We start from the raw sequence: 57237 nt of genomic DNA, 5'->3' as shown, positions 1-57237 counted from the left end.
CTGTTGCGACAAGGTCGGCTGCGACACGTGCAGCGCCTCGGCCGCCCGGGTGAAGCCGCCGTGATCGGCCACAGCCAGCAGGTATCGCAAATGTCGCAGCAGCATGGGACGCTCCATCTATAGGCAGTGCTTATGCTTTGCATTGTATATCGGTCTTGGACGCTATGGATCAATCGGCAGAAGATGAATCCCACACAGCAAGCCAACCCCGAAAGGAGAAGCACCATGCAATCCCAAGCCTACAACGACAGCCGCATCGCCCTGACCACCCGCGCCCTGGATGCCAAGGCACAGAAAAACCTGTCGTGGCAGGATCTGGCCGACGGCACCGGCCTGAGCCTGGCCTACGTCACCGCCGCCCTCCTCGGCCAGCACCCGCTGCCAAAAGCCGCGGCCGAAGTGGTCGGCGACAAGCTTGAGCTGAGCGCCGAAGACGTCGCCGCCCTGCAAATCATCCCGCTGCGCGGCAGCCTCGACGGTGTGCCGACCGACCCGACCATCTACCGCTTCCACGAGATGATCCAGATCTACGGCACCACCCTGAAGGCGCTGGTTCACGAGCAGTTCGGCGACGGCATCATCAGCGCGATCAACTTCAAGCTCGACATCAAGAAAGTCGAAGACCCTGAAGGCGGTTCCCGCGCCGTGGTCACCCTCGACGGCAAGTTCCTGCCGCTGCGTCCGTTCTGATCCCTCCGGGCCCGTACACCGCGTGCGGGCCCATCCAAACCTGAATTGCCCTGTCGTCACCACACCTGTCTGGAGGCTGCCCCATGCAAAAAATTCTGTTGACCCTGACCCTGCTCGCCGGCCTTGCCGCCCAGGCCCAGGCTGATGAAGAGGCCGTCGCCTACCGCTACGGCATGTCTCTGGACATCGCTGAAGTCGTGAACATCACCCCGGTCGCCGACATCTGCGGCGTAGTGCCGGTCGAGATGACTTACCTCGACAGCCACGGCGCAAAACACATTCTTCAATACAGCGAATTCGGCACCGGCTGTTCGAACTGAAAGGACTACACCATGAAAAACCTGATCGAAGGCTTCCTGAAGTTCCAGAACGAAGCGTTTCCACAACGCACCGAGCTGTTCAAACACCTGGCGACGACTCAAACCCCGGGCACCTTGTTCATCACCTGCTCCGACAGCCGCGTCGTCCCGGAACTGCTGACCCAGCAAGAGCCCGGCGAGCTGTTCGTGATCCGTAACGCCGGCAATATCGTGCCGTCCTACAGCCCGCATCCGGGCGGGGTCTCGGCAACGGTGGAATACGCGGTAGCCGTGCTCGGCGTGACCGACATCGTGATCTGCGGCCACTCCGATTGCGGCGCGATGACCGCCATCGCCCAGTGCAAATGCATGGATCACCTGCCCGCCGTCAGCGGCTGGCTGCAACACGCCGAGTCGGCGAAAGTGGTCAACGAATCGCGGCCACACGCCAATGACGCCGCCAAACTGAGTTCGATGGTGCGGGAAAACGTGATCGCGCAACTGGCGAACATCCAGACTCACCCGAGCGTGCGCCTGGCCCAGGAGAAAGGCCTGCTGAATCTGCATGGCTGGGTGTACGACATCGAGACCGGCTCGATCGACGCGCTGAGTGCCGACCGTCGCACTTTCGTCTCGCTGGCCGAGCAACCGTCGACGTGCGCGGTGTACGGTCAGACAGTCGATGCGGCTTGAAAACACAACGCCGCGCCCGTCATTGCGACGGGCGCGGCGTTGTTCTGTTCAGCGTTTTACGCCCAGATCGATTTGCGTCATACGGCTGCGGACGGTGAACACGCCGTCCCCCGAGAGGATCGCGCTGCGGGCAAACAACCGGCCGCTTTCCCAGTTCGAAAGCCCCAGCTCCGGCTTGTTCAGCGCGTACTGGCCATCGACCCAACGGGTAATCCCGTTGCCCACGAACGGCGCGTTGACCGCGCTGTAGAAACATTCCTGAACCGCTGGATCTTCGCTGATCAACGACACCGTGAATTGCGGGCTGTAGCGATTGAACAGCGCGATGGCCTGATCCAGATCGTCGACGATCATCAGGCTGGTTTCCGGGGTTTCTTCCCATTCCCACTCGCGGCCCAGTTGCGCTTCCGGCAGCGGCTCGGCCAATGCTTCGGTCTGGTAACCCCCGGCGCGATAGACCTCGACCGTCGCGTTCTGCCATTCGCCCGGCAGGTAGCTTTCGCTGCCTTCGACGATGTGCAATTTGCAGCCCTGACCGCGCGCGGTGCCGGCCTGCTGCAAGGCGTCGAGGAACAGCGGCACCAGCTCGGCGGCACGGTCGCGCTGGATCAGGCAGACGTTCAAGGTGTTGCAGACTTTGCGGTCCAGCGAGTTGCGTACCACCGCGGCGAAGCGTTTGGCGTCGGCATCGCGATCAGCAATCAGCCACGCGCCACCGGTGCCGTGCAGGCTGACGGCGGTGCCGGCCTGCTGGGCGATGCTGCCCAACTGGCTGACCGCACGCCCCGAACCACGGGCCACCGCCAGCGACAGACGCCGGTCGGCGAACATCGCCCAACCGGCGGCGTGGTTGACGCTCTCCACCAGCGACACCGCTCCCGCCGGCAGTCCGGCATCGGCCAGCGCCGGGTTCAGGGCGTGAGTGACGATGGCTTGCGCGGTGCCCAGCGCATCGCTGCCAATGCGCAGTACGGCGGTGTTGCCGGTGCGCAGTACACCAGCAGCGTCGGCAAAGACGTTAGGCCGGCCTTCGAACACGAACGCGACGATGCCCAGCGGCGACACCACCTGCTCGACCTTCCAGCCGTCGTGATCGACGCTGCTGATCACCTTGCCGCGGGTGGCCGGCGCATCACGCCAGGCACGCAGACCGGCGATCATGTCGCGGCGCATCCGCTCGTCGGCGAGCAACCGGGTGGTGGAGCGACCGCGCGCCTTGGCCCGTTCGATGTCGGCGAGGTTGGCGGTTTCGATCAGTGCCCAGGCGTCCGGGTTTTCCAGACGTTGGGCAAACAGATCGAAGAAGCGGCTGATGGCCTCATCCGGCACAGCGGACAACGCCGTAAACGCCGCCGCTGCACGCTCGATCGCCACCGATGCGGCCTGCTGATCCACCACCGGAATCAGCAACAGCTCGCCGCTCACCTGCTCCACCAACAGGTGGTCGCCGGGTCGGAAACGCTCGGCCAGTTCGGGGCTGACCACGGTGACGCGGTTACCGGCGAAAGGGATAGGCGTGCCAGCGACGAGACGTTCGAGCGCGAGAGACATGGAGCGGATTCACCATATTGAGGGCGGCCGGAAAATGTATAGGTTGGCCTCCCTCAAAGCAACACGGGCTCAGAACACCGACCAGCCAATCCGCGAACTGAGCATTTCCAGCGCCGCCATCCCCGCCAGCGAGTTGCCCGCCGTGTTCAGCTCCGGCGACCACACGCACACCGTGAACTGCCCCGGCACCACCGCAACGATGCCGCCACCGACGCCGCTCTTGCCCGGCAGACCGACGCGGTAGGCGAAGTTGCCGGCCTCGTCGTAGAGGCCGCTGGTGGCCATGATCGAGTTGACTTGCTGGGTCTGGCGGCGAGTAAGAATCTGCTCGCCGCTGTGCTTGCAGAATCCGTCGTTGGCCAGGAAACAGAATGCCCGGGCCAGATCGATGCAATTCATGCGCAACGCGCAGTGGCTGAAGTAGCTGCGCAGCACCGCTTCAACGTCGTTGTGGAAGTTACCGAAGGATTGCATCAGGTAAGCCATCGCCGCGTTGCGCGCGCGGTGCTGGTATTCGGAATCGGCGACCTTGCCGTCGACCATCACCTGCGGGTTGCCCGACAGCCGCCGCACGAAGTCGCGCATCGACAATGCCGGTGCGGCAAAGCGCGACTGGTTGATGTCGCAGATCACCAGCGCCCCGGCATTGATGAACGGATTGCGCGGACGGCCGCGTTCGAATTCCAGCTGCACCAGCGAGTTGAACGGCTGGCCGGACGGCTCGTGGCCCAGGCGTTCCCAGATCGCCTCGCCGGAATGTTCGATGGCCTGCACCAGGCTGAACACCTTGGAAATACTCTGCACCGAGAACGGCGTCTCGGCGTCGCCGGCGCAATACATCTCGCCGTCGTTGCCATACACGGCGATGCCCAGTTGATTGGCCGGCACGGTGCCGAGGGCGGGAATGTAGTCAGCCACCTTGCCCTGCCCGATCAGGGGCCGGACCGCGTCAAGGATCTCGTTCAATAGCGCTTGCATGCCGGGTTCCGAAGTCTCGCCCCATGGGATTGCGGGGACACCGTGGCTAGACGCTGCGCCCGGCAATCGAATCACACCGGGTCTGTGTATCGCAGTGTGTACGGTCCGACGCCCGACACATCCCGCGCACAAATCCGGCCCTTCGCGACACATCACCGATACAGCCCGGCGTTCAAATGAACCTGTCGATCGGCAGCCCCGATCAAGCCTTTGAACTCACCTATCGCATCGGAGATTCACTATGAACAAGCTCTCGAAAACCTCCCTGACTCTGGGCCTGCTGCTTGCCGGTGGCCTGGCCCTGTCCAACGCGGCTTTGGCTTCAGACGCGTTCAGCGTCAAGCAACTGGATCACGGCTATAGCCAGACCCAGGCCAAGGCCGACTCGGCGGAAAAAACCTCGGAAGGCAAATGCGGCGAAGGCAAGTGCGGCGCCGGCGAATAAGCCTTTTCACGGGGTACGCCAGTGCCCCGTTTTCCCCTTGAATGAATGGAGCCTTCCCATGACCACAGCTCTCTCGTCGGCCGTCAAAGGCCTGCACTGGAACCTCGACCGCGCCGGCCAGTGGCTCGCGCCGCTGACCTTGCGCCTGTTCATCGCCTGGGAATTTTTCGAATCGGGGCTGGAGAAATTCAACGGCCAGAACTGGTTCGAAGACATTCAGGAGCGGTTCCCGTTCCCCTTCGACCACTTGCCCGCCACGCTGAACTGGGAGCTTTCGATGTGGGCCGAGCTGATCTGCGCACTGGCGATCCTGATCGGATTCGGCACGCGGATTTCGGCGATTTCGCTGATTGTCGTGACCGTCGTCGCCACCGCTGCCGTGCACTGGCCGGCAGACTGGTCTTCGCTGAGCGAACTGGCCCAGGGCTACGCGATCACCAACAAGGGCTTCGGCAACTTCAAGCTGCCGGCGATCTACCTCGCCGCACTGGTGCCGCTGGTATTCGCCGGTGCCGGCAAGTTGAGTGTGGATGCGTGGCTGGAGCGGTTTTTCTGGAAACGCGCCAGCCGCTGAGGATCAATGCGCCCGGTCCAGCCCCGCCAGCAACGCACTGTCCCGGCTGTAGATGTCCGGCGCGTAAAGCACGCGGCCCTGGCCGTCAACCTGGGCCGTCCAGTAAGTCATGAGGATCGGCACGGGATTGCTCAGGCGGAATTCATGGGTGACGCCGGTGGCGAGCAAGGTGTCGGTGCGCGCCTTCTCCGCCGGGCTGAGCAGCAAATCGCGCAGCTTCATCGGATGCTCGACCCGTACGCAGCCGGAGCTGAACGCCCGTGGTCCCTTGTCGAACAGCGCTTTGCTCGGCGTGTCGTGCAGGTACACCGAGAACGGGTTGGGGAAACGAATGACCATTTGCCCCAGCGGGTTGCGCGGCCCGGCGTCCTGGCGCAGGAGGATGTTGCCGGGGTTGTCCCAGTCGATGTCGGCGGCGGCCAGCGGCTGGCCGTTGGCGTCGAGCACCTGCAGGTTCTGGCGGCTGAGGAACGTCTGGTCCTTGCGGATTTCCGGCAGTTTGTCTTCCTTCCAGATGGTCGGCGGCACGGTCCAGGTCGGGTTCAGGGTCAGGCGCGTGACCCGGGATTTGAGCAGCGGGGTCTGGCGTTCAGCGCGCCCGACCTGGGTGCGGGTCTGCCACACCGGCAGGCCACCCTGGTAAAGCGTCAGCTCGGCCGCGGCGACGTTGACCAGCAGACCGTCCGGCTCCATGTCCTGGGCCATCCAGCGGAAACGTTCAAGGTTGACCCGCAACTGTTCGCGGCGAGTCAGCGGACTGATGTTGAGTTCGGCAATCGTCCCCGGCCCCACCACCCCGTCGGCCTGCAACGAATGGTTGGCCTGAAAGCTCTTCACCGCCTCCACCAATACGCCGTGATAAGCGTTGTCCGGCGTGCCGGCCACGCTGTTCAGATAGCCTTCGCTGTACAGCCGGCGGGCCAGTTCCGGCACGCGTTTGTCTTCCATGTCCGGACGCAGCAAAGGACCGTTGCCCACCGACGTCCACTGCGGCAAGGCTTTCAGGCGCTGCGCGGCATACAGATGACGCAGATTCTGATATTGCGCCAGCTGCGGGCGGGCCAGATCGAAGGCGGCCGGAACGTTGTGCACGCCGGGTACGGCGATGGCGAGCAATTCGGCCTGCCGGTCGCGTGGCGTTTCGTCGGAATGCCACAGCGGTTCGAAGTGCGATTGCAGCAGGCGCCCGTAATGCAGATCCTGCAGGGCTTGCAGGTAGTAACGGCTGATCTCGATATCGGCGCACAGTTCGCCGTCCTGCGGGGCGGTGAGCGCCACCGGATAGCGTTTCGGGTTCAGGCCATCGTCGGCCAACAGCTGCAATTGCGCATGCAAGGCCGGCAATTGCCCGCCATCGGCCCACACCGGCAGCCAGTCCTGCTGCTGGTAGAACGCGCGTAACTGATCCAGCGCCGGGCCGCTGAGGCTGGTGCCGATCGTCGGGCACGCCTGGGGCAGGCTGATCAGCGCAGCCTGCAACGGGCTCTGCGGTTCGATGGGCATTTCCGTCGGCACGGGCGGCAGCGTCGGGAGTCCCGGCAACGGCTCTTCGGCGCAAGCGACAAACGGCGCAGCGAGCAAACAAATGCTCAAGTAGCATGCGTACTTTTTGAACAACTGCTTTACTCCAATCCATGGCCGTCCTGATTGACGGTCAACCTTACCTCAGGTGCGGTGAACAGTCAGGCCCGATTCGCGGGCCTGCCGGGGACGACTGGACGTCAGGAGCCTAAGTGCCGAACAAGTAGCAAGTGGAGACTCACGTTAAATGTTGACGTTTTTGCGCCGACTTCTGCTGACTGCCACCGCCCTTGGCGTGCTGACCAGTCCAGCCTTTGCCGCCGGTACCTCTTCGCCGGTTCTGTACACCAGCCTCGCCCACGCCGCGCCGGAACTCAATCCCCAGGCGCTGAAAGGTGCCTTGAACGCCATGCAATGTGCGATCAACAACGGCGCGAAGCAGTCCCGTCACCTGGCGATCATCGACTATTCGCAGCCGTCCACCGAGCGCCGGTTGTGGATCTTCGACCTGACCCGGAAAAAACTGGTGCTGCGCGATCTGGTCGCCCACGGCTCGAACTCCGGGGAAAACTTCGCCACCCGGTTCTCCAACCGTGAAGGCAGTTTCCAGTCCAGCCTCGGCCTGTTCCGGACCCAGGAAAGTTACCAGGGCACCCACGGCTACTCGCTGCGCATGGACGGTCTGGAACCGGGCATCAACGACATGGCCCGTGACCGCGCCATCGTGATCCACGCCGCCGACTACGTGAACCCGTTCTGGAGTAAACGTACCGGCCGTCTGGGCCGCAGCCAGGGTTGCCCGGCCGTGCGACCGCAGGTTGCCAAACGGGTGATCGACAGCCTGAAGAATGGCCAATTCATGTTCTCCTGGTACCCGGATCAACAGTGGCTGAAATCCTCGCCGTACCTCAACTGCCAGCCACAACAGATCGCGAGCATTCTCAGCACTCACGCCAGCTGAATACTCTGTGGGAGTGCGCTGGCTCCCACAGGTTCGGTTTATTACAGATTTGTCATCGAGTTGTCGGTTTGCCGAGCGGATCGCCCGGTAGCTTGAAGTTGTCCCGGCCAGAACGCCGATCAACTTCAACGACTCGAGTGACCCATCATGAAAACCCTGATACTCGCTTTCACCGCCCTCCTCGCCACCGGTTCCGTGTTCGCCGCTGAAATGCCTGAACACACAGTCATTCACGACACCAACGGCTTCTACGTGCACCTGGATGTCGACAAAGTCCTCTCCAGCACCGATATTTCCCAGGCCTGCGGCGTGATCCCCGCGCAGCTCGACTACCTCGACCACCAGGGCCGTGAACATGTGCTGGACTACCAAGTGCAAGGCAGCGGCTGCACCAACGACCATTGAGGCGCAGTAGCCATGAATATCCTTGTTGTCGAAGACGAACCCAAGGCCGGCAATTATTTGCTCAACGGCTTGCAGGAACTGGGCTACAGCGTGAGCCTGGCCCGGGACGGCGCCGACGGTCTGCACCTGGCGCTGGAGTTCGACTTCGACGTGATCGTGCTGGACGTGATGATGCCGAAAATGGATGGCTGGGAAGTCCTGCGCCGGCTGCGTAAGGAAACCGACACCCCGGTGCTGTTTCTCACCGCCCGCGATGACATCGCCGACCGGGTCAAGGGGCTTGAACTGGGCGCTGACGACTACCTGATCAAGCCGTTTTCCTTCGCCGAACTGGTGGCGCGCCTGCGCACCCTGACCCGGCGCGGGCCGATCCATGAAGAAGAGCAATTGCAGGTGGCCGATCTGCAGATCGATGTGCTCAAGCGTCGGGTCACCCGGGCCGGCAACCGGATCACCCTGACCAACAAGGAATTCGCCCTGCTGCAACTGTTTGCCGCCCACACCGGGCAAGTGCTGTCGCGTTCGCTGATCGCCTCGCGGGTGTGGGACATGAATTTCGACAGTGACACCAATGTGGTCGATGTCGCCGTGCGCCGCCTGCGGGCGAAGATCGACGATCCGTTCCCGCTCAAGCTGATCCACAGCGTGCGCGGCATCGGCTACCGCTTCGATACCCAACCATGAAAATCGCCGGCACGTATTCCCTGACCTTGCGTCTGGCGCTGGTCTTCGCCGTGCTCGCCTTTGCCGCGCTGGGAGGCCTGGGCGCGGCGCTGTACAACCAACTGGAAGCAGCTCTGATTCGCCGCGATGACATCCAGTTGGTCAGTCGCGTCGATCAGTTGCGCACCTTCCTCAACGACAGCAACACCCTGGAACTGATCAAGAACAAGCCGGCGCTGTTTCAGAACATGCTCGGCAACCGCGAAGCCTTGCTGACCATCGGCGCACCCGGCCAGCCGCCGTTGCTGGTGGTCAACCCCGGCAACCTCGCCACCCCGAACTTGCCCGCCGTACCGATCGATCATCCGATGGCCCTGAGCGATGTACAGCACTTGCCGAGCGTCGACGGTGTGCCGTTTTCGGCGGTGGCGGCGACCATCGACTCGGGCGATCTGGGCAACCTGCAGGTGCTCACCGGACGCCTGATGACCGAGCGCACGGCGATGCTCGCCAATTACCGGCTCAGCGTGTACGGCCTCGCGTCATTAGCCGCGATTGTGCTGGCGCTGGTCGGCTGTCTGCTGGTGTATCGCGGCCTGCTGCCGTTGCGGCGGATGGCCCGGCATGCCCACGGGATCGGCATCGCCAACCTTGGCGAACGCCTCGACCGCCAAGGCACGCCTCGTGAATTGCAGCCGATGATCGAAGCCTTCAACGCGATGCTGGACCGGCTCGATCGAGGGGTTGCGCAACTGAGCCAGGTCTCCACCGACATGGCCCACGAACTGCGCACGCCGATCAACAACCTGCTCGGGGAAACACAGGTCGCGTTGCAACAGAACCGCAGCGTCGACGCCTATCAGCAGTTGCTCGCCTCCAACGTGGAAGAACTCGAACGGCTGGCGCGGATGCTCGACAACATGCTGTTTCTCGCCCGCACCGACCCGGCCAGCGCGCTGAGCCAGCGGCAGGAGCTGGACGCCAGCGATGAGATGCAACGCATTGCCGATTACTTCGAAGGATTGGCGGCGGATGTCGGCGTCACCATCGAGGCCAGTGGCAGCGGCGTGATCTGGGCCGAGCCGATGCTGCTGCGGCGGGCCCTGGCCAACCTGTGCGCCAACGCGATCAAGTACGGCGCGGCGGATTCGACGTTGCAGGTCGAAGCCATCGCTGAAACGGACGGCAGCTATCTGCGGGTGCGCAACCAGGGCACGACCATTCCTGCCGAACACCTGTCGCGACTGTTCGAACGCTTCTACCGCGTCGATCCGTCACGCGAGCGCTCGGCCCAGTCCAACGGCTTGGGCCTGTCGATTGTCGCGACCATCATGCAGTTGCATCAGGGCCGTTACAGCGTCAGCAGCGCTGATGGCATCACCTGCTTTGAACTGTTCTTTCCGGCACGGGAGACGCGAGACGCAGGTGCGTGAAGGCGCCGAGCGCAGACGCCGCGAACATCAACGCCGTAGCCACACCGAAGGTCATGTGCAAGCCGCCTGCGATGACCGCGGCCGGCGCCTCAGTCGGATCGTCCGTCGCCAGTGCAAACACCGCGCCCATCGCCGCCGCCCCGGTGATCAAGCCCAGATTGCGCGACAGCCCGAGCATGGCCGAGACCACACCGCGCTGATCCTGAGCAACGCCGGACATCAACCCGCTGTTGTTGGCGGCCTGGAACAGCGCGTAACTCAAGGCCACCACCGTGATCGGCAGCACGTATGCAAGCACTCCGAAACTCACCGGAAACAGCGCCAAGAGACCACACCCGCAAGCCAGGCCGAACAACGCACCCGGCACCATCCGCCGCGCGCCGAAACGATCCACCAGCCGCCCGGCCGGCACGCCGCTGAATGCCGCCAGCAACGGCCCGATCGACAACGCCAGACCGACCTGAGTGCTGGAAAGACCCAAACCTCGACTCAGGTAAAACGGCCCGACCACCAGCGTGGTCATCATCACCGTCGTGACCAGCAAGGTCAGCGCCAGACTGCTGCTGATTCGCGTGTCGGTGAACAAAGAGAGGTGAATCAGCGGCGCCTTGCTCCGTTTCTCGACCAGGATGAACAACCCCACGCCCAACAGGCTGAGCAACAGCAACGTCGGGGTGAATCCATCAACCGTCATCGCCAGTGCATAGGCCGCCAGCGTCAGCATCAATACGGCGGTGCCGGGATAATCAAATGCAACACCCGAGCGCACGCTACGATCCTTCGGCAGATAGCGATACACCAGCCACGCATTGAGCAATCCCAACGGCACGTTGATCACAAAAACCGACTGCCAGCCGACATGCGCCATCAACAGCCCACCGAGCGACGGCCCGAGGGTGGTGCCGGTGGCCGACATCGTGGCCAGCAACCCCATCGCACTGCCGGCCCGGGATTTGGGCACCGCATCGGCCACCAGCGCCACCGTCAGCGCAAACATGATTGCCGCGCCAAGCCCTTGCACCGCCCGCGCACCGATCAGCCAGGCGAGGCTCGGCGCCAGTGCGCAGACCAGCGAAGCGGCGGTAAAAATGCCGATGCCGATCAACAACAAGCGCCGCCGACCGAAGCCGTCACCCAACCGCCCGACGCTGACAATCAAGGTAGTGACCGCCAGCAGGTAGGCCAGCACGATCCATTGCACCTGTTGAAACGTCGCATCGAACGCCGCCGCCAGCGTGGGCAATCCGGCGTTGGCGATGCTGGTATCGAGCGATGGCATGAGCATCGACAGCGCCAGACTGATCAGCGCCCAGCGGGCTGAAGGGCTCAGGGGTTCTCGGTGCATGGGGGGCTCACAGGGCAAAGGTCATGCGACATAGCCTGAGCCTCGACAATACAAGGCGCAAGACGCATGCTTTGCACTTGATACCTGCATGGAACGCCATGTCATGAATGCACCGGATCTGAACCTGTTGATCACCCTCGACGTGCTCCTGAGCGAAGGCAGCGTCGCCCGCGCCGCCGAACGCCTGCGTCTGAGCCCTTCCGCCATGAGCCGCGCATTGGCCCGGCTGCGGGAAACCACCGGCGATCCGCTGCTGGTGCGTGCCGGTCGTGGGCTGGTGCCGACCCCGCGTGCGCTGGAGCTGCGCGACCGGGTCAGTTATCTGGTGCAGGAAGCCGAAGCGGTTTTGCGCCCGGCAGAAGTGCTCGATCCCGGCCAGTTGCGGCGCACCTTCACCCTGCGCAACACCGACGGGTTCGTCGAAACCTTCGCCGCCGCCCTGCTCGCCCGCATCGCCGAAGAGGCCCCGGGCGTGCGCCTGCGCTTTGTGCAAAAGGCTGACAAGGACAGCACACTGCTGCGCGTAGGCCGGGTGGATCTGGAAACCGGCGTGGTCGACGACAGCACCGACCCGACGCTGCACAGTCGCATCCTGTTCCGCGATCAGTGGATCGGAGTGGTGCGTGAAGGACATCCGCTGAGCAGCGGCAAGGTCAGCGCCAAACGCTTTGCTGCAGGCCAGCACATTCTGGTGTCACGGCGCGGGCGCAGCAGCGGACCGGTGGACGAGGCATTGCTCGCCTTCGGGCTGACGCGGGATATCGTCACCTCGTTCGGCGGATTTTCGGCGGCGCTGACGCTGGTCCGTGAATCGGACCTGATCGCCACCGTTCCGGAACGTCACACCAGCAAACTGCGCACGGGCCTGCACAGCTTCGCCCTGCCCTTGCGTATGCCGGATATCAGCGTGTCGATGCTTTGGCACCCGCGCATGGACGCCGACCCGGCGCATCGCTGGTTGCGCAATTGCGTGCGCGAAGTCTGCGCCTAACGCGCATCCCCGCCCGCGGGTTTGTAGAACAGGAATTTCCTGGTCTCGGCGGTTTTTCTGTATTCCTTGGCCCAGCTCGGATGTACGTTGCGGTCGTGGAAGTACAGCGCGCCGTGAGTGCGATCGGTGAGCTGACGGTTCAGCGCCTTGCCGGCGATTTCCTTGGCCAGCGCGTATTCGGCATCTTCCTTGACCTGATCCGGACGCCCGTCGCACCACCAGGAAAACTGGCAACTCTTGCTTTCCGAGCCCTGCTTGACCACCTCGCACACCGTGCCTGGAAAGCCGTCATGCCCGAGGCGATTCATCACTACACTGGCCACGCCTTCCATGTCGGCATTGTCCTTGCCCTTGGCTTCCCAATAGATACTGCGCGCCAGGCAGGTAATCGGATCGTCCAGCGGTGCGGCGCCTGCGGGGTCGACCGCCTGTGCTTCGGTCGGGGTGATGGCTTCGGATTTGGGTGCCGGAGGTGCGTCGGGTTTGTCGGCGGCCTTCTCTTCCAGAACCTCGGCTTTCGCCTCGGCCTTTTCCTTGATCGGCGCCTGATCGGTGGCCAGCGCAGCACCGCTCAGCAGGGTCAACGCAAGACAGCAAAGCAACCCGTTCAATCCCATGATCATTCTTCCGGCAGGGCCCGATGCGGGCGAAGTGTTACGTGGTTGAGACGCCCGGTTTCCGGGGTCTTCGCAGAGTGTAGACGGCAAATTGCACGGAATCGTTCGGCAGAAAAATCCGCGTTGTGAAGAAAAAGACATTGCACGAACCGGGGCCCTTTCGCGCATGATGTGCGCACTCAGCCCAAGGGAGATTTCCATGCGCTTCATGCCATCCGTTCTGCGACTCGCCGCGTTGTCCGTGGGCCTGGCGCTGGCCACTTCGGCCATGGCCACCGATGAGTCGCAATTGATCGAATCGATCAACAGCTACCGCAGCCAGCCGCAGCGTTGTGGCAGCCAGGCGTCCAGCGAATTGCCGCCGCTGTCGGCCGATCCGCGCCTGATTCTGCCGGCCAGCGGCGTGGTGGATTTGCAGCAGGCGATGTCCAGCGCTCGCTACCCGATGGTCAACGTGCAGGCGATCACCCTGAACGGGCCACGGGATGCGGCGTCGGCGATGAAGGCGATTCAGGAAAGCTTCTGTCAGGTGGTGCTGGATCCGCAGTTCGTCGATATCGGCGTCAGCCGCGCTGATCGTGACTGGCGCATCACCCTCGCCCGGCCACTGCTGTCGGCCCGCCTCGGCGACGGTCAGGCGGAAGGCCAGAAACTCCTCGAACAACTCAATGCCGCCCGCGCCCAACCGCGCCAGTGCGGCGGTCAGGCATTCGCAGCGACTGCGCCGCTGGCGTGGAACGCGGTGCTCGGCGGCGTTGCCCAGGAACACAGCCGCGAGATGGCCAACAACAATTATTTCGACCACAAGGACCGCAACGGCGGTACTCCCGGCGACCGCGCAGAACTGGCCGGATACAGCGGTCAGCAGGTCGGCGAGAACATCGCCGCCGGGCAGGACACGGTGCAGAAAGTCGTTGCCGGCTGGCTCGCCAGCCCCGGCCATTGCGCCAACCTGATGAACCCGCAGTACCGCGAGCTCGGCGCTGCTTACGCAGTCGATCCGAAGAGCAGTGCCGGTATTTACTGGACGGCGATGTTTGGCGGGGAATAGACCTCAAGGCAGTTCCTCCCCCCCAAAGGAGGAAGTACATCGCAGGCAATAAAAAACCGGAGCCAGGCTCCGGTTTTTTTATGGTCAGTGGGTTCTCATCCCCGCCGCATACATCGCCAGTTTCAACAGGCTCGCCACCACCGCCAACGACACCACGCTGCCGGACCAGATCAGCAACAGCCAGCCCAGGCGCTTGTACCAGCGACTTTTCACTTCACGCATTTCAATGGTAGCCATCGCCGATCCTCACTTTGCCGCGGAACACGTAGTAGCTCCAGAAGGTGTACATCAGGATCACCGGCAGGATGAACAGCGCACCGATCAAGGCGAACAGCTGGCTGGTGGCCGGTGAAGCTGCCGCCCACAGGCTGACCGATGGCGGGATGATGTTCGGCCAGATGCTCAGCGCCAGCCCGATGTAGCCGAGGAACATCAGCACCAGCGTGAACACGAACGGCCAGTGGGTGTGCCGCTGACGCAACGAACGCAACAGCCCGAACAGCGCCAGCACCGCCAACACCACCAGCCCGGCGAACACGATCAGATGCGCATGGTTGAACCAACGACTGGCCAGTTCCGGGTGCAGTTGCAACGTCCACGCGCCGATCACCACCACCATCGCCAACAACAGCCACGCCAGTGGACGGCTGTAGTGACGCATCCGCGATTCGAGCATTCCTTCGGTCTTGACCAGCAGCCAGGTACTGCCGAGCAAGGCGTAAGCAATCACCAGACCGACGCCGCAAACCAGCGGGAACGGCGCCAGCCAGTCGAGACCGCCACCGGCAAACTGCCGATCCACCACCGGAATCCCCGCCACATACGCGCCGATCACCACGCCCTGGGAGAACGTCGCCAGCAGCGAACCGCCAATGAACGCCCAGTCCCACAGATGACGTTTTTCAGCCGGCGCCTTGAAGCGAAACTCGAACGCCACCCCACGGAAAATCAGACCCGCCAGCATGAAGATCAACGGCAGATACAGCGCCTCGAGAATCACCCCGTAAGCCAGCGGAAACGCGCCGTACAACGCCGCGCCGCCGAGCACCAGCCAGGTTTCGTTGCCGTCCCAGACGGGTGCGACGGTGTTCATCATCACGTCGCGTTCCTGCTCGTCGCTGATCATCGGGAACAGGATCCCGAGGCCCAGATCGAAGCCGTCCATGATCACGTACATCATCACCCCGAAGGCAATGATCACGCCCCAGATCAACGAGAGATCGATACCTTGAATACCCATGACTCAACGCTCCTTTTTCAGTGGATCCGGGTCGCGGATTCGAGGTTGTCGGTAACCGCCGAAAGTGGCCGGCGCGGGGTCTGCACCTGAGTGCCTTCGGGCGGATGTTCGTGGTGCGGCTGCGGGCCCTTGCTCACCAGTTTCATCATGTAGCCGATGCCCACGGTGAACACCGAGCAGTAGATGACGACGAACAGCGCCAGCGACGTGCTCATCTGCGCCACCGAGTGATGGGACGCCGCGTCATGAGTGCGCATCAGGCCGTACACCACCCACGGCTGGCGCCCGACTTCAGTGGTGATCCAACCGGCCAGCAGCGCAATCAGTCCGCTCGGCCCCATCAGCAACACCAGCCGCTGGAAGCCGCGATGCCGGTAGACCTTGCCGTTGCGCCGCAGCGCCAGCCCCACCACACCGACGAGGATCATCAACATGCCCAGCCCGGCCATCACGCGGAAGCTCCAGAAAATCACGGTCGAATTCGGCCGGTCTTCTTTCGGGAAGCTCTTGAGCGCCGGGATCTGCTTGTCGAGGCTGTGGGTGAGGATCAGGCTGCCGAGGTAGGGAATCTCGATCGCGTATTTGGTCTTCTCCGCCTGCATGTCCGGGATGCCGAACAGCACCAGCGGGGTCGGCCCGTTGTCGGCGTTTTCCCAGTGGCCCTCGATGGCGGCGATTTTCGCCGGTTGATGTTCCACGGTGTTCAAGCCATGGGCGTCACCCACCACCGCTTGAATCGGCGCGACGATAAGCGCCATCCACAGCGCCATGGAAAACATCTTGCGCACCGGTTTGCTGTCGTTGCCACGTAGCAAATGCCAGGCCGCCGAAGCGCCGACAAAGAACGCTGTGGCAACGAACGCGGCAATCGCCATGTGCGCCAGCCGGAACGGGAACGACGGGTTGAACACGATCGCCAGCCAGTCGACCGGCATTACCCGACCGTCGACGATTTCGAAACCCTGCGGGGTCTGCATCCAGCTGTTGGAGGCAAGAATCCAGAAAGTCGAGATCAGCGTGCCGATGGCGACCATCACCGTGGCGAAGAAGTGCAAGCCACGGCCGACGCGGTTCCAGCCGAACAGCATCACCCCGAGAAACCCGGCCTCGAGGAAGAACGCGGTCAGCACTTCATAGGTCAGCAACGGCCCGGTGACGCTGCCGGAAAAATCAGAGAACCCGCTCCAGTTGGTGCCGAACTGGTACGCCATGACCAGACCGGAGACCACGCCCATGCCGAAGTTGACGGCGAAGATCTTCGACCAGAAGTGGTAGAGATCGCGGTAAGTGTCGTTACGGGTTTTCAGCCACAGGCCTTCAAGCACCGCCAGGAAACTCGCGAGACCAATGGTGATCGCCGGGAAAATGATGTGGAACGAAACCGTGAACGCGAATTGAATTCGCGCCAGGTCCAGTGCCTCCAGGTTGAACATGATGATGTCCTCATCAAGGCTGAAAAGCGGCAGCACACGGCCGGGCCACCGCCAGGCGCGAACGCCTGCAGCCAGTCAAATTGCAGAAGGGTTGGATCGCGTGGGTCGGTCAGGCCACCGACGACGGGATCAGGTTGCTCGTCTGGGCCGCTTCGAGGCGGATCGCCACGAATTTCGAGGTCGGCGTGTAGGTGCGGTCACCGTAACTTTCCAGCGGCACCAGTGGATTGGTTTCCGGGTAATACGCGGCAGCCTGCCCGGCCGGAATGTCGTAGGCGATCAGGGTGAAACCGCTGACCCGACGTTCGCGCTCGTCGCCCCACAGCGCCACAAGATCGACCTTTTGCCCCGGTTCGAAACCGAGCCGGCGGATGTCCTGTTCGTTGGCGAACACCACGTCGCGCATGCCGTAGACCCCGCGATAACGGTCGTCGAGGCCGTACAGCGTGGTGTTGTACTGATCGTGGGAACGCATGGTTTGCAGGATCAGATGCGGTTTGACCGGCAGGTTGCGCACGCCTTCGCTGATCAGATGTTCCGGCAGCACACACGGGGTGAACTGGGCCTTGCCGGATTCGGTTTTCCAGACCCGGTCGGAAGCGTTGTTGCCGAGGTGGAAACCACCGGGGGTCAGCAGCTTCTCGTTGAAATTCTCGAAGCCCGGAATCACGTCGGCGATCAGGTTGCGGATACGCCCGTAGTCGCCCACCGCCCATTCCCAGTCGATCGGGTGTTTGCCCAACGTGGCGGCGGCAATCCCGGCAATAATCGCCGGCTCGGATTTCAGATGCGCCGACTTCGGTTTCAGTTGGCCGAACGACAAGTGCACCATGCTGAAGGTGTCTTCCACGGTCACGCCTTGCGGACCTTCGGCCTGTACGTCGATGTCGGTACGGCCCAGGCACGGCAGGATCAGCGCATCACGCCCGGTCACCAGATGGCTGCGGTTGAGTTTGGTCGAGATGTGCACGCTCAGGTCGAGTTTGCGCATCGCGGCGTGGGTGCGCGGGGTGTCCGGCGTGGCTTGGGCGAAGTTGCCGCCGAGCCCGATAAACACCTTGGCTTCGCCACGTTCCATGGCACCAATCGCCATGACCGTGTTGTGGCCGTGCATCCGCGGCACTTTGAAGTTGAAGCGTTTTTCCAGGGCGTCCATCAGCTCGGTCGGGGCCAGTTCGTTGATGCCCATGGTGCGGTCGCCCTGCACGTTACTGTGGCCGCGCACCGGCGACAGCCCGGCGCCCGGACGGCCGACGTTGCCGCGCAGCAGTTGCAGGTTGATGACCTCCTGCAGGGTCGGCACCGAGTGCACGTGCTGGGTCAGGCCCATGGCCCAGCACATGATCACGCTCTTGGCCCGGGCGTACATGCGCGCTGCCAGTTCGATGTCATGCAGCGGCACGCCGGACTGCTCGACGATGTGCTCCCAGCTCGTGGCATCGACTTCGGCCAGATAGCTGTCGAGACCCGAGGTGTGCTCGGCAATGAAGGCGTGATCGAACACCGGTTCGCCGCCGGTGGCCTGGGCTTCGCGCTCCCACTCCAGCAGGAACTTGGCCATGCCGCGAATCATCGCCATGTCACCGCCCAAGGCAGGACGGAAGTACGCGGTGTTGGTCGCTTCCCAGCCGTTGCTGAGCATCTCGATCGGGTTTTGCGGGTTCTGGAAACGCTCCAGTCCACGCTCTTTGAGCGGGTTGATGCACACCACTTGCGCGCCGCGCTTCACCGCTTCTCGCAGCGGTTCGAGCATGCGCGGGTGGTTGGTGCCGGGGTTCTGGCCGATGACGAAAATCGCATCGGCGTGGTGCAGGTCTTCATAGACCACCGTGCCTTTGCCGACGCCGAGGCTCTCGCCCATGCTCACCGCACTGGCTTCGTGGCACATGTTCGAGCAGTCCGGGAAGTTGTTGGTGCCGTAGGCGCGAACGAACAACTGGTAGAGAAACGCCGCTTCGTTGCTGGCGCGACCCGAGGTGTAGAACTCGGCCTCGTGGGGCGATTTCAAGCCTTTGAGGTGCTTGGCGATCAGCGCGAAGGCGTCGTCCCAGGTGGTTTCGACATAGCGGTCGACCCGCGCGTCGTAGCGCATCGGATGTGTGATCCGGCCTTGGTATTCGAGCCAGTAATCGCTTTGCTCGGCCAGGGTCGAGACTGTGTACTTGTTGAAGAACGCCGGATCGACCAGGCGGCCGGTGGCTTCCCAGTTCACCGCTTTGGCGCCGTTCTCGCAGAACTTCAGCATGCTCGCACCGGGCGCTTCACCCCAGGCACAACCTGGGCAGTCAAAGCCGCCGTTCTGGTTGGTCTTGAGCATGGCGCGGATGTTTTTCAGGGCGTTTTCACTGCCCAGCCAGTTCTTGGTGAGGCTGATGACAGCGCCCCAACCCGCAGCGGCGCCCTTGTAGGGTTTGTAACGGTCGACTTGTGACATGGGACTTCTCCATGACGATGCACACAGGCAAAAACCTGATCGGGTTTAAACAGCGACGACTGACTTTCAAGTTAAAAAAGCGGTCGTTTCGTTTGACGGGGCCAAGGATAGGAACCGCTGCAAAAACTTGTCTAATCGCTATTAATGACTGCGTTATCGAAAGCATCTATCACGGACTTAAACCCTTTAAATACGGGCACTTGCAAAACTAAGAAGGGAAAAACAGCAAATAATTATTTCATCATCGACAGCATCAATCGGCCGGTCATTAAGAGTGATTGGACTCTGTCTCAAGTTGCTCATAACCTGCGCCGACCCAATCCCTTCAATAGCGGATTTCACCCAAGCGAGGCTGTCATGTCAGAGCGCGTCTTGATCGATGGTTACAACCGCCGCGTCGACTACCTGCGCATGTCGGTCACCGACCGCTGCGACTTTCGCTGCGTGTATTGCATGGCCGAAGACATGCAGTTTCTGCCGCGCCAACGGGTGCTGACGCTGGAGGAAATCTATCAACTGGCGCAGAGCTTCGTTGCGCTCGGCACCCGCAAGATTCGCCTGACCGGCGGCGAGCCGCTGATTCGTCCCGGCGTCGTCGGCTTGTGCAAGCAGATCGCCGCCCTGCCCGGCCTGCGCGAACTGTGCCTGACCACCAACGGCTCGCAGCTCGGCAAACTGGCCAGCCCGCTGTTCGACGCCGGGGTCAAACGCCTCAACGTCAGCCTCGACAGTCTTGATGCCGAGCGTTTCAAGCAGATGACCCGCACCGGTGATCTGGCCCAGGTGATCGATGGCATCGACGCCGCGCGCGCCGCCGGATTTACCCGCACTAAACTCAACTGCGTGGTGATGCAGGGCCGCAACGATCACGAGATCAACGATCTGGTGCAGTTCGCCATCGAACGGGATCTGGACATTTCCTTCATCGAGGAAATGCCGCTGGGGATCATCAGCGAACACAGCCGCGCCGAGTCGTTCTTCTCCAGTACCCAAGTGCGCGAACGGATCGCCGAGCGCTACACCCTGATCGACTCCGCCGAGTCGACCCATGGCCCGTCGCGCTACTGGCGGCTCGCCGAAGCGCCGCACATTCGGCTGGGATTCATCTCGCCCCACAGCCACAACTTCTGCGGCACCTGCAACCGGGTGCGGCTGACCGTCGAGGGGCGTTTGCTACTGTGTCTGGGGAACGAGCATTCGGTGGATCTGAAAGCGGTGCTGCGGGCCCACCCGGGTCAACCGGAGCGGCTTGAGAAAGCCATCATCGAAGCGATGAAACTCAAGCCTTACCGGCACAACTTTGAAGTGAACGACGACGTGCAAGTGGTGCGTTTCATGAACATGACCGGCGGCTGATCCGCCACGTTTGCAAGGCAGAGAGCCGCATGATCATCCGACCCAAGGTCAATCAATTCGCCATTCTCTTCACCCTCAAGGGCTCGATTGCCAAGCGCATCGCCCTGCGCACCCTGATGGTCACACTGCTGGCGTCGGCCATCGTGCTGGTGGAAATGCTCCACCCGAGCAACTTCACCAAGGTCAACGCCACGCCGTTCACGCTGCTCGGCCTGTCGCTGTCGATCTTCATGAATTTTCGCAACAACGCCTGCTACGACCGCTGGTACGAAGCGCGCAAGGCTTGGGGCGATGTGATCGTGCATGTGCGCTCGGTGATTCGCGAGACCCATGTGATCCGCGAATCGGCCCAGCGTCGGTTATTGCTGCTTAACCTTTGTGGTTTCGCCCACGCGCTGAATGCGCGACTGCGCCGGGAAGACGAAGCCGCCGCCAGCGCTCAATGGATCACCCCGCAACACGATGCGCAGGTGCCGGATTACAGCGGGCGAATCCTGCAGACGGTGGGTCAGCAATGCTCCGATCTGCATGAGGCGGGCGATCTCAGTGAATGGCGCTACATGCTGCTGGCCAATCACCTGACCAGCCTGACCCAGGCGCAGGCGGTGTGCGAGCGGATCAAGAACACGCCGCTGCCCTTCCCCTATACCTTGCTGCTGCATCGCACGATTTACCTGTTCTGCATCCTGCTGCCGTTCGCCATGGCCGAACCGCTGGGGTGGCTGACGCCGCTGTTCACGGCGATTGTCAGCTACACCTTCTTCGGCCTGGATGCGATTGCCGATGAACTGGAAGACCCGTTCGGCCGGGATGAAAACGATTTGCCGACCGATGCGCTGGTGCGGGGTATCGAGCGGGATATTCTCTCGGAGCTGGGGACTGAACCGTTGCCGCCAGCGCTGAAACCGGTGGACTACGTCCTCAGTTAATCGACTGCCTTCCCTTCCGGGGAGGGAGACTCATCAATCCAGATGCGCCCAGGTCATGCGGAACGAAGCGCCGCCCCACGGCGAGTCGCCGACCTCGACCTGCCCGCCATGGGATTGCGACACCCGCCGCACCAGCGCCAGGCCGAGGCCGAAGCCGCCCGTGCGGCGGTCACGGCTGGCGTCCAGACGCGAGAACGGTTCGAAGATTTTCTCCCGCCCTGCCAGCGGCACACCCGGCCCGTCGTCGTTGACCTGCACTTCGTATTGATCGCCAACGCGCACCAGCGACACCTCGACCCGCTGCTCGGCATACCGGATGGCATTGCGCAGCAGATTGATCACCGCACGCGCCATGAAACGCGGTTCGATCCGCACTTCGTCGACCCGGCAATCTACGATCAACAGCTGCACCCCGGCCGCCTCGGCTTCCAGCGCCACGCTGCCGACCACGCTGTCGAGCCAGTTGGCAGCCTGAATGTTTTCGCGGGTGATCACCGTCGCGCCGCGCTCGAGGCTGGCGTAGGTCAGCAGTTCGGAGACCATTTCTTCCAGCTCGCCGAGGTCGGCGTACATGTCGGCGATCAGTTCGCGGTTCTGGCTGGCGTCCGGTTGCTGCTTGAGCTGATCGAGCTCGAACGACAACCGGGCAATCGGCGTGCGCAGTTCGTGGGAGACCGCGTTGGTCAGTTCGCGCTGATTGGCGATCAGGCCTTCGATGCGCGCCGCCATCAGGTTGAAGTGGCCGGCCAGGTCGCGGATGTTCGAGCGCTTGGACAGCTGGATCCGTACCGAGAGGTCGTTGTCGCCGAAACGCTCGGCGGCCAGCCGCAGTTTTTCCAGATCGCGCCAGTGCGGGCGAACCCAGAAGTACAGGACGATGCCGAGCAGCACCGCCAGCATCAGGTAGGCCCCGGCAATGTAGAACGGCATCAGGCTCGGCTCGGGCGGCAGCTTGATGCTGAGCAACTGCGAACCCCCGTCGATGTTGCTGATGAACTGGGTGTAGTCGTCGCGGATCACCAGCAGATCCTGAGCCAGTTCGGCTTTTTCCTGATCGTTGAGCTTTAGCTGGTCAGCCTCGATCAGGCTCAGGGTCAGCCCGTAGTGCGGTCGCAACGCCTCCAGTTGTGCCTCGCGCGCCGCGCCCTGCTGGTCGCGCATGTGTTCGATCAGCGACCAGGCCTGACCGCGCACCGCCTCGCGGTTGTAGGCCTGCATCTGGTTGTCGAGCAACGCGTTGAAGGTGTGTTCGACGGTTTGCAGCGCCGCCACCAGCCCGACGGTCATCACCAGAAACAGCCCGAGAAATAACCGCAGCATCTACAACTCCCACGCAAACGGATTGAACAGGTAACCCTTGCCCCACACGGTCTTGATGCACACCGGTTCGCGGGGGTTGTCCTTGAGTTTGTTGCGCAATTTACTGATGTACACGTCGACGCTGCGGTTGAGGCCATCGAACGCGATGCCGCGCATGCGGTTGAGAATGTCATCGCGCGACAGGATCTTGCCGGCGGCGCTGGCCAGCAGCCACAGCAGTTCGAACTCCATGGTGGTCAGTTCGATCACCTCGCCCGCCAGACGCACTTCGCGGCAACTGCGGTCGATGATCAGATTGCCGAATTCCAGCGAGCTGACCACACCGCTGTCCGGCACCTGCCGGCGTTGCAGCGCGCGCAGGCGTGCGAGCAGAACTGGCGGCTTGATCGGTTTGATCACGTAGTCGTCGGCCCCGGACTCAAGGCCCAGAATATGGTCGAGGTCATCTTCCTTGGCCGTCAGGATGACAATCGGCGTGTCCGACACGCTGCGGATTTCCCGGCACACGTGCAGGCCGCTCTGCCCTGGCAGCATCAGGTCGAGCACCACCACTTTGGGCTTGAATTCGAGAAACGCGGCCACGGCCAGGTCACCGCGATGCACCGTGCGTACCTCGTAGCCGTGTTGTTCGAGAAAGTGGGCGATCAGTGCGGCCAGCCGCTCATCGTCTTCCACCAGCAGGACTCTGCCAAAACCCAGGTTATCCATAACAACCGCCGCCGACCGCTTTGTGAAGTGGGCGACATTATGCGGGCATTCACTGGCGAGGCGTTTATCGCAGGCAGCAAAAACCGGCCTCCGGGGCCGGTTTTCGTTGATGTTTCATACTCTTAAGAGTTTTTAACAATTCATGCCGCGACGGGTACACCACTGTGGAAACGGAATTCCTCGTCCGGCGACTCGATCAGGTCCTGCTCGGCGGCGCGGACTCTCTCGATCACCTGGGCGATGTCCTTGGCGTCACCGTACTGGTAGGCCAGTTTCAGGTAACCCTGGAAATGCCGGGCCTCGCTTTTCAGCAGGCCGAAGTAGAACTTGCCGAGTTCTTCGTCCAGATGCGGCACCAGCGCTTCGAACCGCTCGCAACTGCGCGCTTCGATAAAGGCGCCGACCACCAGGGTGTCGACCAGTTTCACCGGTTCATGGCTGCGCACCACTTTGCGCAGGCTCGAGGCATAACGGCCGGCGTGGAGCTGGCGCAGTTCGATCTTGCGCCGCTTCATTATGCGCATCACCTGCTCGTGGTGCACCAGTTCTTCCCGGGCCAGACGCGACATCATGTTGATCAGATCGACGTGGGAATGGTACTTGGCGATCAGGCTCAACGCGGTGCTGGCGGCCTTGAACTCGCAGTTCTTGTGGTCGATCAGCAGGGTTTCCTGATCGGCCAGCGCGGCCTGGACCCAGGCGTCAGGCGTGCGGCAACCAAGGAATTCGTGGATTTCGGGAAGGATCATGGGGCTCACGGTCAAAAGGTGTTCGAGCGAAGGGCGCCGATTATACCGGCCTGCCCGCAGACCACCAGCCGCGCGCGTTGATATGCATCAAGTCGCAGACGGATGCGCAGCAACTATAGTTGTGCAACGCCGTGCCTTTTCATTGCTGGAGACTCACTCATGCAAGCCATTCGCAGCATTCTGGTGGTCATCGAACCCGAACACGCGGAAAGCCTGGCGCTCAAGCGCGCCAAACTGATCGCCGGGGTGACCCAGGCCCATCTGCACCTGCTGGTCTGCGACAAAAAGCACGATCACGCCGGCATGCTCAGCGTGCTCAAGGCCGCGCTTTTGGCGGACGGCTACAGCGTCACCACCGAACAGGCGTGGAACGAGAGCCTGCACGAAACCATCATCGATGTGCAGCAGGCTGAAGGCTGCGGGCTGGTGATCAAGCAGCACTTCCCCGACAGCCCGTTGAAAAAGGCCCTGCTGACCCCGGCGGACTGGAAACTGCTGCGCCACTGCCCTACTCCGGTGCTGCTGGTGAAGACCGCCGGTTCGTGGAAGGACAAGGTGATTCTGGCGGCCGTCGACGTGGGCAATGCCGATGGCGAACATCGTCATCTGCACACCACGATCATCGACCACGGCTTCGACATCGCCAGCCTGGCCAAGGGGCATTTGCACGTGATTACCGCCCATCCGTCACCGATGCTGTCGGCCGCCGACCCGACGTTCCAGCTCAAGGAAACCATCGAGGCGCGTTATCGCGAGCAATGCCGGGCGTTTCAGGCTGAGTTCGACATCGATGACGAGCATTTGCATGTCGAGGAAGGTCCGGCGGACGTGTTGATTCCGTTCATGGCGCACAAGCTGCAGGCGGCTGTGACGGTGATTGGCACCGTGGCGCGCAGTGGCGTATCCGGTGCCTTGATCGGCAACACGGCCGAACAGGTGCTGGATCAGCTGGAGAGTGATGTGCTGGTGCTCAAACCCCAGGAGGTTGAAGACCATTTGGTGGAGTTGGCGGTGAAGCATTAAGCATTGTTGTCATCCTGTGGCGAGCACGTTCGCCACAGGTAATGCTCAGTCGCCCAGCGCATCCTTCAGAAATCCGGGTGCGATGTAGCGCTGATAGTGCGCTTCCGACAGCAGGAAAAATTCCCGATCAATGGCATCGCGCAGTTCCGGCAGGTTCCAGTCGCGAAATTCCGGCAGCAATACCATTCCGTAGGCTTCCAGATTAATGATCACCCGCGCGCCCCGGGCGATCAGCTGATACGCCCAGCAATATTCCGACTGATGCGGCACGAAGCGGATCTTGCGCTGCTCCAGTTGCAGACGCAGGCGCGCCGGATCGAAGACCTCGACCTTGCTCGCCATCACTTGTGACAGCAATTGCTCAAGACGCAGCCACACCGCACGCTTTTCTTCCTCGTTGTAACCGTTCCAATGGATCACTTCGTGGTGGAAACGCTTGCAGCCACGGCACACCAGATCACCGTAAACGGTGGAGCAGAGGCCGACGCAGGGGGTCTTGATGGTCTGATTGGGCATAAATGGGCAGAACACTTGAAACGCGGAACAGGTCGGCATGTTAGCCCTTTGTCCGCCATTCATCACCCCTCAAACGTCAGGGGCAAGCGCTGGATCAAGGTTTGCCCGAGCCGCGCACAACGCAACCAAAGTCCAATAGAGCGCGACTTACCTTTAAATTTTTTTTGCCGTAGAATCAGCCAGCCTTTTTAGGCGCCAATGTCCGTTAGAAGCTGTTTTCAAAGCGTCACGAGCACAGTCGTTCCTTCAGAGCGGTGTTGGCGTAGGGTTTTTCCAGCGGGGAAAAGCCCAACGCCAACCCTCATCAGCTCCCCGTTCTGCAGGCGTAAAACTTTGAAAGCAGCTTCTGTAAGGAATGCCCGGTAATTCTGGCTAAGCGGCCCACAACGCCACGCAGCGCATGAGTACGAGCATTTCGGGATGAGCGTCCCGGACACCCATTTGGGACCACTGATGAGGGTAATAACTGTGCTTGAAGCCTACCGCAAACATATCGAAGAGCGTGCAGCCCTGGGTATCGTTCCCCAGCCGCTTAACGCCGAACAAACTGCAGGCCTGGTCGAGCTGCTGAAGAATCCTCCGGCTGGCGAAGAAGCTTTCCTCGTTGACCTGATCACCAATCGCGTACCACCAGGAGTGGACGAAGCCGCCTACGTCAAGGCCGGTTTCCTCTCCGCACTGGCCAAGGGCGAAGTCTCCTCCCCTCTGCTGGACAAGAAGCGCGCTGTAGAACTGCTCGGCACCATGCAGGGCGGCTACAACATCGTGACCCTGGTTGAACTGCTGGACGACGCCGAGCTGGCGCCAGTGGCCGCCGAAGAACTCAAGCACACCCTGCTGATGTTCGATGCCTTCCACGACGTGGCTGAAAAAGCCAAGAACGGCAACGTTCACGCCAAGGCCGTGCTGCAATCCTGGGCTGACGGCGAGTGGTTCAAGAAGCGCCCTGTACTGGCCGACAAGATCAGCCTGCGCGTCTTCAAGGTGACTGGCGAAACCAACACCGACGACCTGTCCCCTGCCCCGGACGCCTGGTCGCGTCCAGACATCCCGCTGCACGCCCTGGCCATGCTGAAAATGGCCCGTGACGGCATCGTTCCGGACGAGCAAGGCAAGACCGGCCCGATGAAGCAGATCGAAGAAATGCGCGGCCAGGGCTTCCCTATCGCTTACGTCGGTGACGTGGTCGGTACCGGTTCCTCGCGTAAATCGGCGACCAACTCGGTGCTGTGGTTCTTCGGCGACGACATCCCTTACGTGCCGAACAAGCGCGCTGGCGGTTTCTGCTTCGGCAGCAAAATCGCTCCGATCTTCTACAACACCATGGAAGATGCCGGCGCACTGCCAATCGAGTTCGACGTATCGAACATGAACATGGGCGACGTGATCGACCTGTACCCGCACGCTGGCAAAGTCTGCAAGCACGGTACCGACGAAGTCATCACCACCTTCGAAATGAAGACCCCGGTCCTGCTGGACGAAGTCCGCGCCGGCGGCCGTATCCCGCTGATCATCGGCCGTGGCCTGACCGAGAAGGCTCGCGCCGAACTGGGTCTGCCAGCGTTCGACCTGTTCAAGAAGCCGGAAGCACCGGCTGAAAGCACCAAGGGCTTCACCCTGGCGCAGAAAATGGTCGGCAAGGCTTGCGGTCTGGCAGAAGGCAAAGGCGTTCGTCCTGGCACCTACTGCGAACCGAAGATGACCACCGTAGGCTCTCAGGACACCACCGGTCCAATGACCCGTGACGAACTGAAAGACCTGGCGTGCCTGGGCTTCTCCGCTGATCTGGTGATGCAGTCCTTCTGCCACACCGCGGCTTATCCAAAGCCGATCGACGTGACCACCCACCACACCCTGCCTGACTTCATCATGACCCGCGGCGGTGTTTCCCTGCGTCCGGGCGACGGCATCATCCACTCGTGGCTGAACCGCATGCTGCTGCCGGACACCGTCGGTACCGGTGGTGACTCGCACACCCGTTTCCCGATGGGCATCTCGTTCCCGGCCGGTTCCGGTCTGGTCGCGTTCGCCGCTGCCACCGGCGTCATGCCGCTGGACATGCCGGAGTCGATCCTGGTGCGCTTCAAAGGCAAAATGAAACCTGGCATCACCCTGCGTGACCTGGTTCATGCCATTCCTTACTTCGCCATCCAGAACGGTCTGCTGACCGTCGAGAAGAAAGGCAAGAAAAACGCCTTCTCCGGCCGCATCCTGGAAATCGAAGGCCTGGAAGGTCTGACCCTGGAACAGGCGTTCGAACTGTCCGACGCCTCGGCCGAACGTTCGGCTGCCGGTTGCACCATCAAGCTGTCGAAAGAGTCGATCACCGAGTACCTGCAGTCCAACATCACCCTGCTGCGCTGGATGATCGGCGAAGGCTACGGCGATGCCCGCACCCTGGAACGTCGTGCTCAAGCGATGGAAGCCTGGATCGCCAACCCGCAACTGATGGAAGCCGATGCCGACGCCGAATACGCCGAAGTCATCGAAATCGATCTGGCCGACATCAGCGAGCCTGTACTGTGCGCGCCGAACGATCCGGACGACGCCCGTCTGCTGTCCAGCGTTGCTGGCGAGAAGATCGACGAAGTGTTCATCGGTTCGTGCATGACCAACATCGGTCACTTCCGCGCTGCCGGTAAACTGCTGGATCAGGTCAAGGGTCAGCTGCCAACCCGTCTGTGGCTGTCGCCACCGACCAAGATGGACGCTCACCAACTGACCGAAGAAGGCTACTACGGCATCTACGGCAAGGCCGGCGCCCGCATGGAAATGCCAGGCTGCTCGCTGTGCATGGGTAACCAGGCACGCGTTGAGCCGAACAGCACCGTGGTGTCGACCTCGACCCGTAACTTCCCGAACCGTCTGGGCGACGGCGCGAACGTCTACCTGGCCTCGGCTGAGCTGGCGTCCGTTGCTTCGATCCTGGGTCGCCTGCCGACCGTCGAGGAGTACATGGAATACGCTGGCAAGATCGACAGCATGGCGGCCGACGTTTACCGCTACCTGTCCTTCGACCAGATTGCCGAGTTCCGTGAAGCTGCTGCGAACGCCAAGATCCCTGTCGTTCAAGCCTAACGCTGCAACGCAATGAAGAACGCCGCCCATCGCGAGATGAGCGGCGTTTTTTTATGCCTGCTGAACGATCAATCACAAACCATACAGGCACAAAAAAGGCCGGCCTGCGAGGCCGGGCGGCCTTTCTGTTTCACAAGATCAAACGGGATCCTGTGTTGAACCTCAAGCAGTCAGCGAGTAGATCAACGCCGAAATCGCCACCAGACCCACTGCGGTGACAAACACGTTCGACATCTGCCCACGATAACGGGCCATCGCCGGCACTTTGCGGATCGCGTACATCGGCATCAGGAACAGGATCGCCGCGATGACCGGGCCACCGATGGTTTCGATCATGCCGAGGATGCTCGGGTTCAGGGTCGCCACGATCCAGCACACTACCAGCATGAACGCCGCCACAATGCGATCCAGCGCCTTGGCGCCCGGACGCTTGCCGCTTTTGACGATCAAGCCTTTCAGGCCTTCGCTGGCACCGATGTAGTGACCGAGGAACGACTTGGAGATGGCCACGAACGCAATCAGCGGCGCCGCGAACGCGATGGTCGGGTTGCTGAAGTGGTTGGCCAGGTACGACAGGATCGACAGGTTCTGCGCCTTGGCTTGCGCCAGTTGCTCCGGCGACAGGGTCAGTACGCAGCTGAAGACGAAGAACAGCACCATCACCACCATCAACAGATGGGCGCGGGACAGTATCTGCGAGCTACGCTCATCCGCGTGGACGCCGTATCGACGCTTCTGGTCCACCGCAAACGCCGAGATGATCGGCGAGTGGTTGAACGAGAACACCATCACCGGAATCGCCAGCCACAGCGTGTGCAGCAGCGCCGACGGCGCCGGCACTTGCGAAGCGGTGGTCAGGATGCCGCCGTTCCAGTGCGGAATCAGATACACCGCCAGGAACAGCAGCGCGACGATGAACGGATACACCATAAGGCTCATGGCCTTGACGATCACTTGCTCGCCGCAGCGCACCACGGCCAGCAGGCCGAGAATCAGCACGAACGACAGCAGCGCGCGCGGTGGCGGCGTGATGTGCAGTTGGTGCTCGAGGAAACTGGCGACCGTGTTGGTCAGGCCAACGCTGTAGATCAGCAGGATCGGGAAGATAGCGAAGAAGTACAGCAGGGTGATCAGCGCGCCGGCCTTGATGCCGAAATGCTGTTCCACCACGTCTGTGATGTCGGCGCCTTCGCGACCGGAAAGCACGAAGCGGGTCAGGCCGCGGTGTGCGTAAAACGTCATCGGGAAGGCCAGCAGCGCGAGGATCACCAGCGGCCAGAAGCCACCCAGACCTGCGTTGATCGGCAAAAACAGGGTACCGGCGCCGATGGCCGTCCCAAACAGTCCCAACATCCAGGTAGTGTCATGGCGATTCCAGCTCGACAGTTCGGCTGGTGCTGCCGCCTCAAAGCGTTGTTCGACGCTATTGGCCTGATCATTCATCCGGTCGGATCTCCGCATTCCGGTCACTTGCCACTCGGTCAGGACGCGTCGGAAAAAACCGACAGACATGCTCCGGCCGAAACAGGGGCGCGATTCTCCGCGATAAATGAGCAGAAGCAAAGACTTAGCTGAGGAATGGTTGTACGGATCAGATCGGAGGCTTGTCGTTTTCAGGAAAAATCCTGTCGGCGCCAGATACGCGACATGTCGTTTTATGACATGCACCGGCGCCGAATGAGCCATGGGAAAGCCCGATCAGATCGATCGGGCCAATATGAAGCCGAGGAACATGCAAAAGATGCCCAGACCCATCAACCCCCAGATCGGGCGCATTTCTTTCCTGTTTTTGATGCGTATTTTTTCGGCCCACTCATCGTGTTCGCGTTCCAGTTGTTCCATTCTGGCTTTGGCGTCATAGGTGCTCATATGGATTTCCTTTTGGGTCATGTGTCTGAAGATTGCGAAAACGAACGCTCAAAACTTGAAAAAGACGCCTGCCAATGCCGCGCTTGCCGTCAACACGCCGGCCACCACCGCGACTGGATAAAAATACGTCTCCCAAGTTCCGCCAGAAGCTTCTGCCGCTCAGCTATCAGTTTTCGCGTTTCGTTATGCAGCCTGTCGAGTTCCAGGTTTTCGCGGTTGTTCTGAAGCATTGGCCTTCCCTGGCTGATGGCTATTTCCGTCCGGATTACTGCTTCGTCATGAAGAACGCATCCCGCCCTGCTCTCTATAATTCCGCGCTTCTCACCCTGCCGTATAGCGGATGAGTCCGGCAGCACTCGTAGGCAACATCCGTAAATCCCGCAGGACGGTGCGTCCATTTCCTAACGTTTTTAAACAACCTCACCGACTGGCATTTTTCGGCTATACCCAATGGCGAATTGACCGACATACCCGTCCAGCCCCCTCGCCTGTGGAGCCATCCCATGCCTCTCGTCCGCGTCGACATCAAGAAAAACCCGGACCCGACGTTCGCCAAACGCATTGGCGAAGTGATCTACGCCGCCCTGCGCAGCGAGATCAATGTGCCGGAACACGACAATTTCCAGGTGCTGGCCGAGCACGACGACCAGCACTTCGTCTATGACCCGCAATACCTGGGGATCAAGCGCAGCGACGGCATCGTGTTCATCCAGCTGACCATCAGCGAAGGCCGCACCGTGGAAATGAAACAACGGCTGTTCCAGACCATCGCGCGCAACCTGAACCAGCAACTGGCCGTGCGTCAGGAGGATGTGTTCATCAATCTGGTGGAGGTGAAAAAAGAGAACTGGTCGTTCGGCAACGGCATCGCCCAGTACGTGACCTGATCCTGTGACCACCGGCGCCGACATCACCTTCTGACGAAGCACCCGCGCACTCCCCGCGTCAGCTCCTACACTGCCTGATGCGGGGCCGCGCCAGCCATTGCCAAACCGCTCTGGAATCAGCACTCTGAACCGACTTTTGCGCCCGAAGACCGACGATCACAGGAGCCGAGCAATGCCCGCCACCGTTCTGGTACTGGTTGAAACCATCAATGACTATTTGCCGATCCTCGAACGTCAGGGTTTTCACCTGATTCTCGCGCCGACCCCAGCCGAACGCGCGCAAGCCATCGCCACCCACGGGGCGCGGATCGACGCGGTACTGACCCGTGGCCCGCTGGGCTTATATGCTGAAGAAATCGCGGCCTTGCCCGCGCTGAAAATCATCTGCGTGATCGGCGCCGGTTACGAGCAGGTCGACCTGCAGGCCGCCAGTGACCGTGGGCTGACCGTGACCAACGGCGCCGGCGTCAACGCTTCGTCGGTGGCCGACCACGCCATGGCGATGCTGCTGGCGCTGGTGCGCGACATCCCGCGCTGCGATGGGGCGGTGCGTCGGGGCGAGTGGCCGAAGATCATGCGCCCGTCGCTGGCCGGCAAGCGCCTGGGCATTCTCGGTCTGGGCGCGGTGGGGATGGCGATTGCCAAACGCGCGGGCCTGGGCTTCGACATGGAGATCAGCTACCACAACCGTCAGGTGCGCAGCGACGTGCCTTACGCGTTCTGCTCGACCCCGACCGAACTGGCCCGGGCCTCGGATTTTCTGGTAGTCGCCACGCCCGGCGGCATCGGCAGCCAGCATCTGGTGACCCGCCCGGTGCTCGATGCTTTGGGTCCCAACGGTTTTATCGTCAACATTGCCCGCGCCAGCGTGATCGCCACCGCCGATCTGATCAGCGCGCTGGAACAACGGCGAATTGCCGGCGCAGCGCTGGATGTGTTCGATCACGAGCCGCAAGTACCCGATGCGCTGAAGAGCCTGAGCAATGTGCTTCTCACCCCGCACGTCGCCGGGCTGTCACCGGAAGCCACTCAAGGCACCGTGGAGCTGGTGGGCAAGAATCTGGTGGCGTTCTTCTCCGGGCAACCGGTGCTGACGCCGCTGCAGTTGCCGCCGAAACTGAACAACCAGCGCGTGCACTAAAGCACGCCGAGCAAAGTCCACAGACGCCGGGATTCGGCGTCTGCCGAAATCAGCTCGCCGAGCAGCTCGCTTAACGGCTTGTTGCCCCATTCCACCCCGCGCCGGATCAGATACGGCACCGGGCTGTGGGGTTCGGTGCGGGCCAGGTACTCGGCGATCAGCAGCAATTGCCGATAAGCCTCTTCTCGACTGGCCGGTTCGCGCGGCACTGGCGCGGCTTCGGGCGTGGCCGCGACAGACGCTTCAACCGGTGAGACTGCGACCGGCGCAGGCGGCGGTGCCGACAGTGGTTGTTGTGGGTGCATGGCGATGAACTCCTGAACCAGTGTCAACAACGCTTGAAGGGTGTCCTGCAACGGACCGAGCCCCGGCCCCTGATCTCCCAGATACGCATCGCACCAGGCATCCAGACGCTGCAGGTGTTGCAGGCTCAGCAGCAGATTGCCTTGATGGCGCAGCCAGAACGCCATGGGCGTGGCCCGCACCTGCTCGATGAGCTTCTTGTGTTCGCTGCGCGCAGTTTCGGCCGACGCCTTGGCGCCTTTGGAGTCGTTGGCCTGCACCTGCTGCACCTGAATCCGCCGCCAGGTTTCGAGGGTATAACTCTCAAAATCGCTGTTGTTGGCGCCAAATAAAGGCACCCGGGTCAGCAGTACTTCACTGTAGCGACGCACCAGCCATTCCAGCGGAATCGCCCGCCACGACTGGTCACCGTCGCCGGCCTGCGGGTGCAAATGTTCGGGATAGCGCTCACACAGACCGGTGATCAGCGCCAGACTGCCCGGCAGTCCATCGAGTGCCTGCAAATGCAGCCAGGCCTCGCCCAGCCAGGCACTGAGCATCAGGTCCTTGCTGCGCTCGAGCAATAGCGTGGTGGTCAACCGCTCGACTTCCGGCCAGTTGGCCCGTTTCAGGGTCGACTGCCAGACACCCGTGGGCAGACTCGCGTCGTCCTCGCGGCGCAGATCGCGCAACTGGTCGTACTCGCGCTCATAACGCAGATCCGCACCACAGGGCGCATCGTCGCTGATGGGCGCAAGCAACTGATCGATCAGGTCCGGCAACGGGGTCGAGGGCAGGCTCACAAATCCTCCTTCTGGGCTTCAAGGGCGGCGGTGGTGCCGGTCACCTGGAACGGTGAACGCGGCGCGCGGGTCGGCAACGGCGGAATCGACAACGGCAGTTTCGAGCCCTGGCTCATCAGCGACACGCGCACGAACATCCGGGTGAATTCGCTGGTCACGCTGTCATTCTGCGCGGTAACCGGCAGGCGCAGGCTCAACGGAAAATCGGTGTAATCCATGCTCGGCTGGCGTTGTACCGAGAAGTGCGCACGCATCAGGCGCAGCAGCGACCACGGCCCGCCATACTCCCAGCCGGCCTCCAGATCGCGCACCACCAGGTTTGGTTGCAGCGGGTCGTTGACCGGACGCTCCTTGCCGTTGCGCGCCCAGCGCAGGGTCAGGCGGATCGGCTGGCCGGGCATCCAGCGCAGGTTCGGCTGATCGGCAGCGGGATAGTTGATCTGCTGATTGCCGGCCAGCAAGCCCCAGGCAATCACCTGATCGGCGCCCTTCTCTTCTTCGCGATCAGTGCGCCAGCGCACGTCCAGCTCGACGCCGAGAATCCCGCTCTTGTCGCGTACGAACAGCGGCGTCAGCCAGACGCTGGCCTGTTTCACCCGGTTGAGAAAATCTTCCGCCGCCAGCCGCTCCGGGGTCTGGCTCAGGACCAGTCCGGCCTGGGCCACCGGCAAGCGCTTGTCGATGATTTCCAGAAAGTGCTGGACCCGCGCCGGGTCGGCATCCTGCGCCTGCACGCCGTTGGCGAACGGAAAGCGGTCAGCCAGGTACTGATTGAAGTAGCCGGCCAGTTCGTTCCACGCGGCAGCCGCCTGTTGCTGTTGCAGAAACTGGCAGCGTTGCAGGGCCGACTGTTGCAACTCCACCGCCCGCATCGCCAGGGTGCCGCGCCCGCCGGTCAGATTGGCGGTCTGCAACACCTGCACGCAGGAGCCGGTGTCCATTTCAATGAAGTCGCGGCTGACCAGTTGCTCGATCTGCGCCGGCGAACTGGCCGGGTTGGAATCCTTGTACTTGAGCAATTCGTCGTTGAGCGCGCTGAACTGGGTCACGCGCTCGTAATCCAGCGCCGACAGATTGCCCTGCTGGGTCTTCAACCATTCCAGCGCCGGGGCGCGACGCTCGGTGATGCCGAGCATGGTGTTGAATTGCTGCTTGAGGCTCAGCTTCAGATCCTGCACGTCGCTCGCGCCATAGAGTTGCAGGCCGAGGTTTTTCGAGCCGTCCCACTGGCTGATTTCCGTGCGGCCACCGAACAGCGGCTGCGCGGTGATTTCATCCAGCCCGCCAACGATCTGCGCCATCGCCCGGCGATTCAAGGCCCCTTGCAGACGCGCCGCCAGATCACTGCGATGGACTTCGATAAAGGCTTTTTGCAGGTTCATCGCCTGTACCGCCTGCACGTTGAACACCGCGTAAGGATGAGTCTGATCATCATGATCCTTGAGACTCAACCACATCGCCTGTGCGGCGGCGGTTTCGGCCGCTTGCAGCAATGCTTCACGGTAGGCCGGCGGAATGCGCGGCAGTTCTTCGGCAACGTAGCTTTTATAACTCGCGAAATAATTCAGCGATTCGTTGAGGTCATCGCCGTCCACGGTCTGGCCTTGCCGGTTGACGCTGTCCTGGCTGGCACGCAGGGCAATTGAAACGAAGTCACGCTTGAACAGCGCCTGCACCGCGTTGTTGAGCTTGACCACCTGATCCTGCAATGCCAGTTGCCCGCTGCCCTGCTGCACCAGCAGATTGCCCCGCGAACCCACTTGGGCGATCCATTGATCGCGAAAACTCTGCTGCAACTTGCCGGCCTGCGCATCGAGCTGCTGTTCCACGGCCGGGCCGAGCAATGAACTCTTGCGCACCTTGTCGAGAAACTCGCGATAACCCGGCACCAGCTCCTGCCCCTTGCCGCGACTCCAGGTCGAGTTGGTCAGGGCGATCGCCGCTTGCAAGTCATCGATCAGCGCGCGCAGGTCTTCCAGTTCGGCAAGGCTGTTGCCACTCCCGGCTTCAAGCTGTTCCAGATGCAACTTGAGGTAGCCGGCCTTGCTGACGAAGTTGTCGGCCAGAAAATACTGATCGAGCCAGCGCTCCATAAGCCCGGTGAAATTGCTGACGATCAACGGCCGCTCAACGCTCAGATCCAGCGCCTGCAAGTCGCCGCCATCACTGGCCGCCAGCAGCCGGTTGTAGTAGGCGGCATGGGGCAAGGTGCCGACGTTGAGGTTGAGTGACAGCGCGCTGTTGCTCAGTTGCGCCAGATCTTCCAGCGGCGCCCGCTGATCGTTCTGCACTTGGGCGAACAACTGGTTCTGTTGTTCCAGACGCAAGGCTCGCTCGACCAGATCCGTGGCCTTCTGATAATTCTGCCACTGCGCCGGGTCTTCGCTTTCGACGCTGGTGCGCCGGTCGGTGGCGCGGATCGCCTTGATTTTCGCCAGCTCCGCGACCAGCAGATCGTGCAGCGGTTGCAGCATGTGGCGCTGGGTCGACCTGAACACTTCCTGTTCGAGTCGCCCGTCCAGCGAGGAAAACCACGACGTCGGAAAGGCCAGCGAAACGTAGTGCCAGTGCGGCGCCCGTTCCAGCACCCGCCAGAAGTTCTGCACGTTGCGCCGGGTCGGCTCGACCCGATGCTCGTCATCGATCACCGCCACGTAATTCTTCTGCGCGCCTTGCAGCAGCCGCGCCAGTTCATGCGCGTCCTTGACCGACGCCTGCCAGACCCAGAGCATCGCCACCGCCCAGACCACCCCGACCACCAGCGCCACCCCGGCAGTCACTCGTTGCCAGCGCTGGCGCAAGCGCAACAGGCGCGGCACGCCTTGGGCCAGTCCACGTTCGCCGACTATTCGCTGGCGCCACAACTGACGCACAAACGCACTTTGCTGCAGGCCGCTGTCATCGGCAGAAAAACCGTCCAGCGCATCATCGGCCGGCTGATTGGCCGTCAGGTAAACGCCACGAAAACACGGTGCCTCGCCCTGAGCGTTGCCTTGAAAAACCGGTTCCAGCACGTTCTGCAAACCACGCCGCAGAGTTTCCAGACGTTCCGGCAAGGCGTACAGATCCGCACTCAAATGCCCGGACAAGGTGCCGATTTCGATCACCGCCTCCGCCACCGCGCGGTGTAGCCGATCCAGCGCCTGATCGCTCCATTGCCCCTGCCACACTGCATCGCGGGCATAGGGCGACGACCAGCCCAAGGTGCGATCGCGAGCCTCGTCCGGCAACGCGCTGATCAGTTCCTGAAATCCCGGCAGTTCTTCCAGCCCGGTGATGACCACGTACACCGGCAGGCTCAGACCAAAGCGCTGCAACAGATCGATGAAACGCCGACGCGCCGCCAGACCGAGTTGCGTGGCCTGCTCCAGATTGCTCAACCGACTGACCGGCACTGTCCAGATCACCCCGTCCAGCGGGCGCTTGCTGCGCAGGCGCAGGATCAACCCGAGCAGACGCCACCAGCCGCCGCGTTGCAGGTGCATGCCGTCTTCCGGCAGAAACAGCGCCTGCGGCACCACCAGCACCGCGCCTTCGGAGTCCGACCACCAACGGCCGAACCACGCCGGTTTGTCGGTGGGTTGCAAACGCCATTGAGTGGCGAGCTGGGCGCCCTGGGTTTCATCGCCGAGCATCAGCAGCCACGGCATCTGATAACGGTCGTGGGCGCCCTGCTCCTGCTCCATGTGCCGCACGGCGGCGTAGAAACTGCGAATCGCCGCGCCGCTCTGGGTGCGCAGCCACCACACCGCCACCGCGATGATCACCAGCAGCAGAAGGATGGCGACCACCCAGGCCACGATCGTCAGGGTACTCATGAGTCTTGCTCCGGCGCCGCCAGCGTGTCGGGCGCCTGCAACACCGGCTCCAGTTCCTGGCGGATGTCACGCCACAGAAACTGCCCGAGCCCGGTCAGCAGCAGAATCATCGCCAGAATGCCCAGCGCCAGACGAAAGCCATCGGGCAACGCCGTGCGTACCGGCAACTGCAAGGGTGTCGCCATCGAGGGCTGTACCAGTCGCTGACTGACAGCGGCGTAATCGGCCTCGTCCTGCCAGGCAAACGTGAACAGGGCCCGCCGCCATTTTTCCCGTTGCACCTGGCCCTGCTCACCGCGCAGGCGTCCGTGGAAACCGAGGATCAGGCACTGCAAATACACGTTGGCCAGATCGCGGGTGGTGGGCTGCTGTTCATCGAGTAGGGTCTGGATCGCCGCCGGCACTTGTTCGCCGGCCTGACGGCTGGAGTACAGTCGCGACTCCAAGGGCTTTTCCTGCCAGGCGCTTTGGCCTGGCCACGGGCTGAACAGCAGGGTCTCATCGACCAGTGCGACAAAGGCATACACCAGCGCCTTGACCTGTTCAGTCGCCGAATCGCCGACCCGGGCAAACGCGGTGCGCCACAGCCGTTGCGAAGCCTGGGTCGAGAGCTCGACCACGGTTTCGACCAGCGCAGCTTCGTCCTCGCTGTCCTTGGGCAACTGGCTCCAGTCCTGCGACCACTGCTGCCACGTCTGGCGGAACGCACTGCTTAGCGGAGCGTCCTGCAACCCGAGGCTTGCGGCACTTCCTTGCGACATACGACGTTCCTTGTGTGATCAGGCACGTTCACTGTTCTGGGCGACAAACAACACCACTTGCCACGGGCTGCTGGTCAGCTTGGTGGCCGGCGCGGCGATCATCAGCGGCAGTTGCGCGTCGAACCAGCTGCCTTCGGCGGTCACCACGAACAGCCGGGTGTCGTCGCCGACGCTGTAGGCCACCTGTTCGCTGCGGCTCATGGCCTGATGCGTCAGACCGCTCATCCGTTGACGGCTGAGCAAGGCAATGTGCGGCGCCGAAGCGATGATCGCGCCGCGCAGCCATTCGCCGGCCGCCTGCTCGCTGGCACCGTTGGGCATGCGCAGGCCAATGACCAGACGCTGGCTCGGTTGCTCGTCCGGCAACTGAATGGAAAAGCTCTGCTCACCGCGCTCGAACGCGATGCTGCGGTAACCGGCGCGGATCAGTTCCAGGGTGTTTTCCAGCCAGTCGAGCAGCGGATCGTAACCGCGCTGCAATTCGAGAAAATCCAGTGGCGCAAAAGCCGGCACACCCGCCAGCGGATCCAGCGCCGACCACGCACCGGCGAGTCCCAGCAATTGCACATAAATGCTTTGCGGATGAGCGACACGGCTGATCAGCGCCCCTTCCACCTCCGGCAAGCGCGCCCACAACGCCGTCATCTGCCGACGGATTTCCAGCGCGTCATCCTGATTGCCGGCCTGCTGCGCCTGGCGCAATCGCCCGCCGAGAAACAGGCACTTCTCCCGCGCCCTCGCGCAGAGCCCGACCACCCGCCGACCCAATGGGGATTCTGGCAGCAGGACCGGTGTCGGCGGCGTGTACGGCAACGGCAGGAAACCGCCGCCCTCCTTGCGGATTTTCAGCAGCGGCAGGCAGATTGAATCGGCTTTGTTGAGTTGCGTACACAGCCGTGGATTGGGACGCCACACCGTGATCGATTCAGGAAATTCGCCGCTGGTGAGATCCGGTAACGCCTCGCCGACCACCGATTGCAGACGCCCCTTGAGCGGCAGCAACTGACCGGCGCGCCACAGCGGACTGATCGCCAGATAGACCGTCACCGTCGCATCGTCCGTGGCGTCGATCGCGGCAGCGACGTCCAGCTCCAGCGTCGGGTCGACGCCGACTTGCAGATTGACCGGCAGACCGTCCGGCATCGTCCCTTGCAACGACAGCACCCGCACCACGCCGGCGCTCATCGCCGACGGATCGAACTCCATGTGGCTGACGCCGAAAAACCACGGATTGCACGCCTGAGCCAGATGCGCGCCGAGCGCCTCGGCCCGCAGGCCCTGTAACTGAAAATGCTGGGGCAGCAATTGCATGCCTTCATGCCAGCAGACCGCGTCAGGTAGCAGACTCATACGACTCCCTTCGACTGCACCGCGAACCGGCGGCGGACGGTGTGTTTCAGTTTTCCTTGCTGACCAGGCTCATCTCGCGACTGTCGAACTTGAGCCATGCATCGCTCTGATCGTCCAGCCGCAGGCGGTGCGCTCCGGGAGTGTTATAGCTGGCGAAGACCAAAAGTCCAGCCGCCCGCTTGCCCCCCAAAGGGAACGGCTGGCGGTCGATGAATTGCCCCGGCACCAGCTCCAGTCCCCACACGCTCATCAGCTGACGATAGTCACGCTGATACTGCTCGCGCTCGGCAAACCACTGACGGGCACTGATGCCCGACAGTTGCTTGAGCAGATCCGGATCGTTGACCGCGATGAAGTCCACGGCGATCGGGGTGTCGTCATTGGCCTTGGGCGCGACGTCGAGGGTCAGGCTGTCGAGATCCACTTTCGGCCCGAAAAACGAACAGCCGGCGAGCAGCGCGAACCCGATCGTTAGAAAAAGTCGTGCAGACAAAATGAATTTTCCTTTTCGCCAGTCAGTCCAAAAAAGTTTTTCGCTTGCATTTTTATAGACCTGTTCTAGCGTCTTGGGTAGTTCGGTTCCTACAGCCGAATGAGGAAGGTTTGTCAAAGGAACGACAGGTCATCTGCCACCCTTTCTAACCTGTGGTCCAGCAAGGGAAAGCGATGAACGGGCCTCCCCGATGCATTGCGCCCGCTCATCGCATCGGAGTCCGCCGACATGGCAGAAAGTACCCAGCACAAGCTCGACCGGGTTCGCCCGCCCCGAGTGCAAATCACCTATGACGTCGAAATCGGCAACGCCATCGAGAAAAAGGAATTGCCGCTGGTGGTCGGCATCCTCGCCGACCTCTCGGGCAAGCCGCTCGAACCATTGGCAAAACTGACCGAACGCCGTTTCACCGAAATCGACCGCGACAACTTCAACGACGTCCTCGCCTCCATCGCGCCCCGCGCCACGCTGCAAGTCAACAACACCCTCAGCGGCGACGACAGCAAGCTCAACATCGAACTCAACTTCAAGCACATCGACGACTTCGACCCGGTCAAGGTGGTGGAGCAAGTCACGCCGCTGCGGCGCCTGTTCGAAGCCCGCCAGCGCCTGCGCGACCTGCTGACCAAACTCGACGGCAATGACGATCTGGACAAGCTGCTGCGCGACGTCATCGCCAACACCGAAGGCTTGCAAGAGATCAAGTCGGCCCGCCCGGACACCGCTGTCCCGGCCGCTGATGCCGAAGCTCCGGCCGAACCGCAAGCCTGATCGTCCACCTGACCGAGGAAGAATTCGCCATGCCCGCCGCCGCCCAGAATCAAGCCAGCGAAAATGCTGCCGCCGAGACTTTATCCCTGCTCGATCGAATCATCGCCGAGGGCCGCATGGCCCATGACGACAGTCAGCAGGATTACGCCCGCGACATGCTCGCGGAATTCGCCACCCAGGTACTCGACGAAGGCATGGCCATCGACAAGGACACCGTGGCGATGATCAACGACCGCATCAGCCAGATCGACGAGCTGATCAGCGCCCAGCTCAACGAAGTGCTTCACCACCCGGATCTGCAAAAACTCGAAGCGTCCTGGCGTGGCCTGCACATGCTGGTGCAGAACACCGAAACCAGCACCCGGCTGAAACTGCGCCTGCTCAACGTGACCCAGAAAGAGCTGCAGAACGACCTGGAAAAAGCCGTCGAATTCGACCAGAGCGCGCTGTTCAAAAAGATCTATGAAGAGGAATACGGCACCTTCGGTGGTCACCCGTTCAGCCTGCTGGTGGGCGACTACACCTTCGGCCGCCACCCGCAGGACATCGGCCTGCTGGAGAAACTGTCGAACGTCGCCGCCGCTGCCCACGCGCCGTTCATTGCCGCCGCCAGCCCGCGTCTGTTCGACATGAACAGCTTCACCGAACTGGCCGTGCCGCGTGATCTGTCGAAAGTGTTCGAGAGCCAGGAACTGATCAAGTGGCGCTCGTTCCGTGAAAGCGAAGACTCGCGTTACGTCTCGCTGGTGCTGCCGCACTTCCTGCTGCGTCTGCCTTACGGCCCGGACACTTCGCCAGTGGAAGGCATCAACTACGTCGAAGACACCAACGGCACCGACCACAGCAAATACCTGTGGGGTAACGCCGCGTGGGCGCTGTCGCAACGCATCACCGAAGCCTTTGCCAAGTACGGCTGGTGCGCGGCGATCCGTGGCGCTGAAGGGGGCGGCGCGGTGGAAGGCCTGCCGGCGCACACCTTCCGCACCAGCTCCGGCGACCTGTCGCTCAAATGCCCGACCGAAGTGGCGATCACCGACCGCCGCGAGAAGGAGCTCAACGACCTCGGCTTCATCGCCCTGTGCCACAAGAAGAACAGCGACGTCGCGGTGTTCTTCGGCGGCCAGACCACCAACAAATCCAAGGTCTACAACACCAACGAGGCCAACGCCAACGCACGGATCTCGGCGATGTTGCCGTACGTGCTCGCGGCCTCGCGTTTCGCCCATTACCTGAAGGTGATCATGCGCGACAAGGTCGGCAGTTTCATGACCCGCGACAACGTGCAGACCTACCTCAACAACTGGATCGCCGACTACGTGCTGATCAACGACAACGCTCCGCAGGAGATCAAGGCGCAGTACCCGTTGCGTGAAGCGCGGGTGGACGTCACCGAAGTCGCCGGCAAGCCCGGTGCCTATCGCGCGACGGTGTTCCTGCGGCCGCACTTCCAGCTCGAAGAGCTGACCGCGTCGATCCGCCTGGTCGCGACCCTGCCGCCACCGGTAGCCGCCTGACCCGCCTGCGCCCGCAGGATTTCCTGCGGGCGCTCCCCTGTTTGCCTGGCACGACACCTTTCAGGAGTTTCAAGCGATGGATGCAATCATTCTCGACCTCGGCGGCGACATCAAAGGCGACAGCCTGCTCGAGGGTTACGCGGACAAGATCGAAGTCATGTCCTACAGCCACAACGTGGCGATGCAAGTCACCAACGACGTCAGCAACTCGGAGCGCACCTCCGGCAAACCCCACGTCGGCGAGTTCACCCTGACCAAATTCGTCGACACCTCCACACCGTCCCTCAACGAATACTGCTGCGCCGGCAAACCGATCCCGGAAGCCAAGATCACCATCGGCCGCAACGCCGCCGAAGGCAGCGGGCAACTGCTGCCGTTCATCATCTACACCCTGACCAACGTGGTGATTTCCAACGTCAGCGTCAGTGGCGGTACCGGCGGCAAACCGGTGGAAACCCTGTCCCTGAACTTCACCAAGATCAAATGGGAACTCACCGCGCAGAAAGACGACGGCACCAAGGAAGGCACGGCTGCCTCGACCTGGGACATGGCCGCCAACAAGCTCGTCAGCTAACCCGGCGGCGCGGCCATGGCAGGCACCGGCTTACTTCCACCGCTGTTCGAACGCCTCGCCTGGAGCGAGGGCGACGGGGCGCGGGAGTTCGATCGGCAGGATTTGCTCGACTCGGTACACACCGAGCTCGGGCGCCTGTTCAACACCCGCCGTGGCCCGCGCCCCCTGACCTCCCCGCCCAGCGTCATCGACTACGGCATCGCCGACTGGAGCGCCCTGCAACAGCAGCGCAGCGATGACCGTCGTCGGCTGGCGCGGGACATTCGCGAAGCCATCACCCATTTCGAACCGCGCCTGCTGCTCGGCGAAGTTCAAGTCAATCCCCTGCCCGAGCACCCGCAGCGCCTGAGTATTCGCCTGACCGGTGAATTGCGCAGCGGCTCGCAGCACTGGCCGGTGGCATTTGTCATCGAGCCCGGCAACGAAGGGCTGGAGGTGCGCCATGAGCGACTCGATTGACCCGCAATTGCTCGACTACTACCAGCGCGAACTGACCTGGCTGCGACATGCCGGCGGACAGTTTGCCGAACGCTATCCGAAAGTCGCGCGACGTCTGGAGTTGTCTCCCGGCGAATGCCCGGACCCACACGTCGAACGATTGCTGGAAGGTTTTGCCCTGCTCGCCGCACGTCTGCAACGGCGGCTGGATGACGACTACGCCGAGTTCAGCGACGCATTGCTCGAACAGCTTTATCCCCTGGCCATGCGCCCGCTGCCGTCCTGCGCGATCGTCCAGTTCGAACCGGACCCGAGCAAAGGCAACCTCGACGGCGGCTATCCCCTGCCCCGGGACACGCCGTTGTTCGTCACCACCAGCAAGGGCGAAAGCATTCACTTTCGCACCAGCGCCGCCGTGCGTTTGTGGCCGGTTGAAGTCAGCGAAGCGTTGTTGCTGGGCAGCGATGAAGCCCAGGCGCTGACCGGTGTGGCGCAGTCCCGCTCGGCGTTGCGCCTGAGTCTGCGTTGCCTCGGCGACAGTCAGTGGTCGGAGCTTGGCATCGAACAACTGCGCATTCACCTGGCCGCGTCACCGGTGGTCAACGCCAACCTCTATGACCTGCTCGGCGCCCACGCGGTGCAGGTGTTGGCCGGCTCACCGGGGAGCATTCCCGCCCGCGTGAAAGGCCTGCCGAAGATCGTCGGTTTCGCCGACGACGAAGTGCTGCTGCCGGACGAAGACGGCGTGCATCCGGGCATGCGTCTGCTGGCCGAATACTTCGCGTTCCCGGACAAATTCCACTTCTTTGATCTGCCCCTGTCCGGTGTTTCGAGTGACAGCCAGACGCTGTATCTGTACATCGTTTTTGACCGGGCGCCGGCCGGCCGATTGCACTTGCAGGCCACTGAAATCGCCCTCGGCTGTGCGCCGGTGATCAACCTGTTCCCGCGTACCTCGGAGCCGCTGCGTCCGGACGGCACCCGCAGCGAATATCGCCTGATCGCCGACAGCCACCGTGAAAACAGCGTCGAAATCCACAGCATTCGCAGCATGCGCGCCAGCTCCGCCAGCGGGGTGCAACGGCTGCCGGCGTATTTCGGCAGCCAGCACAGCAGCGGTGACCGGCAACGTTACTGGCATGCGCGGCGAGTCAACGGACAGACGCCGAACCGGCTCGGCAGCGATCTGCTGGTCAGCGTCGTCGACACCCGTTTCGAACCGCAGACCGACCTGCCCGATTACAGCCTGACCGCCGAACTGCTGTGCACCAATCGGCATCTGGCCCAGAGCCTGCCCGCCGGTACGCCGCTGGGTTTCGAACGGCCGGGTCCGGTGGCGTGGGCACGCTTGCGCAATCCGCCGAGCCCGCAAAGCCTGCCGCGACTGGACGGTGATTCGCGCTGGCGGCTAGTGTCGCAACTGACCCTCAATCACCTGTCGCTGGTCGAAGGGCCGCAGGCGCTGGATGCGCTGAAGGAAATCCTGACCCTGCACAACCTGCGCGACGAGGCCAGCGCCCTGCGCCAGATCGAAGGATTGCTGAACCTTGGTTGCGAGCGGGTGATCGGCCATGTCGGCGCCGACGCCTGGCGCGGCTGGCGCAACGGGCTTGAAGTGCAATTGCAGCTTGATCCACAGCATTTCGTCGGCAGCAGCGCGGTGTTGTTTTCAGCGGTGCTCGCGCAGTTCTTTTCGGTGTACGCCACGGCCAATCGCTTTGTGCGCACGGTGCTCATGCAGGCAGACAAGGAGGTCAAGGCATGGCAACCCCAAGCCGGCATGCCCCTGTCGCTCTGACCCTGAGCCAGCGCCTGCGCCGTGATCCGCAGGCGTTCGAATGGTTGCAGGCGCTGCTGTTGCTGGAGCGTGAACAGCCGCAGGCCGACGCCCTCGGCTCGGGGACATCGCCACAGGCCGAAGCGCTGAAATTGCGCGGGCCGCTGACGCCATTATTCGCCGCCAGTCAGATCGAAAGCCTGGAGGAAAACCCCGGTGAACCGCTGACCCTGAACTCGCCGATGTTCGGCCTCGGCGGCCCCGACGGCCCGCTGCCTTACGCTTATCAGGAATGGCTGCAACAACGGGCGCGGGCCAAGGATCATGCGCCCGCCGAGTTCCTCGACCTGTTCCAGCATCGGCTGCTGAGCCTGCTGTACAAGGTGATGCGCAAACACCGGATCGCCCTCGGTTTCACCACGCCCGGCGCCTCGCCAGTGCAGGCGCAACTGCGGGCGCTGACCGGGTTGTTGCCCAAATCCCTGCAAGAACGCCAGGCGGTTCCCGACTGCGCCGTTCTGGCCTGCACGGCGTTGTACGCCGATGGCCGCCGGTCGTTGGCGGGGTTCGCGGCGATTGTCCGCGAGCAATTTGCCGTGGCGGTGGAACTGAGCGCTTATGAAGGGGCGTGGCGTGAAATTCCACGCGCCAGCCGCAGCGTCATGAAGGCCGGCGGACGCAATCTGCAACTCGGCCGTAGCGCTGTCGCCGGTACTCGGGTCTGGGATGAACATGCCGGAATTCGTCTGACGCTGGGGCCGCTGCCATCGACGCAGGCCGCGCGCTTCTTGCCGGACGGCGAAGCGCATCCGGCACTGGCGAGCCTCGCTGCGCTGTATTTCGGCCCGGATCTAGACGTGAAACTGGTGCTGCTGGTGCGCGGTGCGGGGCCGCTGCAACTCGGCCGACAAACCCCGGCCCTGTTGAGCTGGAACGGTGGCCTGCAACGGCAGACCAGCCTGGCCGTGCAACGGATCGAAACCCGCCTGCGTCAGCTGGAGATCACCTGAAATGGAACTGGCCAGCCTGATCGGACGCCTCAACCCGGACAACCGCCGCGCCCTCGAACGTGCCGCGCAACGGTGCTTGCAGCGCGGGCATCACTTTGTCGAGATCGAGCATCTGTTGCTGGAGTTGCTGGATATCGAGGGCGGCGATTTTGCTTTTCTGCTGCCGCGCTTCGGGCTGGAGCGTGATGCGCTGACGGCGGAGATCAACAAGGCGCTGGACCTGTTCAAGACCGGCAGCACGCGCACGCCAGCGCTGTCCTCGCACACGCTGGGATTGCTGGAAGACGCCGTGGTGCAGGCCAGTGTGCTGGGGATCGACAGCATTCGTTCCGGGCTGCTTTTATTGGCGTTGATCGACCGTGACGAGCGCCGCAGCCTGCTGCTCAACAGTGCATCGTCATTGCTGCGAATTCCGAAAGAAGCCTTGCGCGCAAACCTGCTGGAATGGACGGAAAACTCCCGTGAGCACGTTGGCCCGCGCTCTGTGTCTTCGGGGAGTCCAACGCCACGGCAAGACTCGGTGCTCGATCAATACACCCAGGATCTGACCGCCGATGCTCACGCCGGGCGCATCGACCCGATCGTCGGTCGCGATGGCGAAATTCGCCAGTGCATCGACATTCTTTTGAGGCGCCGGCAGAACAACCCGATTCTGGTCGGTGCGCCGGGCGTAGGCAAAACCGCCGTGGTCGAGGGCCTGGCGCTACGCATCGCCGCCGGGGATGTGCCGCCGTCGTTGCAGGAAGTCAGTTTGCGGGTGCTCGACCTTGGTTTGCTCCAGGCTGGGGCCGGGGTCAAAGGCGAATTCGAACAGCGGCTCAAAGGTGTGATTGACACGGTTCGCAGCGCCGACAAGCCGATCATCCTGTTCATCGATGAGGCCCACACGCTGATCGGCGCTGGCGGTACCGAAGGTGGCAGCGATGCGGCCAACTTGCTCAAACCCGCGCTGGCCCGAGGTGAGTTGCGCACGCTGGCCGCCACGACCTGGATGGAATACAAAAAATATTTCGAGAAAGACCCGGCCCTCGCCCGCCGCTTTCAGCTGGTGCAGGTGGAAGAGCCGGATGAAATCACCGCCGTGGAAATGCTCCGTGGCGTCGCCGCCAAACTCGAACAGCACCACGGCGTGCAAGTGCTGGATGCCGCGATCCACGAAGCGGTGAAACTCTCGCATCGCTATATCTCTGGCCGCCAGTTGCCGGACAAGGCCATCAGCGTCCTCGACACCGCCTGCGCCCGGGTTGCCCTCGGACAGCACGACGTGCCGCCACCGCTGGAGAGCCTGCGCCACCGCCAGCAAAGCCTGAAAGAAGAAGTCGAACGCCTGCGCCGGGAACAGGCCACGGGGCTCGATCACCGCGAGCGCATCACCCTGCTGGAAAGCGAATCGAAGACCAATGTCCAGGCCATCCGCGAACTGGAAACCCGTTGGAGTGAAGAGCGCGTCGCCGTGCGCGAACTGCTCGACACCCGTCGCGAGTTACTGGCGCTGAGCGAAAGCGCCGACAGCGACAAGCCCGACGAAGCCATCGACAGCCGCATCGATCACCTCGCCGCCGAACTGCTGCGCCTGGAAGCCGGACTCGATGCGATCCGCCAGGACGATCCGCTGGTACCCGAACAGGTCGACGGCAAAACCGTCGCCGCCGTGATCGCCGGCTGGACCGGCATCCCCGTCGGCAAAATGCTCGCCGACGAAGCCCATGCCGTGCGCACCCTCGGTACACGCATGGGCCAGCGCGTGATGGGCCAGAGCACTGCGCTCAACACCATCGCCCAACGATTGCAGGCCTATCGTGCGGGTCTCACCGATCCGCAAAAACCGGTTGGCGTGTTTCTGCTGGTCGGCCCCACGGGCGTTGGCAAAACCGAAACCGCGTATGCACTGGCGGATGCCTTGTATGGCGGCGAACGCAACCTGATCAGCATCAACCTTTCCGAATATCAGGAAGCCCACACCGTCAGCCAGCTCAAGGGCGCACCGCCCGGTTACGTCGGTTACGGAAGCGGCGGCGTGCTGACCGAGGCCGTTCGGCGCAAGCCGTATTCGGTGGTGTTGCTGGATGAAATCGAGAAGGCGCATCCGGATGTGCTGGAAGCGTTTTACAACGTGTTCGACAAGGGCTTGATGGAAGACGGGACCGGGTTGGTGGTCGACTTCAAAAACACCGTGATGCTCGCCACCAGCAATGTCGGCGCCGAATTGCTGCTCGATACACCGACTGCACAACTCGGCTCGGAAGCGTTCAACGAGGCGCTGCACAAAGTCCTCCTGCAAGCCTTCCGCCCGGCGTTTCTGGCACGCATGACGGTGGTCGCGTATCGGCCGCTGGATGAGCAGACGCTTGAAGGGATCGTGTTGGCGAAGCTGGAGAAATTGCGCGGCCGTTACAAGGCTGCGACGGGCAAGCAGTTCGAGTTCGATTCGGGAATTGTGAAAGCGGTGCTCGCCAAATGCAGTGCGGCAGGCGCGCGGGATGTCGAGAACGTTTTGATGACGCAGGTGACAGGGAAATTGGCGGAGTGGGTGTTGGAATGACCGCCGTCAACGAGAATTGACGGAACGCAAAAATGGCACCCGCGCAGGAGACGGAGTAATGACAGAAGCGGATTTTTTGAATGCGGTGCTGCAGGCAGCAGGTGTACACCCAAAGCTGCAAGATACCGATGAACCAAGTCAATTTACGAAGAGCTGGGTTTCTGAAGGTCCTTGGGAGAGTGCTGCGCAAGTTGAGATAGCTCACCATCTACGACGTGGTTACGGCATCACAACGAAAATTCGCGAAATCAGTTACCCGGAGCCTTACTCCAGCGAAAAGGTCGATTTCTATTTCGAACTGCAAGATGAGTCCTACGCCATTGAAATAAAAGTAGAAAGCACGAACGGCTTATTCGGCGGCGCAAACTTACAGGAATCGATCACCCGTGACGTTTACAAATTAAGCGGTTTTGTGGCTGACCACAGATGGGTCGTGGTCATAGCCACCAGCCAAAAAAATTGCGAGCTGCTTGATTTCACCTTGAATCGCGGGGACTCATGGTCTCGAGATGTGGAGGGCCAGTTCAAGGCTTACCTGTGCAACATTGACACGTACCCACACGGACTGCCCATCGATCGTTCAAAACAACTTTCCGCACCTTTCAACTTTATAACCAACTACTACAAATAATCTCAGCCGCTTTTCCCAACAGAGGGCACACTAATGAATCAAAGGGGACAGATTTATTTATGAAGCAAATAAATCCGCCCCCTTTCTCATCCCCTTTTTTCGCTCAGTTTTTTCTGAACAGACACCGAGGACAAAACCATGGCAATCACTTTAGCCCCGCCCCTTGCGAATGAAGGAAGTTTCGAACTAAAACTTATCAACAAATCACTGGCATACCTCATTAATGTCGGTAATGACCCAGGGGAACTGCACGAACTCAACACGCTATATTATGCGAATCGCGGCAACCTGTTCCTCGACGCAAAACCATGCACCATTATTGATGAGCGAAACTTCAGCAGAGGTCGATGGACGCCCACCGCAGATTATGGAAGCCTGAACATTCACGAACTCCGGGCGCACCTTCCCGCTGCGATGGCGCAAGATGCAAAGGTAAAAAATGGCGATAACGAAATAGACTTGATTGTTTCGTCCGACCAGCGTCTTGTCATCATTGAATGCAAATCAGGTGACGCGTCCAGCAGTGGATCGCAAACCAATAGTTATGTTGAAACATTGCTGGAACGTGGCAACAATCACAATCACAGTTATTTCGCGTATTGTCATGACTCAGCAAAATCAGACAACCATTATTTTTCTTTCTTTCAAAAAATCTTCAAGGCCATCTCTGAAACCAGGCCTAGCATTTATAAAGACGCCACTGATTACTTCAAAAAATTCACCTATACCGGAAAGCCAGAAGTGGATCTCGCCGTAATTATCGACGATTACGCGACAACTAATAACATCACCAAAACATTGGATACGGACTACGCCAAAGTCATTTTTCTGAATGAGATACTCGACGACAAAGCAGGTTTCAAACTCCACTACTTTCATGTCCCGACCGGTAGCAAGAGCAATATCAGAGACGCTACAGTCAAGCTCATCAACAAAAATTATCTGACAGCGACCGCCTATGATGACGCCCGGGCATTCTGGCTAAAACTCTATTTATATTTGAAAGACAACCCAGTCCGCTGAATCTCCTGCCACTCCCATCGCGGCTCAGTCTTACATGAACATCCAGCGCGAGGACTCACGATGCCCCGCTCCACCGACAGCACCACCACCCTCTCCCTCACCGCCACTTCGCTGTCGGCGCTTTACCCTGAGTCGCTGTCGGGTGATGAAGCGCTCAACGCACTAAGCGCACAAATCCTCAACGGACTCAACGACGGTACCTCCCTCACCCTGACCAGTGCCATCGCCACCCACGTCACCACCACCCTGCACAACGACGCCCAACTTCGCCCGTTCGACGCTCTGGTCGCCGAAATCCGCCAGCTCCCCGCCGACGCGACCGCCGAACGCTATAAGCTGGTTCTAAGGCCATGGCTCTGGTGGCTGACCCTGGCCAGCAACAACCGGGTATTCCAGAACCTCGCCACCTCCGACATCGTCACCACAATCTTCAAAGCCCACGGTTTCACCGATTTCAAACTCTCACTGACGGGCAGCTACACCCCACGCGAATACTGCGTGCAGTACGGCGAAACCGATTTCGCCTTCGTCTCGCGCCTGCTGGAGGAGGAAGGCATTTTCTGGTTCTTCACCCACGAGGACGGCAAGCACACGCTGGTGCTGGGTGATAGCAACGACGCCTTCGTGCAGATCCCCAACGGACCGAAGGTCAAATACCTGGGCCAGCAATTGGGTGAGCGCGAATTGCATGGCATCCGCTCAGGCCAGGTGTGCCTGCAAGCGGTGGCCGGCGTGTACAAGGCAACGGATTACGAATTCACCACACCAACCACTTCACTCTATGGCCAGGCCGAAGCCGTCGCCGGGCCGCGTTCGATCTATGAGCATCCGGGTGGTTACAACGCCAAGGCTCGGGGCGATGCATTGACCAAACAACGGGTAGACGGGCTTCGCAGTGAAGAGAAACGCTTTGTTGGCGAAAGCGACTGCCGCTGGCTGATTCCAGGCCACTGGTTCACCCTCGACGGCCACGAAGACGCGAGCCTGAACATCGACTGGGTCGTCACTCGGGTGACCCATGACGCCAGCCACGAAAGCTATCGCAATCGCTTCGAGGCGATCCCCAAGGCCACGCCGTTTCGTCCGCAACGCCTCACGCCCAAACCGCGCATGCACCCGCAGACCGCCATCGTAGTCGGCAAGTCCGGCGAGGAAATCTGGACCGACGAATACGGCCGGATCAAGTTGCAGTTCCCGTGGGATCGCGACGGCAAGAACGATGAAACCAGTTCCTGCTGGGTGCGCGTGGTGCTGCCGTGGAGCGGCAAGGGTTTCGGCATGCAGTTCGTGCCGCGCATCGGTCAGGAGGTCATCGTCACCTTCATCGACGGCGATCCGGACCGGCCGCTGGTCACCGGGTGCGTCTACAACGGTGACAACGCCCTGCCCTATGCCTTGCCGGCGAACCAGACCCAATCCGGGATCAAGACTCAATCTTCAAAGGGTGGCGGCGGTTTCAACGAGCTGCGTTTCGAGGACAAGAAAGACGCCGAGGAAGTGTTCCTGCAAGCGCAGAAAGATCTGAAGATCAACGTGCTCAACGACACCACCGCCACCGTCGGCCACGACGAAACCCTCACGGTGCAGAACGCCCGCACCCGTACGGTCAAGGACGGCGATGAAACCGTGACGCTGGAGAAAGGCAAACGCAGCGTCACGATCCAGACCGGCAGCGATAGCCTCGATGTAAAGGACAGCCGCACTGTGAAAGTCGGCGCCGACCAGAACCACAGCACCGGCGGCAACTACACCGACAAGGTCACCGGCGATTACAGCCTGACGGTGGACGGCAACCTGACGATCAAGGTCAGCGGCACCCTCACCCTGCAAAGCGGCGGCAGTTTCACGATCAAGAGCGGTGCAGATCTGGCGACTTCGGCCAGCACTTCGATCACCCAGAAGGCCGGCACCGCCATGACCAATCAGGCCGGTACTTCACTGGACAACAAAGCCGGGACGACGCTGACCAACGACGCCGGCATCAGCCTGACCAACAAGGGCGCGGCCTCACAGACCGTGGACGGCGGCGGCATGCTGACCATCAAGGGCGGGCTGGTGCAGGTCAACTGACAAGGAGAAGCCATGGCGATCACACCGCTGGATCTGCGGCAGGATGACAAACACCTCAAGGGGCGATTGCAGAACGGCCAGCTCGACGGCCCGTTGAACATCAAGGATGACGGGCGCCCGCAGGCGGATCTGAATTACAGCCAGGGTGAACTGCAGGGCACGTCCCTGCTCTATCACCCCAATGGCAAGGTTTCGGCGCAGATGCCGTTTGTGCGTGACAAGCTGCAAGGCATTGCCAGTTTCTACGCGCCCGAGGGCTGGCTGCAGCGCAAGGCCAGCTATCGGCGCGGGTTGTTGCATGGCGAGGCGTTCAATTACTTTCCGGACGGGCAAGTGGCGGAGGCCGAGTTCTATCGCGATGGCGTGCGTGAGGGGCGCTATCAGCGCTTTCATCCCAACGGCAAGCCGGCGGTGGATGCGCGTTATCTGAATGGGCAGTTGATGGAGCCGGAGCAAGGTTTTGCCGAGGACGGGCGGCCGCTGGATGCCGATGGCAAACCGATTTCCCGGGTGCGCTGGTGGTTTCGCAAATGGACGGATCCGGCGCAGGCCTGACTCAGGGAATCAACATCTGCATCTGCCCCGGCATCACGATCTTGATCACCCCCGCCCAGTTGCACATCAACGTGCTGTTGGCATCAATTGCCGGCATCCCGCCCAGCAGCAGGGTCGGCGCGCCGCCGGGGATCCACGGCGTGGCGGTGGCGGGAATGCACGGCATCGGCGTCAACACGCCCAGCGCCGCAGCCGTGGCAGCCGCGACCATCGGGTTGGCCATGCTCATGCACATGCCGAACGTGGTGACGTTGACCAGCGGAATATGATCCATGATGTTCGCCGCCGGCATCCCGCCAGTCAGCGTGCGATTGACCGGCAGCACGTTGAGCACCGCCGGTGCGGCGCCGAAACTGCATTGCAGGGTGGCGCTGGCACAGACTTGCGGGCAGCCCATTTCAAAGCTCCTTCGTGAACAAGGCATACGCGCTAAACCTTAGTCGCCTGCGGCCCGCCGCGCACATTCCCAAAGGTGATTATCGTCCAACACGCTAACCTATAAGACCGAACCGCGCTTGTGACGACCCGAGCGCGCCATTAGATTAGCCAATGATGTCTGGCCTCCAAAATAAGCAGAAGGGATAAGCATGGCGCTTACTGACCAGTCCACCCGTATCCGCTCTGGCGAAGAACTCGATGCCAGCCTGATCGATCCGTACCTCAAGGCGCACATTCCGGGCCTGACCGGCACGCCGCAGATCAGCCAGTTTCCCGGCGGCGCGTCGAACCTGACCTACCTGCTGGAATACCCGGACCAGGAATTTGTCCTGCGCCGTCCGCCGTTCGGCCACAAGGCCAAGTCCGCCCACGACATGGGCCGCGAATTTCGCATCCTCAACCAGTTGCGCGACGGTTTCCCGTATTGCCCGAAAGCCTATGTGCACTGCACCGATGAATCAGTGATCGGTGCCGAGTTCTATGTGATGGAACGGGTCAGGGGCATCATCCTGCGCTCGGACCTGCCGCCGGAACTGGGCCTCGACCAGGCCAAAACCGAAGCCCTGTGCAAGAGCTTCATCGACCGTTTCGTCGAGCTGCATCGGGTCGACTACAAAGCCTGCGGCCTCGGCGATCTGGGCAAGCCTGAAGGCTACGTCGCCCGCCAGATCAAAGGCTGGAGCGAACGCTACGAAAAAGCCCTGACCCCGGACGCGCCGCACTGGGAACAGGTCAAAGCCTGGCTCAACGACAAGATGCCGGCCGACCACCCGACCTCGAGCATCGTCCACAACGACTATCGCTTCGACAACGTCATCCTCGACCCGAACAACCCGATGCAGATCATCGGCGTACTCGACTGGGAACTGACCACCCTCGGCGATCCACTGATGGACCTGGGCAACACCCTCGCCTACTGGATCCAGGCCGACGATCCGGCGCCGGTACAACTGATGCGCCGCCAGCCAAGCCACGCCCCGGGCATGCTGACGCGCCGCGAATTCGTCGATTACTACGCCGAGCGTTCGGGCATCCAGATCGACAATTTCGACTTCTACTACACCTACGGCCTGTTTCGCCTGGCCGGCATCGTGCAGCAGATTTACTACCGCTTCTTCCATGGCCAGACCCAGGACAAACGCTTCGCGCAGTTCATTCACATGAACAAACTGCTGGAGCAGATGAGCCTGCAGGTCATTGCCAAATCCAGCCTCTGATGACGGCGTTATAACAAGGCTTACTACAAGGGAATCCCATGTCCAAGACTCAGTTGTTCGATCTCGACGGCAAAATCGCTTTCGTCTCCGGCGCCAGCCGTGGCATCGGTGAAGCCATCGCCAAACTGCTGGCCCAGCAAGGTGCCCACGTCATCGTTTCGAGCCGCAAACTCGAAGGCTGCCAACATGTGGCCGACGCCATCATCGCCGCCGGCGGCAAGGCCACCGCCATCGCCTGCCACATTGGCGAAATGGAACAGATCAGCCAGGTCTTCGCCGGTATCAAGGAACAGTTCGGGCGCCTGGACATCCTGGTCAACAACGCCGCGACCAACCCACAGTTCTGCAACGTGCTGGACACCGACCTCGGTGCCTTTCAGAAAACCGTCGACGTGAACATCCGCGGCTACTTCTTCATGTCGGTGGAAGCCGGCAAGCTGATGCGCGAAAACGGCGGTGGCAGCATCATCAACGTGGCGTCGATCAACGGCATCTCGCCGGGAATCTTCCAGGGCATCTACTCGGTGACCAAAGCCGCCGTGATCAACATGACCAAAGTCTTCGCCAAGGAATGCGCGCAGTTCGGCATCCGCTGCAACGCCCTGCTGCCAGGCCTGACCGACACCAAATTCGCCTCGGCGCTGGTGAAGAACGACGCGATCCTGAAGCAAGCGCTGACGCAGATCCCGCTCAAGCGCGTAGCCGACCCGAGCGAAATGGCCGGCGCCGTGCTGTACCTGGCGAGCGATGCCTCGAGCTACACCACCGGCGTATCGCTGAACGTGGACGGCGGTTTCCTGTCCTGATCCGCCGCTGACGCAAAAGAAAAGGCAGCCCAAGGGCTGCCTTTTTCATGCCTCCAGCACCTTCGGCAACTGCCAGCCAAAATGCACCGACAACAACCGCAACAACAAACACGCCGCCCCGGCCAGCAACGCCGCCGCCACCGGCGGCACACCCAGCCTGCGCCCGACAATCAACGCCGCCGCCCCGACAAACGCCGAACTGGCATATAAATCCGCCTGCAACACCACCGGCACCCGCGCCAGCACAATGTCCCGCAGCACCCCGCCACCGACCCCGGTAATCGTGCCCATCAGCATGGACACAAACGGCGAGATGCCGAAATTCAACGCCTTCTGCGCCCCGGCCACGGCAAACAACGCCAACCCCGCCGCATCCAGCACAATCAGCGTCGAACCGGACCAACCCAGCACCTGCTCATGAAAAACAAACGCCACCCCGCCCATGGCAAACGCCAGCGCCGGATAACGCCAGTCCGCCACAGCCTTGGGCGGCGTCGCACCGATCAACAGATCACGGGTCACCCCGCCACCGAGCGCAACGATGAAGGCAATCACCATCACCCCGAGCAGATCGAGCTGACTGCGCATCGCCGCAATCGCGCCTTCAACCGCAAACACCGCCGTACCGACCAGATCGGCCACCAGCACAATCCCCTCGACCCGCGCCTTCAACGGCGCCCGGCTTATTGAGTGACGCAACGGGTCTTGGTGATGTGTCGAGTCACTTGCCCGTCGGCGTAGGCATCGCCGGCGACCTCGGTATTTTCCATGACCTGACAAGTCCGCTCAGGTGGCGGAGGCGGCGCAGCTGGCGGAGGCGGTGGAGGACTGGCGCACCCACTGAGCAGCACCAGACCGACAGCCGACAACAACGAAAAACACACGCGTTTCCCAAGATTGTTCATAGGATGACCCGCGATGAATGGAAGAAAACTCCCGTCGCCGAGCAGGACAACGCCCGGTTATGGAAACCGAACCACTCATTCCTTATAGACCAGTGGGGGGTGAGTGCCAGTGAAATGGTGGGATTGGGGGGAATTGGCTGTCGATTTTGGGCGCAGTTGTTGATTGGATCGTGGGTTTCGAAAAAATCGAGGACAACCTCAAGAGCCAGCCCTCACCCCAGCCCTCTCCCGGAGGGAGAGGGGGCCGACGGCGTTGTTTAAGAGAATTACGCCGACGTGAAATACCGAGTTGAACTCAGGTTTTGAAGAGCACAGAAGTCGCCGTCGCGCACCTCACCCCTCACCACGATGAGCGTTAGCTCGAGTAAAGCTTTTGATCGCAAGGCCCGTCGGCAGGCTGAGTGGAGGGATTGATCCGGGGGTGGGAGCGCAGCGACCGTTTGGCGAAGCCAAACACATCGAGAGGAGGTGCAGCGAAGCAAACCGTAGGCGATGCCCCCGGATCAATCCCGGAGCGAAGGAACCCGAGCCACAGCGAGGGCCGAACGTCAGGGTAAAG

General features: G+C 61.8%; 53 protein-coding genes (1 of these 53 only partly in view). 30 read left to right on the top strand and 23 right to left on the bottom strand.

What is annotated here, in order from left to right; genetic code table 11:
* Positions 1–105: the start of a transcriptional regulator CynR gene (cynR, locus tag JKA62_RS20045; protein ID WP_011334740.1), read on the bottom strand. The gene continues 774 nt to the left of window position 1, outside the view; the window shows 105 of its 879 coding nt (coding positions 1–105); its start codon is at positions 103–105; its stop codon lies beyond the left edge, outside the window.
* Between the two features lie 120 nt (positions 106–225).
* On the opposite strand from cynR, the gene cynS reads away from it, so the two are divergent.
* From cynS to JKA62_RS20030, 3 genes are all read left to right on the top strand, one after another.
* Positions 226–690 (top strand): cyanase, encoded by a 465-nt coding sequence (cynS, locus tag JKA62_RS20040; RefSeq protein ID WP_011334741.1) that lies wholly within the window; start codon positions 226–228, stop codon positions 688–690.
* A gap of 83 nt (positions 691–773) precedes the next feature.
* Positions 774–1010 carry a DUF2790 domain-containing protein gene (locus JKA62_RS20035; protein WP_011334742.1) on the top strand — a complete coding sequence of 79 codons (237 nt, stop codon included), beginning with the start codon at positions 774–776 and terminating at the stop codon, positions 1008–1010.
* Between the two features lie 12 nt (positions 1011–1022).
* Complete coding sequence (locus tag JKA62_RS20030; protein WP_011334743.1) at positions 1023–1682, top strand: carbonic anhydrase; 660 nt, start codon at positions 1023–1025, stop codon at positions 1680–1682.
* 48 nt (positions 1683–1730) lie between these two features.
* Here the strand turns inward: JKA62_RS20030 and JKA62_RS20025 are convergent, their stop codons facing one another.
* Positions 1731–3233 carry an aldehyde dehydrogenase family protein gene (locus JKA62_RS20025; protein WP_011334744.1) on the bottom strand — a complete coding sequence of 501 codons (1503 nt, stop codon included), beginning with the start codon at positions 3231–3233 and terminating at the stop codon, positions 1731–1733.
* Between the two features lie 69 nt (positions 3234–3302).
* Positions 3303–4211 (bottom strand): glutaminase B, encoded by a 909-nt coding sequence (gene glsB, locus JKA62_RS20020; protein ID WP_011334745.1) that lies wholly within the window; start codon positions 4209–4211, stop codon positions 3303–3305.
* Positions 4212–4452: 241 nt separating this feature from the next.
* On the opposite strand from glsB, the gene JKA62_RS20015 reads away from it, so the two are divergent.
* Both JKA62_RS20015 and JKA62_RS20010 read left to right on the top strand, forming a co-directional pair.
* The gene (locus JKA62_RS20015) at positions 4453–4656 is read left to right on the top strand and encodes an HvfA family oxazolone/thioamide-modified RiPP metallophore (protein WP_011334746.1); all 204 of its coding nucleotides are present in this window, start codon (positions 4453–4455) and stop codon (positions 4654–4656) included.
* Positions 4657–4714: 58 nt separating this feature from the next.
* Positions 4715–5230 (top strand): HvfX family Cu-binding RiPP maturation protein, encoded by a 516-nt coding sequence (locus JKA62_RS20010; RefSeq protein ID WP_011334747.1) that lies wholly within the window; start codon positions 4715–4717, stop codon positions 5228–5230.
* Between the two features lie 3 nt (positions 5231–5233).
* On the opposite strand, the gene JKA62_RS20005 is transcribed toward JKA62_RS20010, so the two are convergent.
* Complete coding sequence (locus JKA62_RS20005) at positions 5234–6847, bottom strand: L,D-transpeptidase family protein (RefSeq protein WP_011334748.1); 1614 nt, start codon at positions 6845–6847, stop codon at positions 5234–5236.
* A 151-nt stretch (positions 6848–6998) separates the two neighbouring features.
* Between JKA62_RS20005 and JKA62_RS20000 the strand changes: the two genes are divergently transcribed.
* The 4 genes from JKA62_RS20000 to JKA62_RS19985 all read left to right on the top strand — a co-directional run bounded on the left by JKA62_RS20000 (position 6999) and on the right by JKA62_RS19985 (position 10213).
* A complete protein-coding gene (locus JKA62_RS20000) occupies positions 6999–7712 on the top strand; it encodes a murein L,D-transpeptidase catalytic domain family protein (protein WP_011334749.1) in 714 nt (237 codons plus the stop codon).
* Between the two features lie 147 nt (positions 7713–7859).
* Positions 7860–8117 (top strand): DUF2790 domain-containing protein, encoded by a 258-nt coding sequence (locus JKA62_RS19995; RefSeq protein ID WP_011334750.1) that lies wholly within the window; start codon positions 7860–7862, stop codon positions 8115–8117.
* A 12-nt stretch (positions 8118–8129) separates the two neighbouring features.
* Positions 8130–8801, top strand: coding sequence for a heavy metal response regulator transcription factor (locus tag JKA62_RS19990; RefSeq protein WP_011334751.1), 672 nt, complete (start codon positions 8130–8132; stop codon positions 8799–8801).
* Complete coding sequence (locus tag JKA62_RS19985) at positions 8798–10213, top strand: heavy metal sensor histidine kinase (protein ID WP_011334752.1); 1416 nt, start codon at positions 8798–8800, stop codon at positions 10211–10213. Before JKA62_RS19990 ends, JKA62_RS19985 begins: the two co-directional genes overlap by 4 nt.
* Here JKA62_RS19985 and JKA62_RS19980 read toward each other — a convergent pair.
* Entirely contained in the window at positions 10158–11558 is a 1401-nt protein-coding gene (locus tag JKA62_RS19980; RefSeq protein ID WP_011334753.1) for an MFS transporter, read from the bottom strand. The genes JKA62_RS19985 and JKA62_RS19980 overlap by 56 nt on opposite strands.
* A 103-nt stretch (positions 11559–11661) precedes the next feature.
* Here JKA62_RS19980 and JKA62_RS19975 point away from each other — a divergent pair, with 103 nt between their 5' ends.
* Complete coding sequence (locus JKA62_RS19975; RefSeq protein ID WP_011334754.1) at positions 11662–12549, top strand: LysR family transcriptional regulator; 888 nt, start codon at positions 11662–11664, stop codon at positions 12547–12549.
* On the opposite strand, the gene JKA62_RS19970 is transcribed toward JKA62_RS19975, so the two are convergent.
* A complete protein-coding gene (locus tag JKA62_RS19970) occupies positions 12546–13166 on the bottom strand; it encodes a cell wall hydrolase (RefSeq protein ID WP_041475326.1) in 621 nt (206 codons plus the stop codon). The genes JKA62_RS19975 and JKA62_RS19970 overlap by 4 nt on opposite strands.
* Positions 13167–13365: 199 nt before the next feature.
* On the opposite strand from JKA62_RS19970, the gene JKA62_RS19965 reads away from it, so the two are divergent.
* Complete coding sequence (locus JKA62_RS19965) at positions 13366–14217, top strand: CAP domain-containing protein (protein ID WP_064379534.1); 852 nt, start codon at positions 13366–13368, stop codon at positions 14215–14217.
* An 84-nt stretch (positions 14218–14301) separates the two neighbouring features.
* Here the strand turns inward: JKA62_RS19965 and JKA62_RS19960 are convergent, their stop codons facing one another.
* The 4 genes from JKA62_RS19960 to JKA62_RS19945 form a co-directional block, all read right to left on the bottom strand.
* Positions 14302–14454 carry a DUF2474 domain-containing protein gene (locus JKA62_RS19960; protein ID WP_074688757.1) on the bottom strand — a complete coding sequence of 51 codons (153 nt, stop codon included), beginning with the start codon at positions 14452–14454 and terminating at the stop codon, positions 14302–14304.
* Positions 14441–15457, bottom strand: coding sequence for a cytochrome d ubiquinol oxidase subunit II (gene cydB, locus JKA62_RS19955; RefSeq protein ID WP_085654252.1), 1017 nt, complete (start codon positions 15455–15457; stop codon positions 14441–14443). Before cydB ends, JKA62_RS19960 begins: the two co-directional genes overlap by 14 nt.
* 17 nt (positions 15458–15474) lie before the next feature.
* Positions 15475–16890: a cytochrome ubiquinol oxidase subunit I gene (locus JKA62_RS19950; RefSeq protein ID WP_201819137.1), complete on the bottom strand. Its 1416-nt coding sequence runs from the start codon at positions 16888–16890 to the stop codon at positions 15475–15477.
* 109 nt (positions 16891–16999) lie between these two features.
* Positions 17000–19324: an FdhF/YdeP family oxidoreductase gene (locus tag JKA62_RS19945; RefSeq protein WP_201819134.1), complete on the bottom strand. Its 2325-nt coding sequence runs from the start codon at positions 19322–19324 to the stop codon at positions 17000–17002.
* 357 nt (positions 19325–19681) lie between these two features.
* Between JKA62_RS19945 and moaA the strand changes: the two genes are divergently transcribed.
* Together moaA and JKA62_RS19935 are read left to right on the top strand one after the other, a co-directional pair.
* Complete coding sequence (gene moaA / locus JKA62_RS19940; RefSeq protein WP_011334760.1) at positions 19682–20680, top strand: GTP 3',8-cyclase MoaA; 999 nt, start codon at positions 19682–19684, stop codon at positions 20678–20680.
* Positions 20681–20709: 29 nt separating this feature from the next.
* The gene (locus JKA62_RS19935) at positions 20710–21609 is read left to right on the top strand and encodes a bestrophin family protein (RefSeq protein ID WP_011334761.1); all 900 of its coding nucleotides are present in this window, start codon (positions 20710–20712) and stop codon (positions 21607–21609) included.
* Between the two features lie 33 nt (positions 21610–21642).
* Here the strand turns inward: JKA62_RS19935 and JKA62_RS19930 are convergent, their stop codons facing one another.
* From JKA62_RS19930 to JKA62_RS19920, 3 genes are all read right to left on the bottom strand, one after another.
* Positions 21643–22929 carry an ATP-binding protein gene (locus JKA62_RS19930; RefSeq protein ID WP_201819132.1) on the bottom strand — a complete coding sequence of 429 codons (1287 nt, stop codon included), beginning with the start codon at positions 22927–22929 and terminating at the stop codon, positions 21643–21645.
* Positions 22930–23637, bottom strand: coding sequence for a winged helix-turn-helix domain-containing protein (locus tag JKA62_RS19925; protein ID WP_201819130.1), 708 nt, complete (start codon positions 23635–23637; stop codon positions 22930–22932).
* Positions 23638–23777: 140 nt separating this feature from the next.
* Positions 23778–24386, bottom strand: a complete 609-nt coding sequence (locus JKA62_RS19920) for a tRNA-(ms[2]io[6]A)-hydroxylase (RefSeq protein ID WP_011334764.1) — start codon at positions 24384–24386, stop codon at positions 23778–23780.
* A 159-nt stretch (positions 24387–24545) separates the two neighbouring features.
* On the opposite strand from JKA62_RS19920, the gene JKA62_RS19915 reads away from it, so the two are divergent.
* Positions 24546–25409 carry a universal stress protein gene (locus tag JKA62_RS19915; protein ID WP_011334765.1) on the top strand — a complete coding sequence of 288 codons (864 nt, stop codon included), beginning with the start codon at positions 24546–24548 and terminating at the stop codon, positions 25407–25409.
* A gap of 45 nt (positions 25410–25454) precedes the next feature.
* Here JKA62_RS19915 and JKA62_RS19910 read toward each other — a convergent pair whose 3' ends face one another.
* Positions 25455–25925, bottom strand: coding sequence for a DUF1289 domain-containing protein (locus JKA62_RS19910; protein ID WP_039767141.1), 471 nt, complete (start codon positions 25923–25925; stop codon positions 25455–25457).
* A gap of 468 nt (positions 25926–26393) precedes the next feature.
* Between JKA62_RS19910 and acnB the strand changes: the two genes are divergently transcribed.
* Positions 26394–29003 (top strand): bifunctional aconitate hydratase 2/2-methylisocitrate dehydratase, encoded by a 2610-nt coding sequence (gene acnB, locus JKA62_RS19905; RefSeq protein WP_041475328.1) that lies wholly within the window; start codon positions 26394–26396, stop codon positions 29001–29003.
* A 162-nt stretch (positions 29004–29165) separates the two neighbouring features.
* Here acnB and JKA62_RS19900 read toward each other — a convergent pair whose 3' ends face one another.
* Both JKA62_RS19900 and JKA62_RS19895 read right to left on the bottom strand, forming a co-directional pair.
* The gene (locus JKA62_RS19900; RefSeq protein ID WP_064380500.1) at positions 29166–30446 is read right to left on the bottom strand and encodes an HAAAP family serine/threonine permease; all 1281 of its coding nucleotides are present in this window, start codon (positions 30444–30446) and stop codon (positions 29166–29168) included.
* A gap of 255 nt (positions 30447–30701) precedes the next feature.
* Entirely contained in the window at positions 30702–30872 is a 171-nt protein-coding gene (locus JKA62_RS19895) for a hypothetical protein (protein ID WP_181457877.1), read from the bottom strand.
* A gap of 503 nt (positions 30873–31375) precedes the next feature.
* Between JKA62_RS19895 and JKA62_RS19890 the strand changes: the two genes are divergently transcribed.
* Positions 31376–31759 carry a tautomerase family protein gene (locus JKA62_RS19890; RefSeq protein WP_011334771.1) on the top strand — a complete coding sequence of 128 codons (384 nt, stop codon included), beginning with the start codon at positions 31376–31378 and terminating at the stop codon, positions 31757–31759.
* A gap of 172 nt (positions 31760–31931) precedes the next feature.
* The gene (locus tag JKA62_RS19885) at positions 31932–32900 is read left to right on the top strand and encodes a 2-hydroxyacid dehydrogenase (RefSeq protein WP_011334772.1); all 969 of its coding nucleotides are present in this window, start codon (positions 31932–31934) and stop codon (positions 32898–32900) included.
* Here JKA62_RS19885 and tssA read toward each other — a convergent pair.
* Genes tssA through JKA62_RS19860 form a run of 5 tightly spaced genes read right to left on the bottom strand, consistent with a single transcriptional unit; the run spans position 32897 to position 40407 of the window.
* Entirely contained in the window at positions 32897–33985 is a 1089-nt protein-coding gene (gene tssA, locus JKA62_RS19880; protein ID WP_011334773.1) for a type VI secretion system protein TssA, read from the bottom strand. The genes JKA62_RS19885 and tssA overlap by 4 nt on opposite strands.
* On the bottom strand, positions 33982–37803 hold the full coding sequence (locus JKA62_RS19875; RefSeq protein ID WP_201819128.1) for a type VI secretion system protein: 3822 nt from the start codon (positions 37801–37803) through the stop codon (positions 33982–33984). Before JKA62_RS19875 ends, tssA begins: the two co-directional genes overlap by 4 nt.
* On the bottom strand, positions 37800–38564 hold the full coding sequence (locus JKA62_RS19870; protein WP_011334775.1) for a DotU/TssL family secretion system protein: 765 nt from the start codon (positions 38562–38564) through the stop codon (positions 37800–37802). The genes JKA62_RS19875 and JKA62_RS19870 overlap by 4 nt, the downstream gene beginning before the upstream one ends.
* Positions 38565–38582: 18 nt before the next feature.
* Complete coding sequence (gene tssK / locus JKA62_RS19865) at positions 38583–39914, bottom strand: type VI secretion system baseplate subunit TssK (protein WP_201819126.1); 1332 nt, start codon at positions 39912–39914, stop codon at positions 38583–38585.
* 46 nt (positions 39915–39960) lie between these two features.
* Positions 39961–40407 (bottom strand): hypothetical protein, encoded by a 447-nt coding sequence (locus JKA62_RS19860; protein WP_039767163.1) that lies wholly within the window; start codon positions 40405–40407, stop codon positions 39961–39963.
* Positions 40408–40635: 228 nt separating this feature from the next.
* Between JKA62_RS19860 and tssB the strand changes: the two genes are divergently transcribed.
* From tssB to JKA62_RS19805, 11 genes are all read left to right on the top strand, one after another.
* Positions 40636–41178, top strand: coding sequence for a type VI secretion system contractile sheath small subunit (gene tssB / locus JKA62_RS19855; RefSeq protein WP_007958861.1), 543 nt, complete (start codon positions 40636–40638; stop codon positions 41176–41178).
* A 29-nt stretch (positions 41179–41207) separates the two neighbouring features.
* Positions 41208–42692 (top strand): type VI secretion system contractile sheath large subunit, encoded by a 1485-nt coding sequence (tssC, locus tag JKA62_RS19850; RefSeq protein WP_007958864.1) that lies wholly within the window; start codon positions 41208–41210, stop codon positions 42690–42692.
* 76 nt (positions 42693–42768) lie between these two features.
* Positions 42769–43266, top strand: a complete 498-nt coding sequence (locus JKA62_RS19845) for an Hcp family type VI secretion system effector (protein ID WP_007958866.1) — start codon at positions 42769–42771, stop codon at positions 43264–43266.
* A gap of 15 nt (positions 43267–43281) precedes the next feature.
* Entirely contained in the window at positions 43282–43725 is a 444-nt protein-coding gene (tssE, locus tag JKA62_RS19840) for a type VI secretion system baseplate subunit TssE (RefSeq protein ID WP_102687020.1), read from the top strand.
* The gene (gene tssF / locus JKA62_RS19835) at positions 43709–45502 is read left to right on the top strand and encodes a type VI secretion system baseplate subunit TssF (protein WP_041475329.1); all 1794 of its coding nucleotides are present in this window, start codon (positions 43709–43711) and stop codon (positions 45500–45502) included. The genes tssE and tssF overlap by 17 nt, the downstream gene beginning before the upstream one ends.
* A complete protein-coding gene (tssG, locus tag JKA62_RS19830) occupies positions 45466–46491 on the top strand; it encodes a type VI secretion system baseplate subunit TssG (RefSeq protein ID WP_011334781.1) in 1026 nt (341 codons plus the stop codon). Before tssF ends, tssG begins: the two co-directional genes overlap by 37 nt.
* Position 46492: 1 nt before the next feature.
* Positions 46493–49033, top strand: a complete 2541-nt coding sequence (gene tssH, locus JKA62_RS19825) for a type VI secretion system ATPase TssH (protein ID WP_011334782.1) — start codon at positions 46493–46495, stop codon at positions 49031–49033.
* A gap of 58 nt (positions 49034–49091) precedes the next feature.
* Positions 49092–49664 carry a hypothetical protein gene (locus JKA62_RS19820; RefSeq protein ID WP_050761167.1) on the top strand — a complete coding sequence of 191 codons (573 nt, stop codon included), beginning with the start codon at positions 49092–49094 and terminating at the stop codon, positions 49662–49664.
* Between the two features lie 138 nt (positions 49665–49802).
* Positions 49803–50687, top strand: coding sequence for a hypothetical protein (locus JKA62_RS19815; protein ID WP_201819123.1), 885 nt, complete (start codon positions 49803–49805; stop codon positions 50685–50687).
* 60 nt (positions 50688–50747) lie between these two features.
* A complete protein-coding gene (tssI, locus tag JKA62_RS19810) occupies positions 50748–52757 on the top strand; it encodes a type VI secretion system Vgr family protein (protein ID WP_201819122.1) in 2010 nt (669 codons plus the stop codon).
* A gap of 12 nt (positions 52758–52769) precedes the next feature.
* Complete coding sequence (locus JKA62_RS19805; RefSeq protein WP_201819120.1) at positions 52770–53312, top strand: toxin-antitoxin system YwqK family antitoxin; 543 nt, start codon at positions 52770–52772, stop codon at positions 53310–53312.
* 1 nt (position 53313) lies between these two features.
* Here the strand turns inward: JKA62_RS19805 and JKA62_RS19800 are convergent, their stop codons facing one another.
* Positions 53314–53709, bottom strand: coding sequence for a DUF4280 domain-containing protein (locus tag JKA62_RS19800; RefSeq protein WP_007958887.1), 396 nt, complete (start codon positions 53707–53709; stop codon positions 53314–53316).
* Between the two features lie 190 nt (positions 53710–53899).
* On the opposite strand from JKA62_RS19800, the gene JKA62_RS19795 reads away from it, so the two are divergent.
* Together JKA62_RS19795 and JKA62_RS19790 are read left to right on the top strand one after the other, a co-directional pair.
* Complete coding sequence (locus tag JKA62_RS19795; RefSeq protein WP_201819119.1) at positions 53900–54967, top strand: phosphotransferase family protein; 1068 nt, start codon at positions 53900–53902, stop codon at positions 54965–54967.
* A gap of 38 nt (positions 54968–55005) precedes the next feature.
* Complete coding sequence (locus tag JKA62_RS19790) at positions 55006–55773, top strand: SDR family oxidoreductase (RefSeq protein WP_064380507.1); 768 nt, start codon at positions 55006–55008, stop codon at positions 55771–55773.
* A gap of 45 nt (positions 55774–55818) precedes the next feature.
* Here the strand turns inward: JKA62_RS19790 and JKA62_RS19785 are convergent, their stop codons facing one another.
* Positions 55819–56472 (bottom strand): trimeric intracellular cation channel family protein, encoded by a 654-nt coding sequence (locus JKA62_RS19785; protein ID WP_236676603.1) that lies wholly within the window; start codon positions 56470–56472, stop codon positions 55819–55821.
* Positions 56473–57237: the final 765 nt, after the last annotated feature.

Source organism: Pseudomonas sp. B7, from assembly GCF_016735645.1.
Classification (GTDB): domain Bacteria; phylum Pseudomonadota; class Gammaproteobacteria; order Pseudomonadales; family Pseudomonadaceae; genus Aquipseudomonas; species Aquipseudomonas glycinae.
The sequence above is the reverse complement of the archived record's forward strand: the minus strand, read 5'-3'. Positions and strand labels throughout refer to the sequence as shown.

Bases quoted from the DNA above. Each gene is read 5' to 3' on its own strand.
- JKA62_RS19885 (WP_011334772.1), top strand. From the start codon at position 31,932: ATGCCCGCCACCGTTCTGGTACTGGTTGAAACCATCAATGACTATTTG.
- tssG (WP_011334781.1), top strand. From the start codon at position 45,466: ATGGCAACCCCAAGCCGGCATGCCCCTGTCGCTCTGACCCTGAGCCAG.
- JKA62_RS19800 (WP_007958887.1), bottom strand. From the start codon at position 53,709: ATGGGCTGCCCGCAAGTCTGTGCCAGCGCCACCCTGCAATGCAGTTTC.
- JKA62_RS19890 (WP_011334771.1), top strand. From the start codon at position 31,376: ATGCCTCTCGTCCGCGTCGACATCAAGAAAAACCCGGACCCGACGTTC.
- JKA62_RS19930 (WP_201819132.1), bottom strand. From the start codon at position 22,929: ATGCTGCGGTTATTTCTCGGGCTGTTTCTGGTGATGACCGTCGGGCTG.
- tssE (WP_102687020.1), top strand. From the start codon at position 43,282: ATGGCAGGCACCGGCTTACTTCCACCGCTGTTCGAACGCCTCGCCTGG.
- JKA62_RS20035 (WP_011334742.1), top strand. From the start codon at position 774: ATGCAAAAAATTCTGTTGACCCTGACCCTGCTCGCCGGCCTTGCCGCC.
- JKA62_RS19965 (WP_064379534.1), top strand. From the start codon at position 13,366: ATGCGCTTCATGCCATCCGTTCTGCGACTCGCCGCGTTGTCCGTGGGC.
- JKA62_RS19950 (WP_201819137.1), bottom strand. From the start codon at position 16,890: ATGTTCAACCTGGAGGCACTGGACCTGGCGCGAATTCAATTCGCGTTC.
- JKA62_RS19845 (WP_007958866.1), top strand. From the start codon at position 42,769: ATGGATGCAATCATTCTCGACCTCGGCGGCGACATCAAAGGCGACAGC.
- JKA62_RS20015 (WP_011334746.1), top strand. From the start codon at position 4,453: ATGAACAAGCTCTCGAAAACCTCCCTGACTCTGGGCCTGCTGCTTGCC.
- JKA62_RS19895 (WP_181457877.1), bottom strand. From the start codon at position 30,872: ATGAGCACCTATGACGCCAAAGCCAGAATGGAACAACTGGAACGCGAA.
- JKA62_RS19980 (WP_011334753.1), bottom strand. From the start codon at position 11,558: ATGCACCGAGAACCCCTGAGCCCTTCAGCCCGCTGGGCGCTGATCAGT.
- JKA62_RS19915 (WP_011334765.1), top strand. From the start codon at position 24,546: ATGCAAGCCATTCGCAGCATTCTGGTGGTCATCGAACCCGAACACGCG.
- JKA62_RS19870 (WP_011334775.1), bottom strand. From the start codon at position 38,564: ATGTCGCAAGGAAGTGCCGCAAGCCTCGGGTTGCAGGACGCTCCGCTA.
- JKA62_RS20010 (WP_011334747.1), top strand. From the start codon at position 4,715: ATGACCACAGCTCTCTCGTCGGCCGTCAAAGGCCTGCACTGGAACCTC.
- JKA62_RS20000 (WP_011334749.1), top strand. From the start codon at position 6,999: ATGTTGACGTTTTTGCGCCGACTTCTGCTGACTGCCACCGCCCTTGGC.
- JKA62_RS19925 (WP_201819130.1), bottom strand. From the start codon at position 23,637: ATGGATAACCTGGGTTTTGGCAGAGTCCTGCTGGTGGAAGACGATGAG.
- JKA62_RS19970 (WP_041475326.1), bottom strand. From the start codon at position 13,166: ATGGGATTGAACGGGTTGCTTTGCTGTCTTGCGTTGACCCTGCTGAGC.
- moaA (WP_011334760.1), top strand. From the start codon at position 19,682: ATGTCAGAGCGCGTCTTGATCGATGGTTACAACCGCCGCGTCGACTAC.
- JKA62_RS19995 (WP_011334750.1), top strand. From the start codon at position 7,860: ATGAAAACCCTGATACTCGCTTTCACCGCCCTCCTCGCCACCGGTTCC.
- JKA62_RS20025 (WP_011334744.1), bottom strand. From the start codon at position 3,233: ATGTCTCTCGCGCTCGAACGTCTCGTCGCTGGCACGCCTATCCCTTTC.
- tssB (WP_007958861.1), top strand. From the start codon at position 40,636: ATGGCAGAAAGTACCCAGCACAAGCTCGACCGGGTTCGCCCGCCCCGA.
- tssI (WP_201819122.1), top strand. From the start codon at position 50,748: ATGCCCCGCTCCACCGACAGCACCACCACCCTCTCCCTCACCGCCACT.
- tssK (WP_201819126.1), bottom strand. From the start codon at position 39,914: ATGAGTCTGCTACCTGACGCGGTCTGCTGGCATGAAGGCATGCAATTG.
- cynS (WP_011334741.1), top strand. From the start codon at position 226: ATGCAATCCCAAGCCTACAACGACAGCCGCATCGCCCTGACCACCCGC.
- cydB (WP_085654252.1), bottom strand. From the start codon at position 15,457: ATGGGTATTCAAGGTATCGATCTCTCGTTGATCTGGGGCGTGATCATT.
- JKA62_RS19910 (WP_039767141.1), bottom strand. From the start codon at position 25,925: ATGCCCAATCAGACCATCAAGACCCCCTGCGTCGGCCTCTGCTCCACC.
- JKA62_RS19900 (WP_064380500.1), bottom strand. From the start codon at position 30,446: ATGAATGATCAGGCCAATAGCGTCGAACAACGCTTTGAGGCGGCAGCA.
- tssH (WP_011334782.1), top strand. From the start codon at position 46,493: ATGGAACTGGCCAGCCTGATCGGACGCCTCAACCCGGACAACCGCCGC.
- JKA62_RS19820 (WP_050761167.1), top strand. From the start codon at position 49,092: ATGACAGAAGCGGATTTTTTGAATGCGGTGCTGCAGGCAGCAGGTGTA.
- JKA62_RS19975 (WP_011334754.1), top strand. From the start codon at position 11,662: ATGAATGCACCGGATCTGAACCTGTTGATCACCCTCGACGTGCTCCTG.
- JKA62_RS19815 (WP_201819123.1), top strand. From the start codon at position 49,803: ATGGCAATCACTTTAGCCCCGCCCCTTGCGAATGAAGGAAGTTTCGAA.
- JKA62_RS19985 (WP_011334752.1), top strand. From the start codon at position 8,798: ATGAAAATCGCCGGCACGTATTCCCTGACCTTGCGTCTGGCGCTGGTC.
- glsB (WP_011334745.1), bottom strand. From the start codon at position 4,211: ATGCAAGCGCTATTGAACGAGATCCTTGACGCGGTCCGGCCCCTGATC.
- JKA62_RS19875 (WP_201819128.1), bottom strand. From the start codon at position 37,803: ATGAGTACCCTGACGATCGTGGCCTGGGTGGTCGCCATCCTTCTGCTG.
- JKA62_RS19990 (WP_011334751.1), top strand. From the start codon at position 8,130: ATGAATATCCTTGTTGTCGAAGACGAACCCAAGGCCGGCAATTATTTG.
- JKA62_RS19935 (WP_011334761.1), top strand. From the start codon at position 20,710: ATGATCATCCGACCCAAGGTCAATCAATTCGCCATTCTCTTCACCCTC.
- JKA62_RS20030 (WP_011334743.1), top strand. From the start codon at position 1,023: ATGAAAAACCTGATCGAAGGCTTCCTGAAGTTCCAGAACGAAGCGTTT.
- JKA62_RS19805 (WP_201819120.1), top strand. From the start codon at position 52,770: ATGGCGATCACACCGCTGGATCTGCGGCAGGATGACAAACACCTCAAG.
- tssC (WP_007958864.1), top strand. From the start codon at position 41,208: ATGCCCGCCGCCGCCCAGAATCAAGCCAGCGAAAATGCTGCCGCCGAG.
- JKA62_RS19920 (WP_011334764.1), bottom strand. From the start codon at position 24,386: ATGATCCTTCCCGAAATCCACGAATTCCTTGGTTGCCGCACGCCTGAC.
- JKA62_RS19945 (WP_201819134.1), bottom strand. From the start codon at position 19,324: ATGTCACAAGTCGACCGTTACAAACCCTACAAGGGCGCCGCTGCGGGT.
- tssF (WP_041475329.1), top strand. From the start codon at position 43,709: ATGAGCGACTCGATTGACCCGCAATTGCTCGACTACTACCAGCGCGAA.
- JKA62_RS19960 (WP_074688757.1), bottom strand. From the start codon at position 14,454: ATGGCTACCATTGAAATGCGTGAAGTGAAAAGTCGCTGGTACAAGCGC.
- JKA62_RS19790 (WP_064380507.1), top strand. From the start codon at position 55,006: ATGTCCAAGACTCAGTTGTTCGATCTCGACGGCAAAATCGCTTTCGTC.
- JKA62_RS19795 (WP_201819119.1), top strand. From the start codon at position 53,900: ATGGCGCTTACTGACCAGTCCACCCGTATCCGCTCTGGCGAAGAACTC.